The following is a 56,076-nucleotide window of genomic DNA, read 5'->3' as shown; positions in this document are numbered from 1 at the left end:
GCGCCCGTGCGGTCGGCCGGAGCGGCCCCCGCCGTCACGTTTTGACCCGTCCGGGGCGGCGCGGGTACTCTTACGGTTTGTTATGCGTATCGGTGAGGTCGTTCCCGGACCGGAAGCCCTTACGTAGGTTCCCTGGAGCAGTTACCAGTGGGCGGCATACGGGCATCGTCCCCGGCCATTGTCGTCCCCAGCTGCACGATCGCTTCAGTGATGCCATGTGTCAGCACCCATCCACTGAAGAAGAAGGCTGCGAAGTGCGTACGTACAGCCCCAAGCCCGGCGATGTGACTCGCCAGTGGCACGTCATTGACGCGCAGGACATCGTCCTGGGCCGTCTGGCTACCACTGCCGCGAACCTCCTCCGCGGCAAGCACAAGCCGACCTATGCCCCGCACATGGACATGGGCGACTTCGTCATCATCATCAACGCCGACAAGGTTCACCTGTCCGGCAACAAGAAGACCCAGAAGCTGGCGTACCGCCACTCCGGTTACCCGGGTGGTCTGCGCTCCGTCCGCTACGACGAGCTGCTGGCGAAGAACCCCGAGAAGGCCGTCGAGAAGGCCATCCGGGGCATGATCCCCAAGAACACCCTGGGCCGTCAGATGCTCGGCAAGCTGAAGGTCTACTCGGGCGACCAGCACCCGCACGCTGCGCAGCAGCCGGTGCCGTTCGAGATCACCCAGGTCGCGCAGTAGTTCCGGCCACACACCCCCTAAGACAGAAAAGAATCTGAGGAGAACCGTGGCCGAGACCACCGTTGAGCAGCCGGTCGAAGAGACCGAGACCGAGCTCGTCGACGTCGAGAGTTACACCACCGAGTCCGACGCGCCCGTCGAGGGCGAGTACACGTCGGAGTCGACCGCGTCCCGCTTCGGCGACCCGCAGCCGGCCGCCGGCCTGGGCCGTCGCAAGAACGCCATCGCCCGCGTCCGGATCGTCCCGGGCACCGGCAAGTGGAAGATCAACGGTCGCACCCTTGAGGACTACTTCCCCAACAAGGTGCACCAGCAGGAAGTCAACGAGCCCTTCAAGGTGCTCGAGCTCGAGGGCCGCTACGACGTCATCGCGCGCATCGCGGGTGGCGGCGTCTCCGGCCAGGCCGGTGCCCTGCGCCTCGGCGTGGCCCGCGCCCTGAACGAGGCCGACGTGGACAACAACCGCGGCGCCCTCAAGAAGGCCGGCTTCCTCCGTCGCGACGACCGTGCGGTCGAGCGCAAGAAGGCCGGTCTCAAGAAGGCCCGTAAGGCCCCGCAGTACAGCAAGCGCTAATCGCAGCTGCCTGCTCGTACTCCGAACGCCCCGGCGGCACGCCACAGTGCCGTCGGGGCGTTCGTTTATTGCGACGGTGGGCGTATAACGGCACAAGGCGCTCAAAGGCTTGTGTGATCGGATGGCCAGGCGATGAATGCATGAACTGCATGGATCGCCTGGGACGCGAAAGCCGTGGGTGCGGGCCGCATCCATAAGAACTGCATCAGCACCGGCTTCCGTAACTGACGCTTCCTCAGGAGGACAAGTGGGACGACTCTTCGGCACGGACGGCGTGCGGGGCGTAGCCAACGCGGACCTGACGGCGGAGCTGGCCCTCGGGCTCTCCGTGGCCGCGGCGCACGTACTGGCCGAGGCGGGCTCCTTCGAGGGGCATCGGCCCACGGCGGTGGTCGGCAGGGATCCGCGGGCGTCCGGGGAGTTCCTGGAGGCGGCCGTGGTCGCGGGCCTGGCCAGCTCGGGCGTGGACGTACTGCTCGTCGGTGTGCTGCCCACCCCCGCGGTGGCGTATCTCACCGGCGTGCTGGGCGCCGACCTCGGCGTGATGCTCTCCGCGAGCCACAACGCCATGCCCGACAACGGACTGAAGTTCCTCGCGCGCGGCGGGCACAAGCTCGACGACGAGCTGGAGGAGCGGATCGAGAAGATCTACGAGGAGCACCGCACCGGCGCGCCCTGGGACCGCCCCACCGGCTCGGGCGTCGGCCGGGTCCGGCGCTACAACGAGGGCTTCGACCAGTACGTCGCCCACCTCATCGGCGTGCTGCCGAACCGGCTCGACGGGCTGAAGATCGTCCTCGACGAGGCGCACGGCGCTGCCTCGCGGGTCTCGCCGGAGGCGTTCTCGCGGGCCGGTGCCGAGGTCATCACGATCGGCGCGGAGCCGGACGGGCTCAACATCAACGACGGGTGCGGGTCGACCCACCTGGAGCTGCTGAAGGCGGCCGTCGTCGAGCACGGGGCGGACTTCGGTATCGCGCACGACGGTGACGCCGACCGGTGCCTGGCCGTCGACCACACCGGTGACGACGTCGACGGCGACCAGATCATGGCCGTGCTCGCGCTGGCGATGCGTGAGCGGGGCGCTCTGCGGTCGGACACCGTTGTCGCGACGGTCATGTCGAACCTGGGCTTCAAGCTGGCCATGGAGCGGGAGGGGCTGACGATCATCCAGACCGCCGTCGGCGACCGCTATGTGCTGGAGGAGATGAAGGAGCACGGGTACGCGCTGGGCGGTGAGCAGTCCGGGCACGTGATCATTCTCGACCACGCGACGACCGGGGACGGGACGTTGACCGGGCTCATGCTGGCGGCGCGGGTTGCTTCCAGCGGGCGGTCGTTGCGGGAACTGGCTTCTGTGATGGAGCGGTTGCCTCAGGTGCTGATCAATGTGCCGGATGTCGATCGCGGTCGGGTGGGCAGTTCGGCGGAGCTGGCAACTGCCGTTGCTGAGGCCGAGCGAGAACTCGGGGCTACGGGGCGGGTGTTGCTTCGGCCGTCCGGGACTGAGCCGTTGGTTCGGGTGATGGTCGAGGCTGCGGATATTGATCAGGCTCGGTCTGTGGCTGGGCGGTTGGCTGATGCGGTGAAGTCGGCGCTCGGGTAGTTCTTGGTTCCGGGTTCGGGGTGCGTGGATCTGTGTGGTGCGGGCTGCGGGTTCGTCGTGGCTTGTCGCGCAGTTCCCCGCGCCCCTGACGGCGATGCCCTAGACGGCGTTCTGGCGGCGCCGTTGGTTCGACCACAGCAGCTTCTGCGCCAGCAAGGTCAGGGTGCCTGCCAGGACGATTCCCAGCAGGTTCAGGAGTAGTTGCTCCGTGGAGCCCCAGGCCTGTCTGTACTCGTTGTAGGTGAAGGCCACTGCCGCGTTCGCGGCGGCCGGGACCGTGGTGACCGAGATGGCCACGCCTACCAGGAGGCCGGACTTCGCCGAGGTCAGGGAGAGGGTGCCGGCGATGCCGGCGAGGACCGCCACGACGAACGAGAACGCGTCGGGCTGGTAGATGAAGTTGGTGTTGGGGCGGTCGGCCTCGAGGCGGACCTTGCTGAACAGGTCGACGGCGTCCATGAAGTAGCTGAAGCCGACCGTCACCAGCATGGCGAAGGCGAAGCCGACGAGCAGGGCGATCAGGGAGCGCAGGGCCAGGCGGGGCGCGCGGCGCACGATCGCCGTGCAGATGCCGGCCAGCGGGCCGAACTCCGGGCCGACCGCCATCGCGCCGACGATCAGGATCGCGTTGTCGAGCACGACACCGCAGGCCGCGATCATCGTGGCGAGCGTGATGAAGGCGACGTAGGTGACCGAGAGCGTCGACTCCTCGTGCGATGCCTCGGCGAGGTGCTCCCACAGGACCGCGTCGGCGCCCTCGCCGGGTGCGTCCGCCTCCGCCTTGTCGGCGCGCTCGGACAGCGACAGGTCGATGTTGTCGACGGCGATCGAACCGGTGCGGTCCAGGTCCAACTCCCGCAGCCCGGCGATGAGTTCGTCGCCGGCCTCGCGGGCCACGTCGCACAGCACCAGGTCCCCGGCGGGGTCGCGGGCGGCGCCCGGCAACACGACCAGGTGGGTGGTGCCGACGGTTCCTTCGATCAGGCGGACCACGTCGTCGGTGCGGGTGGACGGGGTGATCAGGCGGAGGTGGAGCATGGGGGCAGGCTAGCGGTCAGAGTTTGCGCAGGCTCAGTCGCTGGACCTTGTGGTCCGTGCTCTTGCGGATGATGAGGGTGGCGCGGCCTCGGGTGGGGGCGATGTTCTCGACGAGGTTGGGCTTGTTGATGGTGCGCCAGAGGGTGCGGGCGTAGTCGAGGGCCTCGTCCTCGGACACCTGGGTGTACTTGCGGAAGTAGGAGTCCGGGTTCTGGAAGGCGGTCTGGCGCAGCTTCCTGAACCGGTTGAGGTACCAGCGCTCGATGTCGTCGCCGCTCGCGTCCACGTAGACGCTGAAGTCGAAGTAGTCGGCGAGGCCGACGCGGGTGCGGCCGTCCTTGCCGGGGAGCGCGGGCTGGAGGACGTTCAGGCCCTCGACGATCAGGATGTCCGGGCGGCGGACCGTGAGGCGCCGGTCCGGGACGATGTCGTAGATCAGGTGGGAGTAGACGGGGGCGGTGACCTCGTCCTTGCCCGCCTTGATGTCGGCGACGAAACGGGTGAGCGCGCGGCGGTCGTACGACTCCGGGAAGCCCTTGCGTGACATGAGGCCGCGGGCTTCCAGTTCCCGGGTGGGCAGGAGGAAGCCGTCGGTGGTCACCAGCTCCACGCGTGGGTGCTCGGGCCAGCGGGAGAGCAGGGCCTGGAGGAGGCGGGCGACCGTCGACTTCCCGACCGCCACCGAGCCGGCGACGCCTATGACGAACGGGGTGCCGGACTGGGAGCCCTGTTCGCCCAGGAAGGTGTTCAGCGCGTTTCTCAGACCGTCCGTGGCGCCGACGTAGAGATTGAGGAGTCTGGACAGCGGGAGGTAGATGTCACGCACCTCGTCGAGGTCGATGACATCGCCGAGTCCGCGCAGCTTCTCGACCTCCTCGGCGGTGAGCGGCAGCGGCGTCTTGTCGCGCAGCGCGCTCCACTCGGCTCGGGTGAGGTCGACGTAGGGAGTCGCCTCCGGCCTGTGCCGGTGGGCGCTCCGGGGCATCGGGGAGACCGGAGAGATCACAGTCCATTGTTAACGGAGTTTGAACGGGGTGGCGGGTGGGGTCCGTCACGTGGGGGAGCCGGGGGGTCAGCTCCAGCTCAGTTTTTGCTGGCACTCGGTCAGCGCGAACTCTCCGAAGCTGTCCGCGATCCTCTCCATGAGGCCGCCGACGAGAACCCCTGTGTTCCACGCGTGGACGGGGTACTCGCCCTCCTCGTCGGGGCGGGAGGTGTCGAGGACCACGACCTCCCACACGTCGTCGTGCATGAGGACCATGAAGTGGTGCGGGAGGCCGAGTGCGGTGCGGTCCTCGCAGGTGTACGCGGAGGTGCCCAGAAGTTTCTCGCCCGCCGCCGGCGTTTGGTACACGCCGAGGAATTCGGTGGGCGGGGTCTCCCAGGTGCCGAACTCCTCGATCAGGCGGCGGTAGGAGGGCGGGAAGGAGAGTGTCATCTCGGTCTCCGCTCTGGCGATCAGCTCCGGAGGGCAGCCGTCGCCGTGCTGGAAGAGGTCCTCGTGGGCGCGCACGAGGGCTATCACCTGGTCGGCTGCGTGGAGGGCGTTCGGCATGGGGAGTCCTTTGGTTCTTTGGTCTGGTCGGATCGCCGGTGCGGGACCCCTTCTTATCGGGGCCTCCGCAATTTCCGAAATCGGGCAGGATGTGTCGTGTTTTGGCGGCTTTCGGTGTCTAGGCTGCCGCCCATGTGCGGAATCGTGGGATACGTGGGGTCGCAGTCGGCGCTTGATGTGGTGATGGCCGGGCTGAAGCGGCTGGAGTACCGGGGGTACGACTCGGCGGGGGTCGCCGTGCTCGCGGACGGGGGGCTGGCGGCGGGCAAGAAGGCCGGGAAGCTGGTCAATCTGGAGAAGGAGCTGGTGGAGCGGCCGCTGCCGGCGGGCGGTACCGGGATCGGGCACACCCGGTGGGCCACGCACGGTGGGCCGACCGATGCGAACGCCCATCCTCATCTCGACAACGCGGGGCGGGTCGCGGTCGTCCACAACGGGATCATCGAGAACTTCGCCCTGCTGCGGGCCGAGTTGGCCGAGCGGGGGCATGAGCTCGCTTCCGAGACCGACACCGAAGTGGTCGCGCATCTGCTCGCCGAGGAGTTCTCCGCCACCGCCGATCTCGCCGAGGCGATGCGGCTCGTGTGTCGGCGGCTGGAAGGGGCCTTCACGCTGGTCGCCGTGCACGCCGACGCGCCGGACGTGGTGGTCGGGGCGCGGCGGAACTCGCCCCTGGTGGTGGGTGTCGGCGAGGGGGAGGCCTTTCTCGCCTCGGACGTCGCCGCGTTCATCGCGCACACCCGGTCGGCGGTCGAGCTCGGGCAGGACCAGGTCGTCGAGCTGCGGCGGGACGGGGTGACGGTCACCGGGTTCGACGGGACCCCGGCCGAGGTCCGCTCCTACCACGTCGACTGGGACGCCTCCGCCGCCGAGAAGGGCGGCTACGACTACTTCATGCTCAAGGAGATCGCCGAGCAGCCGAAGGCCGTCGCCGACACGTTGCTGGGGCGGATCGACGCGGAGGGGCTGCTGCGGCTGGACGAGGTCCGGATCCCGGTGCACGAGCTGCGCGAGGTCGACAAGGTCGTCATCGTCGCGTGCGGTACGGCCTTCCACGCCGGGCTGATCGCCAAGTACGCCATCGAGCACTGGACGCGGATCCCGTGCGAGGTGGAGCTGGCGAGCGAGTTCCGGTACCGGGATCCGATCCTGGGCGCGCGGTCGTTGGTGATCGCCATCTCGCAGTCCGGGGAGACCATGGACACGCTCATGGCGCTGCGGCACGCCCGTGAGCAGGGCTCGAAGGTGCTGGCCATCTGCAACACCAACGGGTCGACGATTCCCCGTGAGTCGGACGCGGTGCTGTACACGCACGCGGGGCCGGAAGTCGCGGTCGCGTCGACCAAGGCGTTTCTGACGCAGCTGGTGGCGTGCTACCTGGTCGCGCTGTATCTCGGTCAGGTGCGCGGCACCAAGTGGGGCGACGAGATCGGGGCCGTCATCCGGGACCTCGCGCAGATCGGCGGCGAGGTCGAGCGGGTCCTCGAAACCATGGAGCCCGTACGGGAGTTGGCGCGGTCGCTCGCGGACAAGAACACGGTGCTGTTCCTCGGCCGGCATGTGGGGTACCCCGTCGCGCTGGAGGGGGCACTGAAGCTCAAGGAACTCGCCTACATGCACGCGGAGGGCTTCGCGGCGGGGGAGTTGAAGCACGGGCCGATCGCGCTGATCGAGCCGGATCTGCCGGTCGTGGTGGTCGTGCCGTCGCCCCGGGGGCGGTCCGTGCTGCACGACAAGATCGTGTCCAACATCCAGGAGATCAGGGCCCGGGGGGCGCGGACCATCGTCATCGCGGAGGAAGGGGACGAGGCGGTGGTGCCGTATGCCGACCATCTGATCCGCATCCCCGCGACGCCGACCCTGCTCCAACCCCTGGTCGCCACCGTGCCGTTGCAGGTCTTCGCGTGTGAGCTGGCCACGGCCCGGGGCAACGAGGTGGACCAGCCGCGGAACCTGGCGAAGTCGGTGACGGTGGAGTGAGCGGGTTGCTCTGAACGCGGGGAGGGGTGGACGGGCGTGTGCCGGCCACCCCTCCTTCCGTTCCGTCAGTACGTGCAGGTCTTCGTGACCCAGCCCTTCTTCGAGCCGTAGCTGCCGTAGTACCACTGGTCGCTCGTCTTGCCGCAGGCCGTGTACGAGCCGCCCTTGTAGGACTTGCCGTCGTTGCAGATCGCACCGCTCTTGCCCTTGGGCCAGACGCCGATCGCGGTGGCCGAAGTCTTCGGGCTGGTGCGGATGTTGACGCTTTCCTTGGGCTTGATGGGGCTCAGGAACTTGCTGCAGTCCGTGGGCAGGGCGGCTGCCGCCGCGGTGGCGGGCTGAGCGACGGCGACACCGCCGGTGAGCGCCGTACCGACCAGGGCGACGGCCGCTGCCGCGGTGCCGAGTGCCTTCAACTTCATTGCGTACGTTCTCCCGTTGACGTGCGTTCGCGTCCGCAACGGCGGACACGGGTCACGGGGAACAGTACTTGGGGCGCGAGCATGTCATGATCGCGGGTCATTGCCAGGTCTGGTCGTTGTTCGTGTTGCACGTCCACAGGATCGGCTCGATGCCGCTGGTGGTACTGGAGTTGGGGACGGCGAGGCAGAGGTTGGCGTACATGCTGCGCAGGCGGAAGTCGCTGTCGTGGATCCAGAGATCCTGCTGGCCCGGAGGGTTGTCCGAGTCGCAGGTCCACTGAATGGGCTTCGTGCCGCTTGTCGCGCCCCCGACGACGAGGCACTTCTGGCTGTTCTTGTTGATGATGGTGACGCGCCCGTCGGCCTGCGGCTTCAGGTACCACTGCTGTTCGGCGTCGTCGCTGCAGGGCCACTGGATCGGAACGACATCGTTGGCGCCGCTGGCGTGGGGAATCGCCAGGCACTGGAAGCTGTTGCCGTTGACCAGCGTCGAGTAGGTGACGGCGGCCTGCGCCGGTGACGGCGACAGGAATCCGACGGCAGCGAGCGTGAGAGCCACGGCGCCGACTCTGCGGGCGGCTTTGAGGGCACGGGGCATACATCTCTCCTTGAACGAGGACAGGGGTACGGCTCCTTCACCAGCCGCACACCCTCGCACCCCGGCCCCAACTCCCGTGGAACACCGGGTCAAGACGAGGTCAGCTTCTCCACCCGCCATAAGGTGCTCCGCATGAGCATCATCGGGGTCGGAATCGACGTGGCCGAGATCGATCGGTTCGCGGCGTCGCTCAAGCGCACGCCCGGGATGGCGGAGCGGCTGTTCGTGGAGAGTGAGTTGTTGTTGGCCGGTGGGCAGCGGCGCGGGGTCGCCTCGCTGGCCGCCCGGTTCGCCGCCAAGGAGGCGTTGGCCAAGGCGCTCGGGGCGCCGGCCGGGCTGCTGTGGACGGACGCCGAGGTGTACGTCGAGGAGAGCGGACGGCCCCGGCTGCGGGTGAAGGGGACCGTCGCCGCGAAGGCGGCGGAGCTGGGCGTGCGGTCCTGGCACGTGTCGCTCAGCCATGACGCCGGGGTCGCGTCGGCCGTGGTGATCGCCGAGGGGTGAGCCGGGTGCCCGGGTGCGGTGGCGCGCGCCCGCGCGAGAGACTCGACGCATGCGTACTGCGTACAGCGTGGAGACGGTAAGGACCGCCGAGCGGGCGCTCATGGCGCGGCTTCCGGAGGGGGCGCTGATGCAGCGCGCCGCCGCCGGACTCGCCGTCGCCTGTGCCGAGGTGCTCGGGCGCGTCTACGGGAGCCGGATCGTCCTGCTCGTCGGGAGCGGGGACAACGGGGGCGACGCCCTGTACGCCGGCGCGCGCCTCGCCCGGCGCGGGGCGGGGGTCGCCGCCGTGCTGCTCGCGCCCGAGCGGGCCCATGCCGGGGGGCTCACGGCGTTTCGGCGGTCCGGGGGGCGGGTTGTCGACTCCGGTGACATCAATCCCACTCTCGGCGTCGACGCGGTCGAGGAAGCCATCCTCCGGGCCGACCTCGTCGTCGACGGGATCGTCGGGATCGGCGGCAGCGGTGGGCTGCGGCCCGACGCGGAGCGGTTGGCCGAGGTCGTCGCCGAGGCCCGCGTTCCCGTCGTCGCCGTCGACCTGCCCAGCGGGGTCGAGGCGGGTAGCGGCGAGGTGCGGGGGGCTGCCTTGCGGGCCGATCTGACCGTCACCTTCGGCACGCACAAGCCGGGATTGTTGATCGATCCCGCCCGCGAGTACGCCGGGTCCGTGCGGCTCGTCGACATCGGGCTGGGGGAGGTGCTCCCCGACGAGCCCGAGCTGGAGGCCCTGCAGCATGCCGACGTGGCCGCGCTGCTGCCCGTGCCCGGGGCCGAGAGCGACAAGTACCGGCGCGGAGTGGTCGGGATCGCGGCCGGGTCGGCGCGGTACCCGGGCGCGGCCGTCCTCGCCGTCGCCGGGGCGCTGCGGGGCGGCGCCGGGGCCGTGCGGTACGTCGGTCCCGCCGCGGACGCCGTGCTCGCGCGGTTCCCCGAGGTGCTCGTGTCCGACCAGGGGCCCAAGCACGCGGGGCGCGTACAGGCGTGGGTCGTCGGGCCCGGGGCTGGGGACGACGCCTCGTACGTGGGCGAGGTGCTCGCCGCCGACGTGCCCGTGCTGATCGACGCCGACGGGCTGCGGCTCGCCGACCGGGATGCCGTACGGGCCCGCACCGCGCCGACGTTGATGACCCCGCACGCGGGTGAGGCCGCCGCGCTGCTCGGCGTGGCCCGCGAGCAGGTCGAGGGGGCCCGGCTGGCGTCGGCGCGGGAACTGGCGGCGCGGTACGGGGCGACCGTCCTGCTCAAGGGGTCGACCACGCTGATCGCCGACGCCGCGGGCGGAGCCGTACGCGTCAATCCGACCGGGACCGGGTGGCTGGCCACCGCCGGCAGCGGGGACGTGCTGTCCGGGCTCGGCGGGTCACTGCTCGCCGCCGGGCTGAGCGCGCTGGACGCGGGGAGCGTGGCCGCGTATCTGCACGGCCTTGCCGGGAGGTTCGCCTCGGACGGGGCGCCGGTGGGGGCACATGACGTGGCCGAGGCGGTCGTACGGGCGTGGCGGGATGTGCGCGACCGGTAGGACGAGGTCGGCGCAGAGGACCAATGAGGGGGTCCGCGCGGCTACGTATGGGTGACCCCGTCCGCGTGCCACCCCTGTCCCGGGCGCCGGGCACGTTTCTCTGATCGCATGATCAGCAGACGTATCGCATGTCGCAGTGTTGCCGTGGTCCTCGCCGTCGTGACGGCCCTTCCCGTCACGACCCTTTCCGGCGGTACCGCCTGGGCCGCGCCCGTGCCGCCCGCTCCCGCCGTTCCCGGTCCGGAGGCCGAGCTGGTGCCCGGGGTGGCTCCGGGCCCGTATCAGCCCTGGCAGATCGATACGCCCGACCAGGTGTTGCCGCCGCAGGTGTACACGCCCACGCGGGCGGAGGATGCCGTGGAACCGCGGGACGCGGCGGAGGGGACGTACGACCTCGTCGAGTACGTGCCGCTCGGGGACGCCGTCGCGAAGGTGGCGTGCAGCAAGCGGACCGGGCCCTATCAGCGGCCGGTCGAGCGGTGGTTGAAGCGCAAGGCGGACGGGAAGCAGTCGGCCGCCGACTGCAAGGCCATCCGGAACTTTCAGCTGAAGCAGAAGATCAAGCCCGCCATCGGGTTCGCCGGGCCCGTGACCTGGGCGACCATGCAGTACATCGGCGCCCGGAAGAATCCGAACGCCAAGAAGCTGTGCCCGGTGAAGTCGTACCGGGTCGCCTGTGTCGATCTCAATCGCGAGCTGACCTGGGTGCAGAAGGGCAAGAAGGTCGTCTTCGGGCCGGTGCCGATGCGCAGCGGGCGCACCGGGCACCGGACCCGGCTCGGGTGGCACAAGGTCTTCTGGAAGCACAAGAACCACTGGTCGACGCTGTACAACTCACCCATGCCGTATGCCCAGTTCTTCGACGGCGGGCAGGCCTTCCACGCCGTCTACGGGAGCATCTACACGACTACCGGGTCCTGGGGCTGCGTCAACCTGCGCCTCGGCGACGCCCGGAAGCTGTGGGGTGTGCTGAAGAAGGGCGACCGGGTGTACGTGTGGGGACACCGGCCCGGCAATTAGGCGAGGGGTGTGAAGTAGCGGCGCGGGTTGTCGACCAGCATGGTCGTCAGCTGGTCCGCCGTGACGCCCGCGGCGCGCAGTGCAGGGAGCACCTCGTCGTGCAGGTGCGTGTAGTGCCAGTTCGGCGCGATCTGCTCGCGCACGCCCGGCGGGAACCAGTCGATGTGGCAGGACGCGTCGTGCGACAGCACCATCCGGTCGGCGAAACCCTCGGCCGCGAGCTTCGCGACCGTCGCCACCCGCTGGTCGCCCGGCAGCAGGATGTCGAGGCCGAAGCGGTCCATGCCGACGTACGAGCCGTTGTCGACGAGCCGGTGCAGGTAGTCGAGGTCGGCGGTGTCGCCGCTGTGGCCGATGACCACCGCCCCGAGGTCCACGCCCTCGCTGCGCAGGATGTCCTGCGCGACCAGCCCGGTACGGGCCTGCGCGCTGGTGTGCACGGTGATCGGGGCGCCGGTGCGCAGATGGGCCTGGGCCACCGCGCGCAGCACCCGCTCCACGCCCGGGGTGAGCTCGTTCTCGATCGCGCACTTGAGGAACGCGGCCCTGATGCCGGTGTCCGCGATGCCCACGGCGAGTTCGCGCACGAACAGCTCGGTCATGGCCTCGGGGCCGCCGAGGAGCGTGCCCGGTCCGTGGTACTGGAAGAAGTGGGGGACGTCGGTGAGCGTGTACACGCCGGTGGCCGCGACGATGTTGAGGTCGACCTGGGCGTTCACCTCGGCCACGCGCGCGACGTTGCGGCCGAGCCCGATGACGGTGGGATCGACGATCGTGGTCACGCCGGTCGCGGCCAGGGCCTTCAGCCGGGTCACCGCGTCGGCGATCCGCTCCTGCTCGTCCCAGGTCTCCGGCAGGCTCTGCCGGAGCTCCTCGCTGAGGACGAAGACGTGCTCGTGCATCAGCACGGTGCCGAGGTCGCTGGCCGCTATGGGGCCGCGGACGGTCTGTACTGCCGGTGACGAGGGCATGCGGATCCTTAGAGGTGATGTGCCGTGGTGTGCCGGTGCACGGCGGAGGTGCCGTGGTGTGTCGACGTCCACGACTCTCGCAGCGGCCCCGCACGGCCGTCTTTCGCGCCGGCGCGCACTTCTTTCCCGCGGACGCGCACCTCGGCCGGGAACGCCCTTGCGCCGGACCACCGGACGGGTTCCCGGTGTTGTCGCACCCCTCTGAGAGACTGGGGACGTCATGAATGAGACAGCCACCGCCCCGACCGCACCGCTGCGCGCCCGTGCCGAGATCGATCTGGCCGCCCTGCGGGCCAATGTGCGGACCCTGCGCGCCCTGGCGCCGGGTGCGCAGCTCATGGCCGTCGTGAAGTCCGAGGCGTACGGCCACGGTGCGGTGCCGTGCGCCCGCGCGGCCGTCGAGGCGGGGGCCGACTGGCTCGGCACGGCGACGCCCGAGGAGGCGCTCGCGCTGCGGCGGGCCGAGGGGCTCACGCCCGAGCGGGTGCGGGTCATGTGCTGGCTGTGGACGCCCGGCGGACCCTGGCGCGAGGCGATCGAGGCCGACATCGACGTGTCCGTCAGTGGGATGTGGGCCCTGGAGGAGGTCACGGAGGCCGCGCGCGCCGCCGGGCTCCCCGCGCGCGTGCAGCTCAAGGCCGACACGGGACTCGGGCGCAACGGGTGCCAACCGGGCGACGACTGGGCCGAGTTGGTCGGCGCCGCCCTGCGCGCCGAGGCGGACGGGCTGGTCCGGATCACCGGGCTCTGGTCCCACTTCGCCTGCGCCGACGAGCCGGGGCACCCCTCCATCGCCGCCCAGCTCACCCTCTTCCGGGAGATGCTGGCGTACGCCGAGGGCCAGGGCGTGCGCCCCGAGGTGCGGCACATCGCCAACTCGCCGGCCACGCTCACGCTCCCCGAGGCCCACTTCGACCTCGTCCGCACCGGGATCGCCCTCTACGGCATCTCGCCCAGCCCGGAGGTCGGCACCCCGGCCGACTTCGGACTGCGCCCGGTGATGACGCTCGCGGCGAACATCGCCCTCGTGAAGCACGTCCCCGGGGGTCACGGCGTCAGTTACGGGCATCACTACACCACCCCCGGCGAGACCACCCTCGGCCTCGTGCCCGTCGGTTACGCGGACGGCATCCCGCGGCACGCCTCCGGCACCGGGCCCGTGCTGGTCGACGGCAAGTGGCGGACGGTCGCGGGGCGGGTCGCGATGGACCAGTTCGTCGTCGACCTCGGCGGGGACGAGCCGCCGCCCGGCACGGAGGCGGTGCTGTTCGGACCCGGCGACCGGGGCGAGCCCACGGCCGAGGACTGGGCGCAGGCCGCGGGCACCATCGCGTACGAGATCGTCACGCGCATCGGAACGCGCGTTCCTCGCGTCTATGTGAATACGGCTACTTGAACGAGGAACGAGCTGTGAACAGGGAACAGGTGGGGTAACCCCCTCGGGGACACCTCACGACCTGTGCCACACCATCACCCGATCCGGCGAACAGCAGTCCGGCGAAGAGGAGCGATACACGTGAGCGAGAGCAGTGCGGAGGCCGTCGAGGCCGTCGCAGCCGTAGCCTCCGCCACGGCGGCGGGCGGCAACTGGCGCAGGGCGACCGGGATCGCGGGCGCCGCGATAGGCGTGATCGCGGCGGGCGCGGCGGCCGGTGTCGCCATCGAGCGGCTGACGGTCGGCCGCGGGATGCGCCAGAAGGCCAAGCTCGCGCTCGACTCGACGGGACCGTACGGCGGGCTGCGCGGCATGCCCGGCAGGGCGTACGCCGACGACGGCACGGAGCTGTACTACGAGGTCGACGACGTCGACCCCGAGGCCGTGCCCTCGATCGGTCCGCGCCGGCGCCGGCTGTTCGGCCGCAAGGCGCCCGCTCCCGTCACCGTCGTCTTCAGCCACGGCTACTGCCTCAGCCAGGACTCCTGGCACTTCCAGCGGGCCGCCCTGCGCGGTGTCGTCCGCGCCGTGTACTGGGACCAGCGCAGCCACGGGCGGTCCGGGCGGGGCGTGCGGCAGCACCAGGACGGCGTGCCGGTCACCATCGACGAGCTGGGCCGCGACCTGAAGGCCGTGCTCGACGCGGCCGTGCCCGAGGGGCCGATCGTGCTGGTCGGGCACTCCATGGGCGGGATGACGGTGATGGCCCTGGCCGACCAGTACCCCGAGCTGATCCGCGACCGCGTGCTCGGCGTCGCGCTCATCGGTACGTCGTCCGGACGGCTCGGCGAGGTCAACTTCGGGCTGCCGGTGGCCGGGGTCAACGCGGTGCGGCGGATCCTGCCGGGGGTGCTGAAGGCGCTCGGGACGCAGGCGGCGCTGGTGGAGAAGGGACGGCGGGCCACCGCCGACCTGTTCGCCGGGATCATCAAGCGGTACTCGTTCGCGACCCGGGACGTCGACCCGGCGGTCGAGCGGTTCGCGGAGCGGATGATCGAGTCCACGCCGATCGACGTGGTCGCCGAGTTCTACCCGGCGTTCACCGACCACGACAAGACGCTGGCGCTCGCCCACTTCAAGGAGCTGCCGGTGCTGGTGCTTGCCGGGGTCAAGGACCTCGTCACGCCCAGCGAGCACAGCGAGGCCATCGCCGACCTGCTGCCGGACGCCGAGCTGGTGCTGGTCCCGGACGCCGGGCACCTGGTCATGCTGGAGCACCCGGAGGTGGTCACGGACCGCCTCGCGGACCTGCTGACCCGTGCGGGCGCCGTACCGGCAGGAGCTACCGTGGGTGGCTATGGAAGCACCAGCGGCACCGCACAGCCGGGCTGAGACCGAACTGACCGTCACCTCCCCCGACCAGATGCGGGAGTTGGGCCGCCGCCTGGCGAAACTGCTGCGCGCCGGCGACCTCGTGATGCTCAACGGGGAGCTCGGCGCGGGCAAGACGACGCTCACCCGGGGGCTCGGCGAGGGGCTCGGGGTGCGGGGCGCGGTCACCTCGCCGACGTTCGTGATCGCACGCGTGCATCCCTCGCTGGGGGAGGGGCCGCCGCTGGTCCACGTCGACGCGTACCGCCTGGGCGGCGGGCTCGACGAGATGGAGGACCTCGACCTCGACGTCTCGCTGTCCGACTCGGTGATCGTCGTGGAGTGGGGCGAGGGCAAGGTCGAGGAGCTGACCGACGACCGGCTGAACGTCGTCATCCACCGGGCCGTCGGGGACACCACGGACGAGGTACGGCACGTGACGCTGACGGGGCTGGGGGAGCGGTGGGCCGCCGCCGACCTGAGTGTGCTGTCCGCCTGACGGCGAATGGTCGGTTTTGATGAAGGTTCCGACAACGCGTCGGCAAGATATTGCGTTTGGTGTCTTGTGCGTGGTCACATGGTACTCAATCGGTAGTTAGGTCTGCCTAACTACGCCCGCCCCCGAACCCAGGAGGCGTCCATGTCGGTCACGGAACGAGTGGAACGGGACGACGTGCCCGCGCACCGAGCGTCCGGGGTGTCCATGCGGGACCTGCTGGCCTCGTGCGCCGCCGCGCGGGCCGTCTCCACCCCGCCGCGCCTGCCGGACCCCGAGGTGGCCCAGCCGCCGGCCGAGCACCGCAAAGCGGCCTGACCTCAGGGGATCCGCCTGCTCAGCGGATCACCACGACCGGCTCGCCGATCGTCGCGAACTCCCACATCGCGTCGCCGTCCGCGCGGGACTCGCGGATGCCGCCCGTGCGCACGTACGCGCCGGGGGTCGGGGACGGCGCGTTCTCCACGGCCGCGCTGAAGCCGATGGCCACGCCGTCCTCCGTGGCGAAGCGCACCACGTGTTCGATGGGAGTGCCGTCCGTTCCGGTGATGGCGTTCGAACGGGACGTGACCGAGTAGCTGCCCAGGGACGGGTCGACGGTGCCCGGGGTGACCTTGAAGGTGCGCCGGACCTTGTCGTGCGCGCCGACCAGCCACACGCGGTCGTCGTCCACCGAGTACACGACCCGCTCGCCCTTGCCGGAGCCGGCGGGCAGGGCCACGGGGTTCTTCTTGTCGCGGGGCGCCTTCGAGGCGGCCACCGAGGGCTTGCCGCTCTTGTCCGGTCCCGAAAGGTCGGCCGGGACGCTCGCGGACGCCTGGTAGGCGAGGAAACCGACCGACGCGAGCGCCGCCGTGGTGAGTCCCAACACGAACCCGGAGCTGCCGCCTGCCACCGTCGCCCACCTCAGCCATCACGTCGTACGTAGCGATTCCCGGCGACCGTAGCAGTGAACGTCCGCAGGTCCGGGCCGCCGTGCCCGAGTCGTCGCCGGTCCGTTCGGGTGCCCCGCGCGGCCCGCCCTCACAGCCCGTTCGGGCACAGCCCGGGTGTGAATGAGGGCGTGGTGGTGGGACGTCCGACAGGGAGCCCGGGGAGCCGTAGGCTGTTTGTGTGCTCTTGCTCGCTCTGGATACCGCCACCCCCGCCGTCACCGTCGCGCTGCACGACGGTACGGACGTCATCGCCTCGTCGAGCCAGGTGGACGCGCGTCGGCACGGGGAGCTGCTGCTGCCGGCCGTCGACCGTGTGCTCGCCGACGCCGGGCTGAGGCTCGACGCCGTCACCGGGATCGTCGTAGGGATCGGGCCCGGTCCGTACACGGGACTGCGGGTCGGGCTGATGACCGCCGACACGTTCGGGCTCGCGCTCGGCGTCCCCGTGCACGGACTGTGCACGCTGGACGGTCTCGCGTACGCCGCCGATGTCGGGGCGGGGCAGCCCTTCGTCGTCGCGACCGACGCCCGGCGCAAAGAGGTCTACTGGGCGACGTACGCCGACTCGCGCACCCGGCTGACCGATCCCGCCGTCGACCGGCCCGCCGACATCGCCGAGCGGGTGGCCGGGATGCCGGCCGTCGGCGCGGGCGCGCTGCTGTACCCGGACACCTTCCCGCAGGCGCACGAGCCGGAGCACGTGTCGGCCGCCGCGCTGGCGGCGCTGGCCGCCGAGAGACTGGCGGCCGGCGAGGAACTGCCCCCGCCCCGGCCGCTGTATCTGCGCCGGCCCGATGCCCAGGTGCCCAAGAACTACAAGGTGGTCACCCCCAAGTGACCACACCCGCGACCCCACGCCTGCGCGAGATGCGCTGGTGGGACATCGACTCCGTGCTGGAGCTGGAGAAGGAACTCTTCCCCGAGGACACGTGGTCCCGGGGCATGTTCTGGTCCGAACTGGCCCACGCGCGCGGCGCCGAGGCGACCCGCCGCTACGTCGTCGCTGAGGACGGCGCAGGACGGACGGTCGGGTACGGGGGCCTCGCCGCCTCCGGTGACCTGGGCGACGTACAGACCATCGCGGTCGCCCGCGACCACTGGGGCACCGGCCTCGGCGGCCTGATCCTCACCGAACTGCTGCGCGCGGCCACGGCCTTCGAGTGCGCCGAAGTGATGCTGGAGTGCCGGATCGACAACATCCGCGCCCAGAAGCTCTACGAGCGCTTCGGCTTCGAGGCCATCGGATTCCGCCGCGGCTACTACCAGCCCGGCAACGTGGACGCGCTGGTGATGCGTCTGACCGACCCCACGACTTCAGTGCGAGGAACCGAGATCAATGGCTGACACCCGGGACGAGCCGCTCGTCCTCGGCATCGAGACCTCCTGCGACGAGACCGGCGTCGGCATCGTCCGCGGCACCACCCTGCTCGCCGATGCCATCGCCTCCAGCGTCGACGAGCACGCCCGCTTCGGCGGTGTCGTCCCCGAGGTCGCCTCCCGGGCGCACCTGGAGGCGATGGTGCCGACGATCGAGCGCGCGCTGAAGGAGGCGGGGGTGAGCGCGAAGGACCTGGACGGGATCTCGGTCACCGCGGGCCCCGGGCTCGCCGGCGCCCTCCTGGTCGGCGTCACCGCCGCCAAGGCGTACGCCTACGCGCTCGGCAAGCCCCTCTACGGCGTCAACCACCTGGCCTCCCACATCTGCGTGGACCAGCTGGAGCACGGCCCGCTGCCCGAGCCGACGATGGCCCTGCTGGTCTCCGGCGGTCATTCGTCGCTGCTGCTCTCGACCGACATCACCTCGGACGTACGGCCCTTGGGCGCGACCATCGACGACGCGGCGGGCGAGGCCTTCGACAAGATCGCGCGCGTGCTCAACCTGGGCTTCCCCGGCGGCCCGGTCATCGACCGGTACGCGAAGGAGGGCGACCCGAAGGCGATCGCGTTCCCGCGCGGGCTCACCGGGCCGCGCGATCCGGCCTACGACTTCTCCTTCTCCGGGCTCAAGACCTCCGTGGCCCGCTGGATCGAGGCCAAGCGGGCGGCCGGTGAGGACGTGCCGGTGCGGGACGTGTCGGCTTCCTTCCAGGAGGCCGTTGTCGACGTGCTGACCCGCAAGGCCGTACGGGCCTGCAAGGACGAGGGCGTCGACCACCTGATGATCGGCGGCGGGGTGGCCGCCAACTCGCGGCTGCGGGCGCTGGCCCAGGAGCGGTGCGAGGCGGCCGGCATCCGACTGCGGGTGCCGCGGCCGAAGTTGTGCACGGACAACGGGGCGATGGTCGCCGCGCTGGGTGCGGAGATGGTCGCGCGGAACCGGGCCGCCTCCGACTGGGATCTGTCGGCGGACTCGTCGCTGCCGGTGACCGAGACGCATGTGCCGGGCCACCACCACGCTCACGACCACGACCATGTGCACGAGGTCAGCAAGGACAACCTGTACTCGTGACCGTCGCGTTGATGTGGGAGGCGCGGGCCGTCGAGGGCCGGGGCGCCGAACTGCTCGCCTGGGCACGGGAGTCGGAGCTGCCGCTGACACCCGTGCGCCGGGAGTCCTTCCGCGGCCCGCAGGACCGCGTCCTCGTCATCACCTGGTGGGACGCGGCCTACGACGCCGAGCTGCCCGAACTCCCGGAGCCGGACGGCGAGTTGATCACACGGCCGGTCCATCGGTGGCGGTTCGAGTCATTGGGGACGGACTAGCGGACGTGTACGACAGCTTCCACGGTTCGTCCCTGCGGTAGCCGCGCCACAGCACCTTGCCGTTCCGGCGCTCCCAACGGGCGGCCACCGCACCCTGGATGAGCCAGTTCAGGCCCAGCATCAGGGGGATGAACACCGCGAACCCGAGGTACGAGGTGAACACGGCGGCGAGCACGAACAGCACGAGCATCCGCACGTAGTAGACGCGGTCGGCCGGCGTGTCGGCACCCGGCCGCGGCACCGCGGCGTCGAACTCCCGCACCTTTCCGATCCACTTGAGCCGGCTCGACCTGAGCAGCGCCGTCGCGACGAGGTAGGCGACCGCGAATGCGGCCGTCACGGCCACGCCGCGGCCCGACATCGGGTCCTCGTCCCGTACTTCGACCGCCACCGTCACGCCGACGGCAATGCCGGCCAGTATCGCCAGCGCGGCCAGCAACTCCTGATGTACGTACCTGCCCATCACGTTCCCCCGTGTCCCCCATGTACTGGATCTCACCAACGGTAGTTCCAGGGCGCCCGGTTCGACCAGCGTTGTACCGGCGCGGCGCCGGTCCGCTCAGGGCTTCGGCCAGGTGCCGAGGATCTGCGCGTCGGTCATCGCGGGCTGCCGCATCGCTGTCGCCGGTTCCAGGCCGAAGCCCCTCAGCAGGACGTCGACATAGCGGAGCCAGGCGTCCGGCGCGACGTCACGGGTGCGGTCGGCGACGGCGCCGATCATGTACAGGTAGGCGTACACGTCGGTGCTGGCGAAGCCCTCGCGGACCGCGCCCGCCGTCACCGCCCGCTCCACCAGGGCGTCCACCCGGCGGCCGAGTTCGTCGCGCATCCCCGCGGCCGGCGCCACCTCCAGGTCCGCGTGGGCGAGGATCACGTCCAGCGCCGGGTCACCGGCCCGCCGGCGCGCCGCCTCCACGAGGTAGTGCCGCAGCGCCTGCCCCGCCTCCGCGTGGTCGGCAGCGGTCTCCGCGAGCTGGAGGAACGTGGTGAACCGCTCGGCGAACAGCGCGTTCATCAGGGAGGCGAGGTCCGGGAAGCGGCGGTACACCGTGCCGACCCCGACGCCGGCCTCGTGCGCGATCTCGTTGAGCGTGGCCACCGAGCCCCGCTCCGCGAACAGGCGCTCGGCCGTGTCCATGATCAGCCGTCGGTTCCGTTCCGCGTCCGCGCGCAGCGGGCGTTGCCTGTCCTCGCTCACACCAAGGCATTCTCCACGACGGCCGATCGGCGCAGGTTCCTGGCCAGCATCAGTGCGCCCGTCACGACGCTCCAGAGCAGGAACGAGTAGACCCCGCCGCGCTCGAACGCCCCGGCGGTGCTCTCCGAGATGCCCGCACCCAGCACACTCACCGGACCCAGGACGCCGACCGTCATGCTGAAGACGCGGTACGGCCTCGGCAGGTCCAGGTTCTTCACCCGTCCCGCCATGAACACCAGCGCGTTCGCGGACAGGACGCCGATCAGCGCCCCCACGAGATGCAGGGCCAGCACGTACGACGCTCCCTCGGGGGAGCCGTGGAAGGTCCCGATCATCACGAACCCCACCGCCTGCGCGACCGCGAGCGTCGTGACCGTCCGACGCGTCCTGCCCTCCAGCACGCGGGCCAGCAGCAGCACGCCGATCGCGAACAGGATCCCCTGCGCCATGAACGACGTGTTCATCAGGTCGTGCGACGGCGAGCAGATCTCGCGGCCCTGGAACTCCACGCCGCAGTCGGGTACGCCCAGGTCGCTGATGTAGTTGGCGGCGTAGCTGTAGGGCGGGTTCTTCCACGCCCCGGCGGTGACCGCCTCCGCGATCACCCACTGGAGAGCGTTCACCACCAGGACGACGGCTCCCAGCGACAGCCAGGTTCTTTTCTGTGTCATGGGATCCACGGTAGCAGTAAGTGGATGGATCTATCCGCTTACGAGATGTGGGTGCGGAGTGGGCCGGGATTCGTCACCCTGAGTGCATGAGTGGTGGCATCGAGGTAGGTGGGGAGCCCGAGGCGTCCGACAGCATGAGGACGTTCGGGGCGTTCGTGCAGGGGCTGCGGGAGCATGCGGGGATGAGCCGGGAGGAGTTGGGGGAGCGGGTTCATCTGTCCAAGCACTCCATCGCGTCCATCGAGTTGGGACGGCGGCTCGCGGACGAGCAGTTCGTGGAGATGGCGGAGCCGGCACTTGGCAACACGGGGGCGCTCCGCAAGGCGTTCGGGAGGGTGGGGCGGCAACCGGGATTTGCGGCGTGGTTCCGGAGGTGGGCGCAGTTGGAACAGGAGGCGGTGAGCCTGGCGACCTATGAATGCCGGTTGATTCCGGGGCTGTTGCAGTCGGAGCCGTATGCGCGGGCGGTGTTCGGGAACAGCATTCCGCCGTTGTCGGACGAGCAGGTGGATGCGCAGGTGGTGGCCCGTATGGAGCGTCAGCGGATGCTCAGGGAGCGCCCCAACACGTCCTTCAGTTTCGTCCTTGACGAGCACATCGTGCGGCGGCAGTTGGGCGGCGCAGAGGTTGCCCGCGTCCAGTTGGACCACATGCTGGGCTACGCACAACTCCGCAACGTGGAGATCCAGGTCATGCCGCTCGACTGCCAGGTGCATGCAGGCCTGGATGGCCCGTTGGCGCTGCTGGAGACCCCGGAGGCAAAGCATCTCGCGTACTCGGAAGGGCAGCAGACAGGCCAGTTGATCACTGACCCGAAAGAGGCCGCCATCCTGCACCGCCGCTATGCGACACTCCGCTCACAGGCTCTCAGTCCCCTGGACTCCGTGAGCCTGCTGGAGCGCATCAGAGGAGAGCTATGAATGGCAGCACCGACCTGGCGTGGTTCAAGTCCAGCTACAGCGGCACCCAGGGCGACAACTGCATAGAGGTCGCCCTCACCCCCGCCACCATCCACATCCGCGACACCAAAGACCGCACCCGCCCTCACCTCACCGTCGGCCCCGCCGCCTGGTCCACCTTCGTCGCACAGCGCAGTACACGAGAAGCGTCCAACTCCCTCAGCTGACCCGTGAGTTGAATGCGTGCCGTATGCCGGATGTCCGCGCTGGACGCCCCGAGCCGTAGCTCCAGCGCACCCGGTTCCACCACTCGAACCCCGCGCCGGTCGGTGAACGCCGACAGGTCCGCGTGGAATCGGAACGTCACCCGGCGAGACTCACCCGGCTCCAACTCCACGCGCTGGTAACCGATCAGCCGGACATCAGGGCGGGTCACCGAGGCCACCGGGTCGTGCAGGTAGAGCTGGACGACCTCCGCCCCCGCCCGCTCCCCGGCGTTCCGGACGGTCAGCGCGAGATCGTACGTACCGTCCGTGCCGATCTCCTGGGCGGAGCCGCCGGTGAAGTCCTCCCAGGCGAACGTCGTGTAGGACCGCCCCTCGCCGAAGGCATACAGCGGAGTCGGGTCGAGGTTGCTGACCTCGCCCGCGAGGCCCAGGGGCGGCTGGAGGTAGGTCCACGGCTGGCCGCCCGGGACGCGCGGGACGCTCACCGGTAGCCGCCCGGACGGGTTGACGCGGCCCGACAGCACCCCCGTGACTGCCGGGCCGCCCTCCTCCCCCGGGAAGAACGCCTGGACCACGGCGGCCAGTCGGCCGTGCCAGCGGCCCAGGGCGTAGGGGCGGCCGGTGAGCAGGACCAGGACCACCGGGACCCCCGTGGCGACCAAGGCGTCCAGCAAGTCGCCCTGGATGCCGGGGAGTTGCAGGTCCGCCACATCGCAGCCCTCGCCGGACGTGCCCCGCCCGAACAGGCCCGCCCGGTCGCCGAGCACCGCCACGCACACGTCCGCCTCCGACGTGCGGGCCACCGCCTCCGTGAACCCCGAGTCGTCCGGGTCGGACACCCCGCAGCCCTCGGCGAACGTCACCTTGGCGTCGGGGAGTTCGGCCCGCAGCGCCTCCAGGACGGTCGGGATGTCGATGCCCATCGGCACCTCGGGGTGGTGGGTGAGCACGTGGGACGGGAAGGAGTAACAGCCGAGCATGGCAAGGGAGTCGGCGGCGCGGGGGCCGACCACGGCGATCCGGGTGTCGGGGGAGAGGGGCAGGACGCCGTCCGGGTTGTCCAGCAGCACCACCGACTCCTCGGCGAGACGGCGGGCCAGCGCGCGATTGGCGGTCGAGTCCAGGTCGATCGTCTCCGTCGGCTCCGGGCTCCAGTCCTCGTCCAGCAGACCCAACTCGCACTTCTGCACCAGCACTCGGTGTGCCGCCCGGTCGACGAGGGCCTCGGGCACCTCACCCGCCCGCACCGCGTCCAGCAGCGGCTGCCCGTAGCACTTCAGCGTCGGCAGCTCCACGTCGATCCCGGCCGCCAGCGCCGCGTGCGCCGCCTCGGCCGGGGTGCCCGCCACCCGGTGCAGGGTCTGGAGGAAGCCGATGCCGAAGTAGTCGGCGACCACCGTTCCGGTGAACTCCCATTCCTCGCGCAGGAGTTGGGTCAGGAGTCCCGGGTCCGCCGAGGCCGGGACGCCGTCCGTGTCGGTGTACGCGGCCATCACCGAACGCGCGCCGCCCTCGCGCAGGGCCAGTTCGAAGGGCGGCAGGGTGATGTCCGCGAACTCGCGGACGCCCGCGCGCACGGGGGCGAGATTGCGGGCGCCCGCCGAGGAGGCGTACCCGGCGAAGTGCTTGAGGGTGGCGATGATCCCGGCCGACTCCAGCCCCCGGACGTAGGCCGCGCCTACGGTCCCGACCAGGTACGGGTCCTCGCCGATGGTCTCCTCGACCCGGCCCCAGCGCGGGTCGCGGACGACGTCCAGGACGGGGGCGAGGCCCTGGTGGACGCCGGCCGCGCGCAGGTCGTGGCCGATGGCGCGGGCCATCTCCTCGACCAGGGGCGGGTCGAAGGTCGCGCCCCAGGCGAGAGGGACGGGGTAGGCGGTGGCGCCCCAGGCGGTGAAGCCGGCCAGGCACTCCTCGTGGGCGATCGCCGGGATGCCGAAGCGGCCCGCCGCCGCGATCCGGTGCTGGGCGCGAGCCAGTGCCCGCGCGCCGAGGGCAGGGTCGACGGGGGCGGTGCCGAAGGAGCGGGTGAGCTGGCCCAGGCCGTGGGTGATCAGCTCGTCCCAGTCGTAGGCGGCGGTCATCTCGCTCTGCAGGGGCGCGACTCCGTCGCCGTCCGTGGCGGCGCCCACCCAGACGCCGTACAGCTGGGCGGTCTTCTCCTGAAGGGTCATCCGGGAGAGGAGGTCGTCGACGCGGGCGGCGGCGGGCAGGGCGGGGTCACGCCAGGGGGCGGTGGTCATGAAACTCCTGCTCTGGTCGAGGGGGTGTGGCTGACCCTCTCGCGAATGTTTCGACGCATCTATCGAATGTTCCGGGAACCTAGGGCGGTGTGTGGGGTTCGTCAAGAGGTCGCGCAGGGATACGATCGCCGCCATGACACCCCCGGAGCCCGTGGAAACCCGGCCGGCGACGCCGACGGCAGGCCGGTCCTCGCAGACCGCGACCCTCGCGGAGATCGCCCGCGAGGCCGGCGTGTCCGCGCCGACTGTTTCGAAGGTCCTCAACGGCCGTGCGGACGTGGCCCCGGCCACCCGCAGCCGCGTCGAGGACCTGCTGCGCGCGCACGGCTACCGGCGCCGCCGCGCCGAGGCCAGCCGCTCGCCCCTGATCGACCTCGTCTTCCACGAACTGGAGAGCGCCTGGGCGATGGAGGTCATCCGGGGCGTGGAGAACGTGGCCCGGGAGCACGGCCTGAGCGTGGTGCTCAGCGAGAGCGCGGGGCGGCTGACGCCCGGGCGGACCTGGGCCGACCAGGTCGCCGCCCGCCGGCCGCACGGCGTGATCCTCGTACTGTCCGGACTCGACGAGTCCCAGCGCGCGCTGCTGACCAGCCGCTCCATCCCGTTCGTGGTGATGGACCCGGCCGGCGACCCCGGTGTGGACGTGCCCTCGATCGGCGCCACCAACTGGCAGGGCGGCCTGGCCGCCACCCGGCACCTGATCGATCTCGGTCACACCCGTATCGGCGCGATCACCGGGCCGACCCGCATGATGTGCAGCCGCGCGCGCGTGGACGGCTACCGGGCCGCGCTGGAGACCGCGGGCCTGCCGGTCGACCCGGCGCTGATCGCGACCGGCGACTTCCATCACGAGGCCGGCTACCGGCACGGTCTGGAGCTGCTGCGCCGCCCGGACCGCCCGACCGCCGTCTTCGCCCTCAACGACCTCCAGGCGCTCGGACTCTACGAAGCCGCGCGGGAGTTGGGGCTGCGCATCCCGGAGGACCTGAGCGTGGTCGGCTTCGACGATCTGCCGATCGCCCGCTGGATCGGGCCGCCGCTGACGACCGTACGGCAGCCGCTGATGGAGATGGCCGAGGCGGCGGGCAAGCTGGTCCTCGACTTGGGGCGCGAGGACCAGCCGCCGGTGGCCACGCGGGTGGAGCTGGCGACGAGCCTGGTGGTGCGCAGCAGCACGGGGGCGCCGCCGGTGGCCGGAAGGTGACGTATTGACGGGTGGTGCGGGCGCGCCCACACTCCTCCGAAGCCAATCGGTTCATCGACCGAAACTTTCGGAGGCACCCGCATGAGATCTCTGAGAACAGGCTTACCGGGAACAGGCTTATCGCTGGCGGCAGTTGTGGTCGGCGCCGCGATGCTGTTCACGGCACCCGTGGCGCACGCGGCCGACACCCCGCTGCGCGATCTGGCCGCCGCGAAGGGCAAGGTCGTCGGTACGGCGGTCACCGGCTCCAAGCTGACCGGGTCGTACGGCGACATCGCGGGGGCGCAGTTCAACTCGCTCACCCCCGGCAACGCCATGAAGTGGGGGTCGGTCGAGCCGACCCAGGGCTCCTTCAACTGGGCGGAGGCCGACCAGATCGTCGCCTTCGCACAGGCCCACAACCAGCAGGTACGCGGCCACACCCTGGTCTGGCACAGCCAGAACCCGAGCTGGCTGACGAACGGCAGCTGGACGTCGGCCCAGCTCGGCACGCTCCTCCAGAACCACATCAACACCGAGGTCGGCCGCTACAAAGGCAAGATCGCCGCGTGGGACGTGGTCAACGAGGCGTTCAACGAGGACGGCACCTACCGCTCGACCCTCTGGTACAACGGCCTCGGCGCCAACTACATAGCGCAGGCGCTGACTTGGGCCCGCGCGGCCGACCCGGCCGCCAAGCTGTACATCAACGACTACAACGTCGAGGGCGTCAACGCGAAGTCGACCGCCCTGTACAACCTGGTCAAGTCCCTGAAGGCGGCGGGCGTCCCGATCGACGGCGTCGGCCTCCAGGCCCACCTGATCCTCGGCCAGGTCCCGGCCACCCTCCAGCAGAACATCCAGCGCTTCGCCGACCTCGGCGTCGACGTGGCGATCACCGAGCTGGACGTACGGATGGCACTGCCGGCGGACAGCGCGAAGCTCGCCCAGCAGGCCGCCGACTACAAGGCCGTGGTCGCCGCGTGCGTGGCCGTCACCCGCTGCGTCAACGTCACCGTCTGGGGCTTCACCGACTCCGACTCCTGGGTGCCGAGCACGTTCCCGGGGTACGGGGCGGCGACGCCGTACGACGAGAGTTACGGGCCGAAACCGGCGTACTACGCGATCGCGGAAGCCTTGGGCGGAGGCACGACGACCCCGCCGACGGGCGCCTGCAAGGCGACGTACGGGGTGAGCAGCCAGTGGAACACCGGGTTCACGGGCCAGGTGACGATCGCCTGCTCCGGGGCCTCGCTCTCCTCCTGGCACGCGAACTGGACCTTCGGGGCGGGCCAGCAGGTCACGCAGGCCTGGAACGCGGTCTGCGCACAGTCGGGCGCGACCGTGAGCTGCGCGAACGCCTCGTACAACGGGTCGGTGCCGGACGGGGGCTCGGTGACCTTCGGGTTCAACGGGTCGTGGAGCGGGAGCAACCCGGTGCCGACTGTGACGCTCAGCTGAGAATGTGAGATTTTCCGAAGAAAACCGTCCTGGGGTGCTTCCCCTAACAGTCTCCTAATAATTCGGACTTACGTTCCTTCCGTGACCGGAGACGAGAGCGGCGACGAGGGCAGACGAACGGGCCGGCGGCCACGCGTGCTGAAGGCCGTCGGCCTCGCTCTCGCGGGCGTGCTGGTGCTGACCGTGGCGGCGGCCGGCTGGGCCTACTGGCATCTCAACAACAACATCAAGAGCGTCGACATCAACAGCGCGCTCGGCGACGACCGCCCGGCCCCGGGGGTCACCACCCCGTCCGCCTCGGCGAGCGCGTCGGCGTCCCCGCTGCCCACCGGTGCCGTGAACATCCTGGTGCTGGGCTCGGACTCGCGCAGCGGCAAGGCGAACCAGGAGCTCGGCGGGGGCGACAGCTCGGGCGCGCGCTCGGACACGGCGATGGTCGTGCACATCGACGCGGGCCGGACCAGCGCCACGGTGGTGAGCATCCCGCGCGACACCTTGGTCACCCGCCCCTCCTGCCCCCTGTCCTCCGGGGGTTCGACGTCGGTGGCGTACAACTCGATGTTCAACAGCGCCTATTCGGTCGGCGGGCCGGTGTGCGCGGTCAAGACGGTCGAGTCGATCACGAACGTCCGCATGGACCACTACATAGAGATCGACTTCGCGGGCTTCGCGAAGCTGGTGAACGCGCTCGGCGGAGTCACCGTCACCACGGACGAGGACATCGACGACGACGACAGCCACCTGCACCTGAAGGCGGGCACGCACCACCTCAACGGAACCCAGGCCCTGGCCCTGGCCCGCACCCGACACGGCATAGGCGACGGCAGCGACCTGGGCCGAATAGGCCTCCAACAGAAGCTGGTGAAGGCCCTGTTGACGCAGATCTCGTCCACGAACCTCCTCACGAACCCGGCCAAGCTCTACGAGGTCGCCGACGCGGTCACGGACAGCCTCACGACCGACACGGGCCTGAACTCGTTGAGCGAACTGATGCGTCTCGGGCAGAGCCTGAAGTCGTTGTCGGCGAGCGATCTCAAGACGGTGATGATGCCGGTGGTACCGGCACCGTCGGACTCGAACCGGGTGGTGGCGAAGGAGCCGGCGGCGAGTGATCTGTGGGAGTCGTTGCGCTGACGAGCAGTGGTCACCCGTAAGGGGGCGTTCCGTGCGAAGCGGGCGCGTGCGGGGTCGTGCGTGTCCAGACTGAGGTCGTGCTTCGGGGGCCCTTACGGCAGGTGCGTGTGCGTCGGCGACTCGTCCGCATCGGCGTCTTCGCCGCTGTCGGGGCGGGGGCGACCGGCCTTTCGGTGTGGATGCTCGTCGGCGGTGCGTCCGACCATGTCGCCACGGTGGGCGGGCTGTTCGTAGGTATCGCCTCGCTGTTTCTGGCCCTCGTCGATTTCTTCCGCGAGGAGCCGGCCGCGCCCGATCCCGCCGGGTACGCCGACGACCTGGCCCGCACGGTCAGGGCGCAGTGGCTGGAGGAGGCGGAGGCCCGGCGGCTGCGCGATCCCCGGGTGCTGCCGATCGCCTGGGCGACGAGTGGCCGGGAGGTCGCCGACGAACTGCCCTCGGATGCTGTCGGTGGGCGAGTGGTGCGGATGCGGCTGGACGGCCGACTGGACGGGCACTTCGACCGAGCCATCGGTGAACTCGCCGAGGGCTACAGGCGGTTGGGGCACGGGCGGCTTGTCGCCATCGGGGAGCCGGGGGCGGGCAAGACGGTCCTGGCCCTGTTGCTGACCCTCGGACTGCTGGCGTCCAGGGACGCGGGGACGCGTGTCCCGGTGCTGCTGCCCGTGTCCTCCTGGGACCCGTTGCGCGAACCGCTCGACGACTGGATCGTCCGTACTCTCGCCGTCCCGTACTACGGGGGCGATCCGGAGATCCCGCGCAGCCTGCTCACGCACGGTCTGCTGCTTCCGGTGCTCGACGGTCTGGACGAGATCCCGGAGTCCGCTCGGCGGGGTGCGATCCGTGGCATCAACCAGGCGATCGGCTCGGACCGGCCGGTCGTCGTGACCTGCCGTGCCGTGGAGTACGAGGAGTTGATCCGGGGTGGGGCTCCGCGGCTGCGGCGGGCGCCGGTGGTGGAGGTACTGCCGGTGCCGCCCGCCGACGTCATCGGTTACCTCCGGGACCTGGACTGGCCGGACGGCGTCCGCTGGGACGGCGTCTTCGACCGGCTGCGCGCGGAACCGCCGGGGCCGGTGGCGGAGGCGCTGTCGACGCCGTTGATGGTGACGACGGTTCGGCTGGTGTACCGGCGTGGGGGCCGTGATCCTGCCGAGTTGGTGGACGAGGAGCGGTTCGACTGCCGGTACGCGGTCGAGGACCACCTGACGCACCAGGTGGTGGAGGCGGCGTACGCGTCCGAGGACGCGCGGGAGGGGGGACGGTGGAGTCCTGAACAGGCGCGGCGATGGCTGACGTTCCTCGCCCGTCATTTGCATGAGCATCGGGAGCGGGATCTGGCTTGGTGGGTGGTGGGGGCGCGGTTGTTGCCCATGTGGGCGGGGCCGGTCGTGGTGATGGGCGTGGGGCTGGTGCTCGCGTGCGTCGCGGTCGTCTGGGCCGGGTCGGAGAACGCGTTCGCATCGGCCAGTGCCGCCGCGACAGTGGCGCTGTTGGCCACAGGGGTGTTCACCCTGATCGGTTCCGTCCTCTGGTACGCGGCGGGCAGTCCGTCGCCGGGCCGGCTGTCATGGTCTCTGAGCGGGTCCGGGCGGAGGCTTTGGCGAGGGTTCCGTGGCGGTGCGGTACTGGGCGCCGCTTTCGTCGTCCCCGTCGCGGGCGGTGTGACCTTGGTGAACGTACTGGACAACACGCTCGGTGCGGGCACCCTGCAAGGTGCGGAGGCGCTCGCTAAATTCCTCGTCGTGTGCGCGGCGCTCAGCGTCGTGATCGGACTGGCACTCACCGCGCACGGTTGGCTCAACGCGCCGCCGTCCCGGGCCGCCCAGGTGAGCCCCGCCAACTCGGTTCAGCAGGACCGGCGTTCGGCCTTGGCCGGGGCTGCGCTGGCGGGCTTGGTCTTCGGTGTGCTGGTCCTGTACGGCCTGCGGGCGGGGTTGCTCGGCGGCGGTCTGCTCTTCGGCTGGGCGGCCGACTGGCCGGGCTGGCCCGGGGGCGCGCGTCTCGGGGACTACACATGGGCGGAGTGGCGCCAGAACGGTCACGAGTACGGCAGAGGCGCCTTCGGGGGCGCGGTGGTACTGCTGTTGCCCGGATCCGTATTCGCCGTCTTCGTCGTGCTCACCCGGGCCTGGCCGCGCTTCGTCGTGGCCCGGTGGTGGCTCGCGCTGAGGGGCCGGTTGCCCTGGCGACTGATGGCCTTCCTGGCCGACGCCAGGCAGCGGGAGATCCTCCGCCAGTCCGGCGGCACTTACCAGTTCCGGCACATCCGGCTCCAGGAGGCACTCGCCGGGCAGAGGACCCGTGACCGGACTCCGCGGAGGACCGAGTCGGAGAGTGTGCGCCGACGGGTCGTGCTGGCGGCAGGGCTGGTTGCCGCGTGCACCAGCACCGGGGTGGTGCTGACGCGTCATCGGGACCAGAGCAGGGTGGTGTTCGCGGACTCCGACAGGCGGTCCCTGTCGGCCGTGGCGTTCCGGCCGGGTAAGCACGAATTGGTGTGGGGGGCGAAGGACGGCCGGATCTGGTGGGGCAACGTGTTCTCGGGAGGGCGGCTTCTCTTCGATCCCGGCCGCATGGTCCGTCCCGGCTGGAAGAAGGCACTGCCTGACGTCCGTTCCCTGGCGTTCGACCCTACCGGCAGGCGATTCCTGGCCGTCGGGAGCGGTGAGTCGTTGGAACTCTGGGACGTCCGGCAGCAGCCTCCGACCCTGCTGAACCGCCGACGGGTGGGAAGAGTCGACCGTCTCGTCTTCCACCCCTCGGGTGGCTACGTCGCCGGCGTCGCCACGTCCCCGTACACCGGCCTGGACGTGCCCTTCGTGAGCCGCGTCGGATCCGATGGTCGCCCGCATGCCTTGACGATCAGAGACGTCCAAGAGGAAGCCGGAAGCGCCTTGGCGTTCCTGTGCCACGGAGAGCTGGTGGTGAGTGGCGCCCATGTCGTCGCCCTGCGCTCGCCGTACGAGGGGATGGAGCCTCACCGGCTCTTCGTACCGCCGCGATACGACCTGAACGGCGCGTACATCAACGGCCTCTCACCCGGCCTGGTGGCCAGTCCCCATGACGACTGCCTCTACGTCTCGGGTTTCCGCGGCGAAATGTGGCGGCCCGATCCCCAGGGCAACTGGTACCTGACCGCCGGAGAGCTGCCCGCTTCCTCCGCCGCGATCTTCCACCCGAACCAACCCGTCCTCGCGGTCGCCGTCATCAGCGCCGACCCCGAAGGGCTCCGCACCGCCGGCACCGTCGAACTCTGGTCCACGAACAGCACCCCGCAGCGCATCAAAACCCTGCATGGCCACATGGAGAAGATCACCTCCATGAGCTACAGCTCCGACGGCACCCTTCTCGCAACCGCCAGCACCGACGGCACCGTCCGCCTCTGGGACGGCCTCCCCTAACCCTCCGCCCCCAGCAACCCTCGTACCACTCCCCGAAGTTGCCCCTCCACGTCATACCCCCCAGTGATCTCCTCCCACCGCCCGGCCACCGCCGCCAGATGCGGCAGCTCCTCCGCGTCCTCTTCCGTGACCAGCGAGGACATGAACGGTCGCCGGTCGGGGGCCGCAGCCCGGCGTTCCTCCGCGCGGTGGAAGACGAGGGCGCCGTACACCACGTACCAGACCGTGCGGTACGTGTGGACCGCCTCCGTCGGAGACAACCCGCATTCCTCCGCCGCACCGATGATCCCTTCCGGGATCCACAGCGCGCTGCGGTCCGTGAGGTCGCCGAGGCCCAGGACGTCGACGATCCAGCTGAACCGGCTGATGCCCGTGTAGGTGTGGAGCGCGATCGTGACGATGCGTTCGCGTGGGTCCGCAGGGAGGACCGGGCGCGGGATCGACGCCGCCATCCCCGACAGCGTGAGCATCAGCAGCTCGTCCTTGTCGCGCACGTGGTGGTAGAGCGCCATCGGCGTGGCGCCCACCTCCTTCGCCACCCGGCGCATCGACACCGCCTCGACGCCCTCCTCCTGGAGGATGCGCCGGGCCACCGCCACGATCTGGTCCGCCTCGATGCGACGCGGCCGGCCGACGGCGCGCTTGCGTACCACCGGGACCTCTGGGCTTGGTTCGTCTCCCACGGGCGCATTCTCTCGCGGCCGGTTCCAGTACCTGTCCGAGCAGCCCCCTGGTTAATTTATGTACGCGTATATTAATCTGCTGAGCATGGTGGATTCGCAGACACGCACATCACAGACACGCACCTCCCGTTGGCTGCTGCCGGTGCTGCTGACCGTGCAGTTCCTGGTCTCCCTCGACATGTCCGTCGTCAACGTCGCCCTGCCGGACATGGGTACCGGCCTCGGCTTCGGCGGCGACTCGCTGTCCTGGGTCGTGAACGCGTACGCCCTCACCTTCGGCGGGCTGTTGATGCTGGGCGGGCGGCTCGCCGACGTCGTGGGGCGGCGGCGCACGCTCATCGCCGGGTTCGCGGTCTTCGGAGCCGCGAGTCTCGCCGGCGGACTGGCCCAGGCGCCGGGGCAGTTGATCGCCTGCCGGGCCGTGCAGGGCGTCGGGGCCGCCGCGCTCGCGCCCGTCGCGCTCACCCTCATCACCGTCAACTACGCGGCGGGCAGCGCCCGTTCGCGTGCCCTCGGCCTGTGGGGCGCCGCCGGTGCGGCCGGCGGTGCCGTCGGCGTGCTGGCCGGCGGGCTGCTCACCGACTGGGCCGGCTGGCGTGCCGTCATGCTCGTCAACGTGCCGGTCGTCATCGCCGTGCTGGCCCTCGCTCGTACCGCCGTACCCGCCGACCGCCGGGCCGATGGACCCCGGCCGAGGCTCGACCTCGTCGGGGCGTTCCTGGTCACCGCCGGGACCACCCTCCTCGTCCTCGGCCTGGTGCGCACCGAGGCGTACGGCTGGACTTCCTGGCAGACCGAAGTGGCCCTGGGCGGTGCTGTCCTGCTGCTCGTCGCCTTCGCCGTGGCCGAGCGGCGGGTGCGGCAGCCGTTGCTGCGGCTCGGGCTGCTCAGGGGTGGTCCGGTGCTCGCGGCGAACGTCTTCGCGCTGATGATGACCGCCGGACAGTTCGCCGCCTTCTACTTCACCTCCCTCTATCTGCAACAGGTCCTCGGGTTCGGGGCCACCGCCACCGGCAGCGCCTTCCTGCCGTTCTGCGTCGGGATCGTGGTCGCCTCGGTGGTCGCCGCCAAGACGGTCGCGCGGGTCGGGCCCCGGGCGCTGCTGGTGACGGGCGGGCTGCTCGCGGCCGCGGGCATCGCCTGGTTCGCGGCGGCCCTCGCCGTCGACGGCGGCTTCCTGACCACCATCCTCGGACCGTCCCTCGTCGCCAGCCTCGGCATCGGGCTCTGCTTCGTGCCGCTCGGTACGGCGGCCACGGCCGGGGTCGACCCGGCGGAGACCGGCATGGCGTCCGGCCTGCTCAACACCTCGCGCCAGGTCGGCGGGGCCGTGGGGCTCGGGGTGCAGGTCACGGTCGCCGCGAGCGTCGGCGGGGGAGCGGGAGGGGCGCAAGGGCTCGTCGACGGGTTCTCCGCCGCGTACTGGGTGGCCGCCGGGCTGCTCGCCTTCGGTGCCCTCGCGGGCGGGCTCCTGTACGGGAAAACGTCCCGGCCTGCGGAAACGTACTCCGGGAAAAAATCTTCGAAGAATTCCGGCGGTCGTGTCGATCCGGCCGGATCCCGATCGACGCAGGGGTGAGAGGCCGGGAAGGACCCGGCCCCGCATCGAATGAGGAGGGCACCATGCCCCGTTACCTGTCGCTCGTGCAGATCGACGAGAAGACCGCCCCCGCCGAGGGACCCAGCCCTGAGCTGATGCAGCGCATGGGCGAGCTGATCGAGGAGGTCACCAAGGCCGGGGTGATGCTCGACACCGCCGGTCTCACCCCGACGGCGCAGGGCATGAAGGTGCACTGGGAGAACGGCGAGATCAGCGTCACCGACGGGCCCTTCACCGAGTCCAAGGAGGTCGTCGGCGGCTACGCGATCATGCAGTGCAAGGACCGCGCCGAGGCCCTGGAGTGGACCAAGCGGTTCCTGAAGGTGCACGAGGAGTTCTGGACGGTGACCTGCGAGGTGCGGGAGATCATGGAGGGCTGAGCGGCCGCGCTCGTCCGTCTGCCGGTCGTCCTTGGTCCTGCGCCGGTCCGGGTGTCGAATGGGGGGCTGTGAGCCCACAGCCCCCCGGCCGACAGCAACCCGTCGGCCGACAGTCGCACGACCGACCGGCACCCGCCGACCCCGGTCCCGCCATCGAGACCGTCTTCCGCATCGAGTCCCCCCGGATCATCGCCGGCGTCGCCCGCATCGTCCGTGACGTCGGGATCGCCGAGGAACTCGCCCAGGACGCGCTCGTCGCCGCCCTGGAGCAGTGGCCGCGGGACGGCGTGCCGGACAACCCGGGCGCCTGGCTCATGGCCACCGCCCGCCACCGCGCCGTCGACCTCATCCGGCGCCGGGAGAACTACGCCCGCAAGCTCCAGGAGATCGGCCGCGACCTGGAGACCACCGCCCCGCCCGAGGAGCCGGCCGACCCGGAGGACATCGACGACGACCTGCTCAGGCTCGTCTTCACCGCCTGCCACCCCGTGCTGTCCGCCGAGGCCCGCATCGCCCTCACCCTGCGCCTGCTCGGCGGCCTCACCACCGCCGAGATCGCCCGCGCCTTCCTCACCCCCGAACCGACGGTCGCCCAGCGCATCGTCCGCGCCAAACGCACCCTCGCCACGAAGAACGTCGACTTCGAGGTGCCCTACGGCCCCGAGCGCGCGGCCCGGCTGGGCTCCGTACTCGACGTCATCTACCTGATCTTCAACGAGGGGTACGCGGCCACCGCCGGCGACGACTGGCTGCGCCCGGCGCTGTGCGAGGACGCGTTGCGGCTGGCCCGCGTGCTGTCCGGGCTGATGCCGAAGGAGCCCGAAGTCCACGCGCTGACCTCGCTGTTGGAGTTCCAGGCGTCCCGCACCGCCGCCCGCACCGGACCGAACGGCGAGCCCGTCCTGCTCGCCGACCAGAACCGCCGCCGCTGGAACCGCATGCTGATCGCCCGCGGCATCACCGCCCTGGGCCGCGCCGACGCCACCTCCACCGGCGCCCCCGGCCCGTACGCCCTCCAGGCCGCCATCGCCGCCTGCCACGCCCACGCGTACACCTACGAGGAGACCGACTGGCGCACGATCGCCACGCTTTACGGCCTGCTGGCGGTCCGCGCGCCCTCGCCCGTCGTCGAACTCAACCGCGCGGTCGCCGTGTCGATGGCCCGGGGGCCGGCCGAAGGGCTCGCGATCGTCGACGCCCTCGCCACCGAACCCGCCCTGAAGGACTACCACTTGCTGCCCAGCGTCCGCGGCGACCTGCTGGCGCGGCTGGGGCGTACGGCGGAGGCGCACGAGGAGTTCGTACGGGCGGCGGGGCTCGCGCGCAACGAGCGGGAGCGGGAGATGCTGCTTGGGCGGGCCGGGAAGTGCCGTTCTTGACCTGGAACCACCCCACTGTTTACTCGTAACTCTGTTCCCCTCCCGCCTCGTTGCGCACTACAGTGATCCGGCCGCTGAGCATCGGCTGTGTGGTCGCCTGGGGGACAGACGCCGACCCGGCCGCGCGCGGCACCGAATCGACCGGACATCGACCGGATGACGTCATCCGATCCGTGGGGGAGACAACAACTTGAGACCGTTCACGCGCCGCCATGTCGCGGCGCTCGCCACCGCGGCGGCACTCGCCGCCGTAGGGACCCTGGCCACCGCGCCCGGCGCCGTCGCCGACGACGCCGGGCCCTGGCCGGGCACCGAGGGCAGGATCCTGACCGACGGGCCGTGGCTGGTCGACCCGGCCACCGGCGCGGCCACCGCGGTACCGGGCGCAGGCTCGGGGGAGTACGCGGCCTGGGCGCCGGACGGCAGCCGCTTCGCCGTCATCAACGGGCAGACCATCACCAGCGTCCGCACCGGCGGCACCACGAAGATCACCCTGCCCCGGGCCGAGGGCATGCGCTCCAGCGCCACCTACACGGACCTGACCTTCGGGTGGGGCGGCCGTTACGTGGCCTTCGCCACCGGCGGCCAGCTCGCCTACGGCCCCTCCGACGGCTCCTACGCCCCGGCCCCGCTGCTGTCCAACTCCCTTGAGCCGTCCTCGGTCTGCGACACCGAGCCGACCGTGAACACCGCCGGCCTGGTCGCCTTCGAGCGCCGCACCGGCAACTGCTCAAGCACTCCGGGCGTGTACGTCTACACCGGGTCCACGAACACGGTGAAGCGCGTCCTCACCGACGCCACGCAGCCCGCCTGGTCGCCGGACGGCACCAAGCTGGCCTTCGTCCGCGACGGGCAGGTCTTCACGGCGAAGGCCGACGGCACCGGCGTCACGCAGCTCACCACCGACGCCCGCTCCTACGCCAACCCGTCCTGGTCGCCCACCGGCACCCGGATCGTCTTCGACGTGCGGACCTCGGCGAACGGCGTCGACACGCACACCACCGAGTACGCGGACGTGGCGAGCGGCTCCCTCACCGCGGTCCCGGGCGGCGCGCACGGCAGCAACCCCAGCTGGCAGCCGCTGCGCAAGAACACCACCGCCCGCGTCTGGGGCAGCGACAGCTACGCCACCGCGATCGCCGCCTCCCGCTGGAGCTGGAACACCCTCGGCTCCAGCTCGCCCGGCCTGCTGGACGCCAAGTCCGCGGTGCTGATCAACCGGGACAGCACGGCGTACTCGCTCACCGCGCCCGCCCTGGCCGGCAAGAAGCGGGGCCCGGTCCTGATGACCCCGAAGACGGGTCTGTCGACGGCGGTGAAGAACGAGCTGAAGCGCACCCTGAAGAAGGGCGCGTCCGTCTGGCTCCTCGGCGGCACCTCGACCCTCGCCACGAACGTCTCCACCCAGGTCAAGGCGCTCGGCTACGTGCCCAAGCGGCTGTCCGGCGTGGACCGTTACGACACCTCGGTCAAGGTGTCCAAGGCGATCACCACCGCCCCGAAGTACGTGTTCCTGGCCAGCGGCACCGACTACAAGGCGGCCCTCCCGGCGGCCTCCGCGGCGGGCTCCGACGGCACCGCGAGCACGGCGACCTTCGTCCTCAGCAACGGCAAGAAGCTGACGTCGGCGGTGAAGTCGTACCTCAACAGCGTGAACCCCGACAAGACCATGGTCATCCCGGTCGGTTCGGACGCGAAGTACGCGCTGACGCACACCTCGTTCTCCAAGTGGCCGTCGACGTACTACTACTACCCGGTCACCTCGGGCACGAGCGAGGGTCTCTCGGTGGCCCTCGCCAAGTTCTGGTGGACCGTGCCCAGTCAGGTGGCGTTCGCCTACACCGGCGCCTGGCGGGACGGTGTCTCGGCGGGCGCGGCGATGAACATCTACGCGCCGCTCGTGTGGACCTCGAAGCCCGACCTGTCCGCCGACCCCAAGAGCTACCTGCTCCGTGAGTCCGCGGGCACGCAGTCCGCGATCGCCTTCGGACCCACGTCCTCGGTCACGGCGGGCACGCTGAACACGGCCGGCGCGGCGATGAGCGCGAACGGCAGCCAGTTCACGTACGTGCCGTTCTACAACGGCGTCCCGGCCGCGAGCGCGCAGTCACTGCGCGCGGACACCGCGGGACCCGCCGCCACCCCGGCCAAGTCCGGCCCGGTGACGGCCGATCCGCACCTGGGCCCGCTCAGGACGGCCAACCACCAGTAGGACAGCGGTAGTCACGCCCTAAGCGGGGGCGCCGACCAACATGGTCGGCGCCCCCGCGACGCGTGTCAGGAAGACCGTCGCCGAGTTCGGCCCCTGCGGCTTGACCTTCCTGCGCAACTCCTCCGGCTCCACCGCCGACCCCCGCTTCTTCACGGTCAGCACCCCGACCTCCCGCTCCCGCAGCAGCGCCTTCAACTTCTTGAGATTGAACGGCAGTTGATCGCTGATCTCGTAGGCGGTGGCATACGGGGTCGGGTGCAGTTCGTCCGCGGTGACGTAGGCGATCGTGGGGTCGATCAGGCCGCCGTCCAGTTCCTCGGCCACCTCGGCGACCAGGTGGGCGCGGATGATGGCGCCGTCCGGCTCGTACAAGTAGCGCCCCACGGACCGGACTTCGGGATCCGGGAGGCCCCTGCCGAGCAGCGTGCGCGGGCCCGGCAGCAGGGTCGCGCGCACCGCGCCCGGCTCGGTCCCGAACCACAGCACCGCTTCCTTCACGTCCCCGCCGTCCGAGATCCACTCGGCCTCGGCCGCGCCGGGCACCGCCTCGTGCGGGATGCCGGGGGCGACCTTCAGCGCGGCGCGGGGCGCCTTGTGCGCGGCCTCGATCGCCCAGGACAGGGGCGGTGAGTAGGCCTCCGGGTCGAAGATCCGGCCGCGTCCGCCGCGCCGGGCGGGGTCCACGAAGACGGCGTCCCAGCCCGCCGTGTCCACCTCGGTGACGTCGGCCTCCCGCACCTCGATCAGCTCGGCGAGACCCAGCGCCGCCGCGTTCTCGCGGGCCACGGCCGCCGTCAGCGGGTCCCGGTCCACGGCGAGCACCCGGATCCCGGCCCGCGCCAGCGCGATCGCGTCCCCACCGATCCCGCAGCACAGGTCGGCCAGCGAGGTCACCCCCTGCGCCTTCAGCCGCCGCGCCCGATACGTCGCCACGCTCGCCCGCGTCGACTGCTCGACGCCGTTCGGCGTGAAGAACATCCGCGCCGCGTCCTGCGCCCCGAACTTCGCCACCGCCCGCTGCCGCAGCCGGGCCTGTCCGAGCGCCGCCGACACCAGTTCGGCGGGGTGCTCGCGGCGCAGCCGGGTGGCGACGGTCAGTTCGTCGGCCGGGGCCGTGTCGCGCACCTCGTGGAGGAGGGCGCGGCCTTGCGGGGTGAGGAGGAGGGCGAGGTCGTTCACCGGGTCATTGTGGGCCAGTCGGTGGATGGTGTGCCGCCGGCCGCGGTGTCGGGCCGGGAGCAGGGGCCTGGCCTGCGAGGATCCGGCACCATGCGAGCAGTCGTACAAAATGACAAAAATGGGTCGTTCTGGGGTCGGCGGGTCCGTGGCGGAATCGCCGTGCTCGCCGTCGCCGCCCTCGCCGCCGGCTGTGCGCAGGACGGCGGGCGGGACGGTGGGGCCGGGCGCGGGCACGGGCATGCGGTGCGGCCGGCGCCGGGCCAGCAGGCGCTCAAGGCTGCACCCGCCCGTGCCCTCGACGCGTACGCCACGCGACTGCGTGTCGCACACGCCGCCCGGGTCGCCGCCGCGAAGCGCTGGGGCCTGCGGACGGTCCCGCTGACCGCGCCCGCCGCCCCCGCGCACAAGCCGGAGATCACCGCCCGCGAGGGCTTCGAGGTGGACGACCAGGAGGAGTTGAACCTCCCGCCGGTCTTCACCACGATCCCCACCAAGGAGAAGGTCGTCTTCCTCACCATCGACGACGGCGCCGAGAAGGACCCGGCGTTCCTGCGGATGATGAGCGACCTGAAGATCCCGTACACGGCCTTCCTCAGCGACTACCTGATCAAGGACGACTACCCGTACTTCAAGAAGATGCAGGACCGGGGTGTCGTCCTGAACAACCACACCCTCCACCACCCCTACCTGCCGGCCCTGTCCTACCGCCGCCAGAAGCACGAGATCTGCGGCATGCAGGACGTGATCGAGAAGCGGTACGGCAAGCGTCCGACCCTCTTCCGGCCGCCCTTCGGCAACTACAACCAGGACACCCTGCGCGCCGCCAAGGACTGCGGCATCAGGTACGCGCCGATCTGGGACGAGGAGGTCTTCGTCGACCACTGGGAGTACCGCGAGTGGGACCGGGACCTGCACCCCGGCGACATCGTGCTCAGCCACTTCCGGGGCCGCGAGGACTGGAAGGGCACCATGCCCGACATGGTCCGCCGCTTCCTCGACAAGGTCACGGCCCAGGGCTACGCGGTGGCCCGGCTGGAGGACTACCTGTGAAAACGCGGGGCCGGGGCCTGCTGGCCGGCGTCCTCGCGGCCGCGCTGCTCGCCGGCTGCGCCCAGTCCGTCGACCCGATCGAGCGGCTGGGCAGGAAGGCGGCCCAGCGGGTACGCCCGCACGGGCCGGCCGGCGCCGCGCAGCCGCCGTACCGCCGCTGGGGCCTGACCGCCCCGCTCGCCCCGGCCCCGCGGGCCGCCCGACTCCCGGCCGCCCGCTCGGCAGGTCCGGGGCTGCCGCCGGTCCTCTCTCGCGTACCCACCCGCGACAAGGTGGTCTTCCTCACGTACGACGACGGCGCCGAGCAGGACCCGCGCTTCGTCGACATGGTCCGCGAACTCCGGCTGCCCGTCAGCATGTTCCTCACCGACAGCGTGGTGGGGCCGGGCTACGGCCACTTCGCGCGGCTCCAGTCGGTCGGCGCGAGCATCCAGAACCACACCCTCGACCACGCCGCCCTGCGCGGCCTGCCCTACCTCGGCCAGCGCGCCGAGATCTGCGGCCAGCAGGACAAACTCCGCGCCCGCTTCGGCCTCCGCCCCCGCCTGTTCCGCCCGCCCTACGGCACGTACGACACGACGACACTGCGGGCGGCGGGGGACTGCGGGGTGTCGGCGGTGGTGCTGTGGCGGGCCGCTTCGGAGGACGGCACCCTCACGTTCACGGGCGGCGAACACCGGCTGCGCCCCGGCGACATCGTCTCGCTGGCGTCGGGCGAGAAGGCGGACCCGACGCTGCGGGAACGGACGGTACGGGTGCTGCGGGAGGCGGAGAGGGCGGGACTTACGGTGGGAAGGCTGGAGGATTACGTCTAGGGCGAGGTCTCGATGCCGGTCGGCATTTTCAGCCCGTCCGGCGTTTGAGGACGAGGCCGTTCAGGCCGACGAACCCGCCGAAGCGCCGCCGGCATCTCGTGGCTGATTGGCACTCCGCTTGACCGAGTGCTAATCGCGGTCATAGTCTCGGTTCTGGCACTCGCCACTGGGGAGTGCCAATAGCGACGGGCAGGTCCGGCACCCGCGACGACGGATCCACCTGGTCGCCACCTCAGACAGTTAACCCCGTGAGATCTCCGAAGGGGGAGGTCGGATCGTGACGACCGCCAGCTCCAAGGTTGCCATCAAGCCGCTCGAGGACCGCATTGTGGTCCAGCCGCTCGACGCCGAGCAGACCACGGCCTCTGGCCTGGTCATCCCGGACACCGCGAAGGAGAAGCCCCAGGAGGGCGTCGTCCTCGCTGTGGGCCCGGGCCGCTTCGAGAACGGCGAGCGCCTGCCGCTCGACGTCAAGACCGGCGACATCGTGCTGTACAGCAAGTACGGCGGCACCGAAGTGAAGTACAGCGGCGAGGAGTACCTCGTCCTCTCGGCTCGCGACGTTCTCGCGATCATCGAGAAGTAATTCACTTCGCTTCACCCAGTTTTGCAGTGAGCTGCGCCCCTGGCCCCCGCGACCTTATGAAGCCGGGCGTCGGGGGCGTGGTTCGTTTCACCCACGTTTTCCGAGAGGGCTGAACCGCTCCCATGGCGAAGATCCTGAAGTTCGACGAGGACGCCCGTCGCGCCCTCGAGCGCGGCGTCAACAAGCTTGCCGACACGGTCAAGGTGACGATCGGCCCCAAGGGCCGCAACGTCGTCATCGACAAGAAGTTCGGCGCACCCACCATCACCAACGACGGTGTCACCATCGCCCGCGAGGTCGAGCTCGACGACCCGTACGAGAACCTCGGCGCCCAGCTGGTGAAGGAGGTGGCGACCAAGACCAACGACATCGCGGGTGACGGTACGACCACCGCCACCGTGCTGGCCCAGGCGCTCGTCCGCGAGGGCCTGCGCAACGTCGCCGCCGGCGCCTCCCCGGCCGCCCTGAAGAAGGGCATCGACGCGGCCGTCGCCGCCGTCTCCGAGGAGCTGCTCGCCACCGCGCGCCCGATCGACGACAAGGCCGACATCGCGGCCGTCGCCGGTCTGTCCGCGCAGGACAGCCAGGTCGGCGAGCTCATCGCCGAGGCGATGGACAAGGTCGGCAAGGACGGTGTCATCACCGTCGAGGAGTCCAACACCTTCGGTCTGGAGCTGGACTTCACCGAGGGCATGGCCTTCGACAAGGGCTACCTGTCGCCGTACTTCGTCACGGACCAGGAGCGCATGGAGGCCGTCCTCGACGAGCCCTACATCCTCATCACGCAGGGCAAGATCGGCGCCATCGCCGACCTGCTGCCGCTGCTGGAGAAGGTCATCCAGGCCAACTCCTCCAAGCCGCTGCTGATCATCGCCGAGGACGTCGAGGGCGAGGCCCTGTCGACCCTGGTCGTCAACAAGATCCGCGGCACCTTCAACGCGGTCGCGGTCAAGGCCCCCGGCTTCGGCGACCGCCGCAAGGCGATGCTGGAGGACCTGGCGATCCTCACCGGCGCCACGGTCGTCTCCGAGGAGGTCGGCCTCAAGCTCGACCAGGTCAACCTGGACGTGCTCGGCTCCGCCCGCCGCGTCACGGTCACCAAGGACGACACCACGGTCGTCGACGGTGCCGGTGACTCCGGCGCGGTCACCGGCCGTGTTGCCCAGATCAAGGCCGAGATCGAGAACACCGACTCCGACTGGGACCGCGAGAAGCTCCAGGAGCGCCTCGCGAAGCTGGCCGGCGGCGTGTGCGTGATCAAGGTCGGCGCCGCCACCGAGGTGGAGCTGAAGGAGAAGAAGCACCGTCTGGAGGACGCCATCTCCGCGACCCGCGCCGCGGTCGAGGAGGGCATCGTCTCCGGTGGTGGCTCCGCGCTCGTCCACGCCGCGAAGGTGCTGGAGGGCGGCCTGGGCAAGACCGGCGACGAGGCCACCGGTGTCGCCGTCGTGCGCCGCGCGGTCGTCGAGCCGCTGCGCTGGATCGCGGAGAACGCGGGCCTCGAGGGCTACGTCATCACCGCGAAGGTCGCCGAGCTGGAGAAGGGCCAGGGCTTCAACGCCGCCACCGGCGAGTACGGCGACCTGGTCAAGGCCGGCGTCATCGACCCGGTCAAGGTCACCCGCTCCGCCCTGGAGAACGCCGCCTCCATCGCCTCCCTGCTCCTCACGACCGAGACCCTGGTCGTCGAGAAGAAGGAAGAGGAAGAGCCGGCCGCCGCCGGTGGCCACAGCCACTCCCACTGACGCACGTCGGTGAACAACCGAAGGCCCGGCACCCCTCAGGGGGCGCCGGGCCTTCGCGCTGCCGGGGCACGCCCTGCGAAGGGGTGCGGGGATCCGCTGGAGCGGGGCGAGTGGCCGAGCCGGTACAGCCACCGACTCCGACCCGCGGATTCCGGTGCCGTGATTCCCTGCACCACCCGGCGGGACGCCTCCCGCCGCCGTCACTGCGGCCCGTACTTCCGCCCGGTCTTCGACGTGACCCCGCCGAGCAGGGCCTGCGGAGTGATCTTCGCCAAGCCCATCAGCACCTTGTAGCGCGGATCCGGGATCGACAGCGACTTGCCGCGCGCCAGATCCTGCAGCGCCGCCGCGACCAGTTTGTCCGCGTCGAGCCACATCCAGCCCGGGATGTTGTCCGTGCCCATGCCGGCCCGCTCGTGGAACTCCGTCCGCACGAAGCCCGGCGCCAGCGCCATCAGCCGCACCCCGCTGCCGGCCAGGTCCTTCGCCGCGCCCTGCGTGAACTGCACGACCCACGCCTTGGACGCGCCGTACGTCCCGCGCGGCACGAAGGCCGCCACCGACGCCACGTTGACGACCCCGCCCCGCCCGCGCTCGCGCATCGCCTCCGTCGCCGCCGACGTCAGCCGCAGCACCGCCTCGCAGTGCACCTTGAGCATCCTCAGCTCGTCGGCCATCGGTACTTCCAGATAACGGCCCTTGTTGCCGAAGCCGGCGTTGTTGATCAGCAGGTCCACCGGGTTCTTGCGGTCGGACAGCCGCGCGGCCACCGCCTCGATGCCGGCGTCCGTGGCCAGGTCCGCCGTCAGGACCGTCGCCTCGATGCCGTGCCGGTCGTGCAGCTCGGTCGCCTGCTGCCCGAGCCGCTCGGTGTCCCGGGCCACCAGCACCAGGTTGTGCCCGTCGGCCGCCAGCCGCCGCGCGAACGCGGCGCCGATGCCCGCGGTCGATCCCGTAATCAGAGCCGTTGTCATGGCGCAAGATTAGTGACCTGGAACGCATTCGCCCGATTGCTGCACACGCCCTCCCGATAGGTGAAGGACCGGCGAACAAAGCCCGCGCGCACGGTCGGCCCGCGCGCTCCGGGACGGTCGGCCCGTGTGCTCGGGACGGGTCAGCCCGCCTGCTCCGCAGGGTGCCCGGCGGCATGCTCCGCCGCGTACTTCCGCGCCTGGGCCAGCGACTCCGGGTGCAGCGCCTCGCCCGCGGGCAGCAGCATCGGCAACAGCTCACGCCGCGTGGTGACCGCGCGGAACTGCAGGGCCACCGTCACGTCGTGGTCCGGGCGGTGCACGACCTCGATCGGATCGCCGGCCCGGATCTCACCCGGCACGATCACCCGGAAGTACGCGCCCGGCGCGCCCCGCTCCGTGAACCGCTTCTCACCCAGATGCTCCTGGAACGTCCGGCACGGAATCCGACCGCAGGTCACCTCCAGGACCACGTCGGCCCCGATGCGCCAGCGCTCGCCGATCCGCGCCCCGGACACGTCCAGGCCCAGCGTCGTCAGGTTCTCCCCGAAGGAACCGTTCGCGAGCGGGCGGCCCAACTCGCGCTCCCAGTCGTCGAGATCCTCGCGCGCGACGGCGTACACCGCCTGGTCGTCCCCGCCGTGGTGCCGCTTGTCGCACACGTCGTCCCCGGCCAGCCCGCTCGCGCCGACCCCCTTCGGCCCGGGCGCCGACACCAGCACGGGTCCGGTCACCGGCCGCTTGTCGATGCCGGTGACTCCCATGTCCGCGTACGGGACGGTCCGGGCGTGTCCCAGGTTCAGCGAGAGAAGCTCCATACGGGCACGATAGCGAGCCCCATGTCAAAGCGTCGACGCGTTTTTCGACGACGTATCAAAGAGTCACTTATCACTGGCCTATCCTCGAAGGATGATCGAGGCACGTCATCTCCGCGTCCTGCGTACCGTCGCCGCGACCGGCTCCTTCTCGGCGGCGGGACGTGCGCTGGGCTGCACCCAGCCCGCCGTCAGCCAGCAGATGAAGGCGCTGGAGGCGTCCGTGGGCACGCCGTTGCTGATCCGCAGCGGGCGCGAGATGCGGCTGACCCAGGCGGGCGAGGCACTCGTACGGCACGCGGGCGGCATCCTCGCCGGGCTCACCGCCGCCGAGGAGGAGGTCGCCGCGATCGCGGGCCTGCGCGCCGGACGGGTGCGGCTGGTCTCCTTCCCCAGCGGCAGCTCCACCCTCGTACCGACCGCGCTCGCCGCCCTGCGCGCCGCGCACCCCGGCACCCGTGTCTCCCTGGAGGAGGCCGAACCGCCCGCCTCCGTCGAGCTGTTGCGCGAGGGCGACTGCGACATCGCGCTCGCCTTCCGCTACGAGGGCGCGGCGGGCGCGGAGGAGTGGGACGACCTCGTCGTACGTCCCCTGCTGACGGACCGCCTGGTCGGGCTCGTGCCGGAGCGGCACCGCCTCGCGGGGGCCGGCACCGTGGCCATCGGCGAACTCGCGGACGAGCCGTGGATCGCCGGATGCCCGCGCTGCCGCGGTCAGTTGGTGGAGGTGTGCGAGGGCGCGGGCTTCACGCCCCGCATCGACTTCGCCACCGACGACTACCCGGCCGTGGTCGGCCTGGTCGGCGCGGGTCTCGGCGTCGCCGTCCTGCCCCAGCTCGCGATCGAGTCCGTACGGCCGCGGCACGCGCGCGTGCTGACGCTGGAGCCGGCGGTGCGGCGGGAGATCGTCGCGCTGACGCTGCCCGACCTGGCCCAGGTGCCGGCGGTCGCGGCGACGCTGGAGCAGCTCGGGCGGGCGGCGGCCCGACAGTGAAAACCGGTGGGCACGCGTGCGCGTGCCCACCGGCCTGGTGCTCGGTCCAGGAACTGTTCCGGAGCCCTGGATCGAAGAAACGTTCCTTCAGTTGTTCGAGACGCCGTCGCCGGCACCGGCCGAGGCCGACACCAACCGGTTCCGTGCCCGTCCCATCAGCTCTTCGCGCTCGTCCTCGGTCAGTCCGCCCCACACGCCGTACGGCTCTCTGACCGCCAGTGCGTGTGCCGCGCACTGTGCGCGGACCGGGCATCTCATGCAGACCTCCTTGGCCGAGTTCTCGCGAGCGCTCCGGGCCGCACCGCGCTCGCCCTCCGGATGAAAGAAGAGCGAGCTGTCCACCCCGCGGCAGGCAGCCAGAAGCTGCCAGTCCCACAGGTCCGCGTTCGGTCCAGGAAGGCGGGAGAAATCTGCCATTACGTGACCCCTTGTAGCCGTGCTGAGCGGATACGGTGCCCACGACCGTACATCTACTATCTAAGGAGATGAAAATATGACTCATTGCGAATCTAGCCTCAGACACCAGCAGAAGGGAAGAAATAGAGCTAAATGGGGCACCGGTTGTGATGAAACGTTGTGGGTCGACGTCGCACGTCTGCGCTGTGTCCGCCCCCTCACGTAGAGTGCCGAAGATGGCACACGGCCCCGTAACTCTTTCGAGTGACCATCGTTGAGAGTGGCGGAGGCGGTTGGAACAACGAGTGCTCGGGCAGGCGTCCGAGACGGTCGACCGCACAGGTGACGATTTCGTACCAGCCTGGAGGCTCAAGGTGACGTGCATCAGCTGCGGAGGGCGGCCATGACATCCGTCCTCGTCTGCGACGACTCCCCGCTTGCCCGAGAGGCGCTCCGCCGGGCGGTCGCGACCGTGCCCGGCGTCGAGCGCGTGACGACCGCGGCCAACGGCGAGGAAGTCCTCCGCCGCTGGGGCGCCGACCGTTCGGACCTGATTCTGATGGACGTACGCATGCCCGGTCTGGGCGGCGTCGAGACCGTCCGGCGGCTGCTGTCCGCGGACCCCGGTGCGCGCATCATCATGCTCACCGTCGCGGAGGACCTGGACGGGGTCGCCCTCGCGGTCGCGGCGGGTGCGCGGGGTTATCTGCACAAGGACGCCTCGCGGGCGGAATTGCGGGCGACCGTCACGCAGGCGCTCGCCGATCCGACGTGGCGGCTGGCGCCGCGGCGGTTGCGGTCCGCGGAGATGGGGGCGGCTCCTACGCTCACCGCGCGTGAGATCCAGGTCCTCGAGGGGATGAGTCACGGGCGGTCGAATGCGGAGATCGGGCGGGAGTTGTTCCTTTCCGAGGACACCGTGAAGACGCATGCCCGGCGGTTGTTCAAGAAGCTGGGTGCGTCCGACCGGGCGCACGCGGTGGCGCTCGGCTTCCGTTGGGGATTGGTTCGCTAAAAGGTCGGTTCCAAAGGGCTCGGTTCTACAGGTTGTCGCTTTGGTGCGGGTCGTTCGTGGCTGGTCGCGCAGTTCCCCGCGCCCCTGAAGGGGCGCGGTCGCGAGGCCGGTTGCACGGCCCCGTCGGCGCCCCGCTGCTCGTTTCGGCGCGGATGCCGCATCCTTGAGGTGTGGAGTCTCTCGGGGACGAGTCGGTCGAGCGGAAGGGGAGGGTGCAAGGGATGAGTTCCGGCGCACCTGCTCATAACGCTTCGGCACACAACATCGGACGCGGTGCCACGGACCGCAACGCCGCAAGGCACCATGGACCGATGCGCGACGACGAGGCGGCCGGGGCCGCAGGGGCGATCGGTGCACTCGTCCATCGCGCCGTCGACGGGGACGAGCAGGCCACGCACGACCTGCTCGCCCATGTCCACCCCCTCGCGCTGCGCTACTGCCGTACCCGTCTGTCCCGGTTGCCGGGCGACGCCCGGCACTTCGTGGAGGACCTCGCGCAGGAGGTCTGCGTCGCCGTCCTGCTCGCGCTGCCGCGCTACCGGGACACCGGACGCCCCTTCGAGGCCTTCGTCTTCGCCATCGCCGCGCACAAGGTCGCCGACCTCCAGCGGGCGGCGATGCGGCACCCCGGCTCGACCGCGGTTCCGTCCGACGAGATGCCGGAGCGGCCGGACGACTCCCTCGGCCCGGAGGAGCGCGCGCTGCTCAGCAGTGACGCCGAATGGGCCAAGAAACTCATGGCCAACCTGCCGGAGAACCAGCGCGAACTGCTGCTCCTGCGGATCGCGGTGGGCCTCACGGCCGAGGAGACCGGCCAGATGTTGGGAATGTCACCCGGCGCGGTGCGGGTGGCACAGCACCGGGCACTGAGCCGGCTGCGGGCGCTCGCGGAGCAGTAGGGCCGGAGGGGAACGGCAAGGCCTGCGGTGCGTGGGGCTCGTGGGGGCTTTGCCTGAACGGCTCGGCGGCCGGTTGCGTACGAACATACGAAGCCGGGGGCGGACGTAACCGTGGAATTTGGGACCGGTGGTTCCCGTTAGCATGGACATCCGCACCGATCAAGGCCATTTGGGGAAGGTGTCATGACTGCGAACGTCGACGGAGTGCCCGGAAAATTCGCGACACTCGGGCTGACCTACGACGACGTGCTGCTGCTGCCGGGAGCGTCCGAGGTGCTCCCCAACGCGGTCGACACCTCGTCCCGCATCTCCCGCAACGTGCGGGTGAACATCCCGCTGCTGTCGGCGGCGATGGACAAGGTGACCGAGTCCCGGATGGCGATCGCGATGGCCCGCCAGGGCGGCGTCGGCGTGCTGCACCGCAACCTGTCCATCGAGGACCAGGTCAACCAGGTCGACCTCGTGAAGCGCTCCGAGTCCGGCATGGTCACCGACCCGATCACGGTGCACCCGGACGCGACGCTGGACGAGGCCGACGCACTGTGCGCCAAGTTCCGCATCAGCGGTGTCCCGGTGACGGACGGCAACGGCAAGCTGCTCGGCATCGTCACCAACCGCGACATGGCCTTCGAGTCGGACCGCTCGCGTCAGGTGCGTGAGGTCATGACCCCGATGCCGCTGGTCACCGGCCACGTCGGCATCTCCGGCAGCGACGCCATGGGGCTGCTGCGCCGGCACAAGATCGAGAAGCTTCCGCTGGTCGACGACGCGGGCATCCTCAAGGGCCTCATCACGGTCAAGGACTTCGTCAAGGCCGAGCAGTACCCCGGTGCCGCCAAGGACTCCGAGGGCCGGCTGATCGTCGGTGCCGCCGTGGGCGCCAGCCCCGAGGCGCTGGAGCGGGCCCAGGCGCTGGCCGAGGCCGGTGTGGACTTCCTGGTCGTCGACACCTCGCACGGCCACAACAGCAACGCCCTCAGCTGGATGTCGAAGATCAAGTCGAGCGTGCGCGTCGACGTGATCGGCGGCAACGTCGCCACCCGTGACGGCGCCCAGGCGCTCATCGACGCCGGCGTCGACGGCATCAAGGTCGGGGTCGGCCCCGGCTCGATCTGTACGACCCGTGTGGTCGCCGGCATCGGTGTCCCGCAGGTCACCGCCATCTACGAGGCGTCCCTCGCCGCCCGCCCGGCCGGCATCCCGCTGATCGGCGACGGCGGCCTGCAGTACTCCGGCGACATCGGCAAGGCGCTGGCCGCCGGTGCCGACACCGTGATGCTGGGCTCGCTGCTCGCCGGCTGCGAGGAGTCGCCCGGCGAGCTCCAGTTCATCAACGGCAAGCAGTTCAAGTCGTACCGGGGCATGGGTTCGCTCGGCGCGATGCAGTCCCGCGGCCAGGCCAAGTCGTTCTCCAAGGACCGCTACTTCCAGGCGGAGGTGTCCTCCGACGACAAGCTCGTGCCCGAGGGCATCGAGGGCCAGGTGCCCTACCGCGGTCCGCTGGGCAACGTCCTGCACCAGCTGGTCGGCGGCCTGCGCCAGACCATGGGCTATGTGGGCGCCGCCTCCATCGACGAGATGGAGACCAAGGGCCGCTTCGTCCGGATCACCTCGGCGGGCCTCAAGGAGAGCCACCCGCACGACATCCAGATGACGGTCGAGGCACCGAACTACAGCCGCAAGTAGTCGCCAGACGTGTGATGGGGCGGCCCCGGAGCATCCGGGGCCGCCCTTGTCGTACCCGTCGGCGATACTGGAAGACGCTGAAACGCAGAGGGAAAGGCCACAGACGTGACTGAGATCGAGATCGGGCGCGGCAAGCGCGGCCGGCGGGCGTATGCCTTCGACGACATCGCCGTCGTCCCCAGCCGCCGTACGCGGGACCCGAAGGAGGTCTCGATCGCCTGGCAGATCGACGCCTACCGCTTCGAGCTGCCCTTCCTGGCCGCTCCCATGGACTCGGTCGTCTCCCCGGCCACCGCGATCCGTATCGGCGAGCTCGGCGGCCTCGGCGTGCTGAACCTCGAAGGGCTGTGGACGCGGTACGAGGATCCGCAGCCGCTGCTCGACGAGATCGTCGAGCTGAACGTGGACGCCGCGACCCGCCGCCTCCAGGAGATCTACCGGGCTCCCATCAAGGAGGAGCTGATCGGGCAGCGCATCAAGGAGGTGCGCGACTCGGGCGTGGTCACCGCCGCCGCGCTCTCCCCGCAGCGCACGGCGCAGTTCTCCAAGGCCGTGGTCGACGCGGGCGTGGACATCTTCGTCATCCGCGGTACGACGGTCTCGGCGGAGCACGTGTCGGGCTCGCACGAGCCGCTGAACCTGAAGCAGTTCATCTACGAGCTCGACGTACCGGTGATCGTCGGCGGCTGCGCCACGTACACGGCGGCCCTGCACCTGATGCGCACCGGCGCGGCGGGCGTCCTGGTCGGCTTCGGCGGCGGAGCCGCGCACACCACGCGCAACGTGCTGGGCATCCAGGTCCCCATGGCCACCGCGGTCGCCGACGTGGCCGCGGCCCGCCGGGACTACATGGACGAGTCCGGCGGCCGGTACGTGCACGTGATCGCGGATGGCGGTGTCGGCTGGTCCGGCGACCTCCCCAAGGCGATCGCCTGCGGCGCGGACTCGGTGATGATGGGCTCCCCGCTGGCCCGCGCGACCGACGCGCCGGGCCGGGGCAACCACTGGGGCATGGAGGCGGTCAACGAGGAACTGCCCCGCGGAAAGAAGGTCGACCTCGGCACGGTCGGCACGATCGAGGAGGTCCTGGCCGGCCCCTCCCACACCCCCGACGGCTCGATGAACTTCTTCGGCGCCCTCCGCCGCGCGATGGCCACCACCGGCTACAGCGAACTCAAGGAGTTCCAGCGGGTGGAGGTCACGGTGGCGGACTCACAGCACAAGCGGTAGTCGTAGGACGCGGCCCTTACGACGAGAAGGGGGCCGGTCACCTGGTGAGGTGACCGGCCCCCTTCGTGCTGTCCGGGCCCGGTGCCGTGGTCAGAGGCGGTGCGCCGCCCCCGTCGGGGTCGCTCCGCAGGTGTCCAGGAGGAGTTGGGCCTTGACCGACAGGCCCTGGAGGTCGTACGTGCGGTGGTGTTGGAGGAGGATCGTGAGGTCGGCTTCGGCGGCGGCCTCATAGAGGGAGTCGGCTCGGGGGACCGGGCGGTCCAGGACGCTCCAGGACGGGACGTGCGGGTCGTGGTAGCTGACGGAGGCGCCGAGTTCCATCAGGCGGACGGCGATCTCGCGGGCGGGGGTGGCCTGTTGGTCGGCGAGGTCGGGTTTGTAGGTGACGCCCAGGAGGAGGACGCGGGCGGCGCGGGCCGACTTGCCGTGCTCGTTGAGGAGGGCCGCGGCGCGCTGGATGACGTAGCGCGGCATCTGGGTGTTGACCTGTTGGGCGAGTTCGACCATGCGCAGGGTGCGGCCGGTGTGGCCGGTCAGGTCCTGGGGGACGGCGTGGCCGCCGACGCCGGGTCCTGGGCGGAAGGCGTGGAAGCCGAAGGGCTTGGTCTCCGAGCAGCGGATGACGTCCCAGAGGTCGACGCCCAGGTCGTGGCAGAGGACGGCCATCTCGTTGACGAGCGCGATGTTGACGTGCCGGAAGTTGGTCTCCAGGAGCTGCACGGTCTCCGCCTCGCGCAAGCCACGCGCGCGTACCACCTTGTCGGTGAGGCGCCCGTAGAACGCGGCGGCCGACTCCGTGCACGCGGGCGTGAGGCCGCCGATCACCTTCGGGGTGTTGGCCGGGGTGAAGTCGCGGTTGCCCGGATCCACCCGGCTGGGGGAGTACGCGAGGTGGAAGTCGCGGCCCGCGCGCAGCCCTGAGCCCGCTTCGAGGATCGGGCGCAGAACCGTCTCCGTGGTGCCCGGGTGCACGGGCGACTCCAGGATCACGGTGGTGTGCGGGCGCAACTGCGCGGCGAGGGTGCGCGCGGCCGTCTCCACCGGGGTGAGGTCGAGGCCGCCGTCCGCGCCGCGCGGGGTGGGCACACAGATGACCGCGGTGCGTACGCGGCCCAGCTCGGCCGGGCTGGTCGCGTGCCGGAAGCCCCCCGAGAGCATCCGGCGCAGTTCGGCGGGGCTGAGCGAACCGGGCTCGGGCCCGGTCCGGTAGCCGAGCGTGGAGATGCCGGCGGCGACGGCGGCCTGGGCCAGCGGCAGGCCGAACGGGCCGAGTCCGATGACGGCGAGATCTGCGGGCATGGCGTGGGCCGTCCTTCCCAGTAACCGAAGCGGGACAGGTGCGCAAGCCCTGTGGACAGAACGAGCGAGCGCAATGTCAGACTAGGAGTAAATATGACCGATATGCGGGATTGGTCGGCTGTGTTTTCCGGGCGGGCGGTGAATGTTGTCCACAGGCTGGGGGCGAGTAGTGGCTGAAGTTGGGCAACACGGTCAGAATTTGGGCAGGAGGGGGACGTAGGAATCCGGGTCGGGGGGAGTAGGGAACGGGAACGGGCTTCGCCCGACGGGTGTGGCCGGCGCTACCGAAAGCGGAAAGCGGGAGGCAGCTGTGAGGACAGCGACACTGGGGCCGGCGCAGCGGGCCGAGTCACTGGCGGGAATGGCCGAGCGCGAGCTGGACCTGTTGGTGGTGGGCGGCGGTGTGGTCGGCGCGGGCACCGCCCTGGACGCCGTGACCCGCGGCCTGTCGACGGGCCTGGTCGAGGCGCGCGACTGGGCCTCGGGCACGTCCAGCAGGTCCAGCAAGCTCATCCACGGCGGCCTGCGCTACCTGGAGATGCTCGACTTCGCCCTCGTACGAGAAGCGCTCAAGGAGCGCGGGCTGCTGCTCGAGCGGCTCGCCCCGCACCTCGTGAAGCCGGTGGCGTTCCTGTACCCGCTCCAGCACAAGGGCTGGGAGCGCCTGTACGCCGGATCGGGCGTCGCGCTCTACGACGGCATGTCGATGGCCCGGGGGCATGGCCGGGGCCTGCCGACGCACCGGCACCTGAGCCGCCGTCACGCCCTGCGCGTGGCACCCGCGTTGAAGAAGGACGCGCTGGTCGGAGCGTTGCAGTACTACGACGCCCAGATGGACGACGCCCGCTACGTGGCCACCCTGGTGCGCACCGCGTCGTCGTACGGCGCGAAGGTCGCCAACCGCGCGCGCGTGACGGGCTTCCTGCGCGAGGGCGAACGGGTCGTCGGCGCGCGCGTGCAGGACGTCGAGGCGGGCGGCGAGTACGAGATCCGCGCCAAGCAGGTCGTGAACGCGACGGGCGTGTGGACCGACGACACCCAGGCGCTGGTGGGGGAGCGCGGCCAGTTCCACGTCCGGGCCTCCAAGGGCATCCACCTCGTCGTACCGAAGGACCGCATCAACTCCTCCACCGGCCTGATCCTGCGCACCGAGAAGTCCGTCCTGTTCGTCATCCCCTGGGGCCGGCACTGGATCGTCGGTACGACGGACACCGACTGGGACCTCGACAAGGCGCACCCGGCCGCGTCCAGCGCGGACATCGACTACCTCCTTGAGCACGTGAACTCGGTGCTCGCGGTGCCGCTGACCCGGGACGACGTCCAGGGCGTCTACGCCGGCCTGCGCCCGCTGCTGGCCGGTGAGTCCGACGCCACCAGCAAGCTGTCGCGCGAGCACACCGTGGCGCATCCGGTGCCGGGGCTCGTCGTCGTGGCGGGCGGCAAGTACACGACGTACCGGGTGATGGCCAAGGACGCGGTGGACGAGGCCGTGCACGGACTCGACATGCGCGTCGCCGAGTGCGTCACCGAGGACGTGCCGCTGATCGGCGCGGAGGGCTACCGGGCGCTGTGGAACGCGCGGGCGCGGATCGCGGCCAAGACCGGCATCCATGTCGTGCGCGTGGAGCACCTGTTGAACCGGTACGGGTCGATGGCGGAGGAGGTCCTCGACCTCATCGCCGGCGACTCCTCGCTCGGCGAACCCCTCCAGGCCGCCGACGACTATCTGCGCGCCGAGATCGTCTACGCCGCCTCGCACGAGGGTGCCCGGCACCTGGACGACGTGCTGACCCGGCGCACGCGCATCTCGATCGAGACGTTCGACCGGGGCACGCGCAGCGCCCGTGAGGCGGCCGAGTTGATGGCGCCGGTCCTCGGCTGGGACAAGGACCAGATCGAGCGCGAGGTCGAGCACTACGAGAAGCGGGTGGAGGCCGAGCGGGAGTCCCAGCGCCAGCCCGACGACCTGACGGCGGACGCGGCGCGGTTGGGGGCGCCGGACATCGTGCCGCTGTAGGACGCCGGGTGGGATGCCCTGCGGGGCGGTAGTCGGGTAGTGCTTTGCCAGGGCGGTTCGCGGAGTTCCGCGGACCGCCCGCGGTGTCACTCGAACGAGTGTCGTGAACCGGGATCTTCGTTCGGAACCGGCTCGTTCTACGAGGTGCGGGGGCAGAACTCGGCGGCGAGCAACCGGGGTTCAAGGTCGGGGTCTGCGATCGCGGTCGTGTTCACGCGGAAGGTGAGGACCCGACGGCCGTCGACGGTGGCAGCGGTGCGCACGTAGCTGCCGGAGATGCGTCCGTTGTGCCCCCACACCGTGATGCCGCACGACAGCTTCACGGGAAACAGGCCCATGCCGTACGAGCCGTGTGCGGACCGGGTGTCACGCATCTCGCGCAGCCGGCGCGGGGGCAGCAGTTCACCGCCGAGCAGGGCCGCGTAGAAGCGGTTCAGGTCGGCGAGCGTGGTCACCAGCTCGCCCGCGGCGCCGGCCACCCGCGGGTCGAGTTCGGTGACGTCGGTTCCGTCGGCGGCGTAGGCGCGGCCGTGCGGGGAGGGGAGCGTGGTGCGCGAGCCGGGGAAGGAGGTGCCCGTCAGACCCAGCGGAGCGATGATGCGGCGCTCGGCCTCGACGGCGTACGAGCGGCCGGTGACCTGCTCGACGACCATGCCGAGTACGACGTAGTTGGTGTTGGAGTAGGCGAAGTGGCCGCGGTCGGCCGGGGGGTGGGTGAGTGCGAGGCGTACGGCTTGAGCGGGGGTGAGAGGGACGGTGCCGGCGGTGTCGCGCGTGTAGTCGTACAGGCCGCTGGTGTGGGTGAGCAGGGCGCGCAGGGTCAGGGCGCGGCCGTCGTTGCCCGCGCCGTGGACGAGGCCGGGCAGGTGGTCCTCGACGGTGTCGGACAGGGACAGCCGGTGTTCGGCGGCCAGTTGGAGCACGACCGTCGCGATGAAGGTCTTCGTGATGCTGCCGGCGCGGAAGTGGTCGGCGCGGGAGATGCCGGTGCCCGCGGCGGCGTAGCGGGTGCCCGACTCCTCCTGCGCGAGCAGTGCCGCGGCGGGGGCGCCGCCCTGGGTGACCAGGAGCGGGAGGAGTGCGTCCGTGGCCGGTGGCTCGGGAGTGGAGGAGGCCGCCGGGGTCAGGGCCAGGAGCGTGACGGATACGAGGGACACGAGGGACACAGGCAGGGCCAGTAGTGTCCGAAGCGGTGGCATCGCGGGTCCCGTCGTGGGTCCTTGTCGGGTCCATCTCTGAACCGGGTCCGAACCATCGCCGGTCCCTCGCGGGCCCCTCGTTGGTCCGCCTTCGGTCCGTCTCTGGTGGGGCCCATCATGCAGGGCGGGCGGGTGCCGGGTCCA

The 56,076-nt window shown here is 70.8% G+C and carries 54 protein-coding genes (1 of these 54 cut by a window edge); 36 read left to right on the top strand and 18 right to left on the bottom strand.

Annotated features, from left to right (window positions below; translation table 11 throughout):
* The 4 genes from ACWD5F_RS44080 to glmM all read left to right on the top strand — a co-directional run.
* Positions 1–45, top strand: the final stretch of a protein-coding gene (locus tag ACWD5F_RS44080; RefSeq protein ID WP_451261766.1) for a glycosyltransferase 87 family protein. 1,104 nt of this gene lie to the left of the window's left edge; the window shows 45 of its 1,149 coding nt (coding positions 1,105–1,149); the start codon falls outside the window, past its left edge; the stop codon is at positions 43–45.
* 209 nt (positions 46–254) lie between these two features.
* Positions 255–698 (top strand): 50S ribosomal protein L13, encoded by a 444-nt coding sequence (gene rplM, locus ACWD5F_RS44075; RefSeq protein WP_401714001.1) that lies wholly within the window; start codon positions 255–257, stop codon positions 696–698.
* 46 nt (positions 699–744) lie between these two features.
* Positions 745–1,272 (top strand): 30S ribosomal protein S9, encoded by a 528-nt coding sequence (gene rpsI / locus ACWD5F_RS44070; RefSeq protein WP_280878442.1) that lies wholly within the window; start codon positions 745–747, stop codon positions 1,270–1,272.
* Between the two features lie 247 nt (positions 1,273–1,519).
* On the top strand, positions 1,520–2,878 hold the full coding sequence (glmM, locus tag ACWD5F_RS44065; protein ID WP_451261755.1) for a phosphoglucosamine mutase: 1,359 nt from the start codon (positions 1,520–1,522) through the stop codon (positions 2,876–2,878).
* A gap of 99 nt (positions 2,879–2,977) precedes the next feature.
* Here the strand turns inward: glmM and ACWD5F_RS44060 are convergent, their stop codons facing one another.
* From ACWD5F_RS44060 to ACWD5F_RS44050, 3 genes are all read right to left on the bottom strand, one after another.
* On the bottom strand, positions 2,978–3,916 hold the full coding sequence (locus ACWD5F_RS44060) for a DUF389 domain-containing protein (protein WP_451261754.1): 939 nt from the start codon (positions 3,914–3,916) through the stop codon (positions 2,978–2,980).
* A 16-nt stretch (positions 3,917–3,932) separates the two neighbouring features.
* Entirely contained in the window at positions 3,933–4,901 is a 969-nt protein-coding gene (coaA, locus tag ACWD5F_RS44055; RefSeq protein WP_401713997.1) for a type I pantothenate kinase, read from the bottom strand.
* Positions 4,902–4,988: 87 nt separating this feature from the next.
* Positions 4,989–5,471 (bottom strand): SMI1/KNR4 family protein, encoded by a 483-nt coding sequence (locus ACWD5F_RS44050; protein ID WP_451261753.1) that lies wholly within the window; start codon positions 5,469–5,471, stop codon positions 4,989–4,991.
* A 132-nt stretch (positions 5,472–5,603) separates the two neighbouring features.
* On the opposite strand from ACWD5F_RS44050, the gene glmS reads away from it, so the two are divergent.
* Positions 5,604–7,451: a glutamine--fructose-6-phosphate transaminase (isomerizing) gene (gene glmS / locus ACWD5F_RS44045; RefSeq protein WP_401713993.1), complete on the top strand. Its 1,848-nt coding sequence runs from the start codon at positions 5,604–5,606 to the stop codon at positions 7,449–7,451.
* A 65-nt stretch (positions 7,452–7,516) separates the two neighbouring features.
* Here the strand turns inward: glmS and ACWD5F_RS44040 are convergent, their stop codons facing one another.
* Positions 7,517–7,873, bottom strand: coding sequence for a hypothetical protein (locus tag ACWD5F_RS44040; RefSeq protein WP_401713991.1), 357 nt, complete (start codon positions 7,871–7,873; stop codon positions 7,517–7,519).
* A gap of 97 nt (positions 7,874–7,970) precedes the next feature.
* Positions 7,971–8,432: an RICIN domain-containing protein gene (locus ACWD5F_RS44035; protein ID WP_451261752.1), complete on the bottom strand. Its 462-nt coding sequence runs from the start codon at positions 8,430–8,432 to the stop codon at positions 7,971–7,973.
* 171 nt (positions 8,433–8,603) lie between these two features.
* Between ACWD5F_RS44035 and ACWD5F_RS44030 the strand changes: the two genes are divergently transcribed.
* From ACWD5F_RS44030 to ACWD5F_RS44020, 3 genes are all read left to right on the top strand, one after another.
* Positions 8,604–8,975: a holo-ACP synthase gene (locus ACWD5F_RS44030; protein ID WP_451261751.1), complete on the top strand. Its 372-nt coding sequence runs from the start codon at positions 8,604–8,606 to the stop codon at positions 8,973–8,975.
* Between the two features lie 49 nt (positions 8,976–9,024).
* Positions 9,025–10,491, top strand: coding sequence for an NAD(P)H-hydrate dehydratase (locus ACWD5F_RS44025; RefSeq protein ID WP_451261750.1), 1,467 nt, complete (start codon positions 9,025–9,027; stop codon positions 10,489–10,491).
* A 108-nt stretch (positions 10,492–10,599) separates the two neighbouring features.
* Positions 10,600–11,511, top strand: coding sequence for a L,D-transpeptidase (locus ACWD5F_RS44020; protein ID WP_451261748.1), 912 nt, complete (start codon positions 10,600–10,602; stop codon positions 11,509–11,511).
* On the opposite strand, the gene ACWD5F_RS44015 is transcribed toward ACWD5F_RS44020, so the two are convergent.
* A complete protein-coding gene (locus ACWD5F_RS44015; protein ID WP_451261747.1) occupies positions 11,508–12,482 on the bottom strand; it encodes a phosphotriesterase family protein in 975 nt (324 codons plus the stop codon). The two genes, ACWD5F_RS44020 and ACWD5F_RS44015, sit on opposite strands and share 4 nt — an antisense overlap.
* A gap of 220 nt (positions 12,483–12,702) precedes the next feature.
* Between ACWD5F_RS44015 and alr the strand changes: the two genes are divergently transcribed.
* The 4 genes from alr to ACWD5F_RS43995 all read left to right on the top strand — a co-directional run bounded on the left by alr (position 12,703) and on the right by ACWD5F_RS43995 (position 16,042).
* Entirely contained in the window at positions 12,703–13,878 is a 1,176-nt protein-coding gene (gene alr, locus ACWD5F_RS44010; protein ID WP_451261746.1) for an alanine racemase, read from the top strand.
* A 120-nt stretch (positions 13,879–13,998) separates the two neighbouring features.
* Positions 13,999–15,249 (top strand): alpha/beta fold hydrolase, encoded by a 1,251-nt coding sequence (locus tag ACWD5F_RS44005; protein ID WP_451261745.1) that lies wholly within the window; start codon positions 13,999–14,001, stop codon positions 15,247–15,249.
* Positions 15,215–15,727: a tRNA (adenosine(37)-N6)-threonylcarbamoyltransferase complex ATPase subunit type 1 TsaE gene (tsaE, locus tag ACWD5F_RS44000; protein WP_401713979.1), complete on the top strand. Its 513-nt coding sequence runs from the start codon at positions 15,215–15,217 to the stop codon at positions 15,725–15,727. Before ACWD5F_RS44005 ends, tsaE begins: the two co-directional genes overlap by 35 nt.
* Positions 15,728–15,868: 141 nt before the next feature.
* Positions 15,869–16,042, top strand: a complete 174-nt coding sequence (locus ACWD5F_RS43995) for a hypothetical protein (RefSeq protein WP_451261744.1) — start codon at positions 15,869–15,871, stop codon at positions 16,040–16,042.
* 19 nt (positions 16,043–16,061) lie between these two features.
* On the opposite strand, the gene ACWD5F_RS43990 is transcribed toward ACWD5F_RS43995, so the two are convergent.
* Positions 16,062–16,619 carry a hypothetical protein gene (locus ACWD5F_RS43990; protein WP_451261743.1) on the bottom strand — a complete coding sequence of 186 codons (558 nt, stop codon included), beginning with the start codon at positions 16,617–16,619 and terminating at the stop codon, positions 16,062–16,064.
* 218 nt (positions 16,620–16,837) lie between these two features.
* Here ACWD5F_RS43990 and tsaB point away from each other — a divergent pair, with 218 nt between their 5' ends.
* The 4 genes from tsaB to ACWD5F_RS43970 are packed head-to-tail and all read left to right on the top strand — an operon-like array spanning position 16,838 to position 19,362.
* Positions 16,838–17,497, top strand: coding sequence for a tRNA (adenosine(37)-N6)-threonylcarbamoyltransferase complex dimerization subunit type 1 TsaB (gene tsaB, locus ACWD5F_RS43985; protein WP_451261742.1), 660 nt, complete (start codon positions 16,838–16,840; stop codon positions 17,495–17,497).
* Entirely contained in the window at positions 17,494–18,003 is a 510-nt protein-coding gene (gene rimI, locus ACWD5F_RS43980) for a ribosomal protein S18-alanine N-acetyltransferase (protein WP_401713973.1), read from the top strand. The genes tsaB and rimI overlap by 4 nt, the downstream gene beginning before the upstream one ends.
* Positions 17,996–19,108 carry a tRNA (adenosine(37)-N6)-threonylcarbamoyltransferase complex transferase subunit TsaD gene (gene tsaD, locus ACWD5F_RS43975; protein WP_401713971.1) on the top strand — a complete coding sequence of 371 codons (1,113 nt, stop codon included), beginning with the start codon at positions 17,996–17,998 and terminating at the stop codon, positions 19,106–19,108. The genes rimI and tsaD overlap by 8 nt, the downstream gene beginning before the upstream one ends.
* The gene (locus ACWD5F_RS43970) at positions 19,105–19,362 is read left to right on the top strand and encodes a hypothetical protein (protein WP_451261741.1); all 258 of its coding nucleotides are present in this window, start codon (positions 19,105–19,107) and stop codon (positions 19,360–19,362) included. The genes tsaD and ACWD5F_RS43970 overlap by 4 nt, the downstream gene beginning before the upstream one ends.
* On the opposite strand, the gene ACWD5F_RS43965 is transcribed toward ACWD5F_RS43970, so the two are convergent.
* From ACWD5F_RS43965 to ACWD5F_RS43955, 3 genes are all read right to left on the bottom strand, one after another.
* Positions 19,313–19,825, bottom strand: a complete 513-nt coding sequence (locus ACWD5F_RS43965; protein ID WP_451261740.1) for a hypothetical protein — start codon at positions 19,823–19,825, stop codon at positions 19,313–19,315. The two genes, ACWD5F_RS43970 and ACWD5F_RS43965, sit on opposite strands and share 50 nt — an antisense overlap.
* 96 nt (positions 19,826–19,921) lie before the next feature.
* Positions 19,922–20,560, bottom strand: a complete 639-nt coding sequence (locus ACWD5F_RS43960) for a TetR/AcrR family transcriptional regulator (RefSeq protein WP_451261738.1) — start codon at positions 20,558–20,560, stop codon at positions 19,922–19,924.
* A complete protein-coding gene (locus tag ACWD5F_RS43955; protein WP_451261737.1) occupies positions 20,557–21,231 on the bottom strand; it encodes a DUF998 domain-containing protein in 675 nt (224 codons plus the stop codon). The genes ACWD5F_RS43960 and ACWD5F_RS43955 overlap by 4 nt, the downstream gene beginning before the upstream one ends.
* Before the next feature lie 86 nt (positions 21,232–21,317).
* Between ACWD5F_RS43955 and ACWD5F_RS43950 the strand changes: the two genes are divergently transcribed.
* Positions 21,318–22,151 carry a helix-turn-helix domain-containing protein gene (locus ACWD5F_RS43950; RefSeq protein ID WP_451261735.1) on the top strand — a complete coding sequence of 278 codons (834 nt, stop codon included), beginning with the start codon at positions 21,318–21,320 and terminating at the stop codon, positions 22,149–22,151.
* On the top strand, positions 22,148–22,357 hold the full coding sequence (locus ACWD5F_RS43945; RefSeq protein WP_451261734.1) for a DUF397 domain-containing protein: 210 nt from the start codon (positions 22,148–22,150) through the stop codon (positions 22,355–22,357). Before ACWD5F_RS43950 ends, ACWD5F_RS43945 begins: the two co-directional genes overlap by 4 nt.
* Here ACWD5F_RS43945 and ACWD5F_RS43940 read toward each other — a convergent pair.
* Positions 22,276–24,600 carry a beta-xylosidase/alpha-l-arabinosidase gene (locus ACWD5F_RS43940; RefSeq protein WP_451261732.1) on the bottom strand — a complete coding sequence of 775 codons (2,325 nt, stop codon included), beginning with the start codon at positions 24,598–24,600 and terminating at the stop codon, positions 22,276–22,278. The genes ACWD5F_RS43945 and ACWD5F_RS43940 overlap by 82 nt on opposite strands.
* Positions 24,601–24,733: 133 nt before the next feature.
* On the opposite strand from ACWD5F_RS43940, the gene ACWD5F_RS43935 reads away from it, so the two are divergent.
* The 4 genes from ACWD5F_RS43935 (at position 24,734) to ACWD5F_RS43920 (ending at position 31,782) form a co-directional block, all read left to right on the top strand.
* Entirely contained in the window at positions 24,734–25,804 is a 1,071-nt protein-coding gene (locus ACWD5F_RS43935) for a LacI family DNA-binding transcriptional regulator (protein ID WP_451261731.1), read from the top strand.
* Positions 25,805–25,885: 81 nt separating this feature from the next.
* Positions 25,886–27,244: an endo-1,4-beta-xylanase gene (locus tag ACWD5F_RS43930; RefSeq protein WP_451261730.1), complete on the top strand. Its 1,359-nt coding sequence runs from the start codon at positions 25,886–25,888 to the stop codon at positions 27,242–27,244.
* An 81-nt stretch (positions 27,245–27,325) separates the two neighbouring features.
* Positions 27,326–28,378: an LCP family protein gene (locus tag ACWD5F_RS43925; protein WP_451261728.1), complete on the top strand. Its 1,053-nt coding sequence runs from the start codon at positions 27,326–27,328 to the stop codon at positions 28,376–28,378.
* Between the two features lie 107 nt (positions 28,379–28,485).
* Positions 28,486–31,782 carry a hypothetical protein gene (locus ACWD5F_RS43920; protein ID WP_451261727.1) on the top strand — a complete coding sequence of 1,099 codons (3,297 nt, stop codon included), beginning with the start codon at positions 28,486–28,488 and terminating at the stop codon, positions 31,780–31,782.
* Here the strand turns inward: ACWD5F_RS43920 and ACWD5F_RS43915 are convergent.
* On the bottom strand, positions 31,779–32,465 hold the full coding sequence (locus ACWD5F_RS43915; RefSeq protein WP_451261726.1) for a TetR/AcrR family transcriptional regulator: 687 nt from the start codon (positions 32,463–32,465) through the stop codon (positions 31,779–31,781). The two genes, ACWD5F_RS43920 and ACWD5F_RS43915, sit on opposite strands and share 4 nt — an antisense overlap.
* An 85-nt stretch (positions 32,466–32,550) precedes the next feature.
* Between ACWD5F_RS43915 and ACWD5F_RS43910 the strand changes: the two genes are divergently transcribed.
* From ACWD5F_RS43910 to ACWD5F_RS43895, 4 genes are all read left to right on the top strand, one after another.
* Positions 32,551–34,044, top strand: coding sequence for an MFS transporter (locus tag ACWD5F_RS43910; RefSeq protein ID WP_451261725.1), 1,494 nt, complete (start codon positions 32,551–32,553; stop codon positions 34,042–34,044).
* Positions 34,045–34,088: 44 nt separating this feature from the next.
* Positions 34,089–34,445: a YciI family protein gene (locus tag ACWD5F_RS43905; RefSeq protein ID WP_401713950.1), complete on the top strand. Its 357-nt coding sequence runs from the start codon at positions 34,089–34,091 to the stop codon at positions 34,443–34,445.
* 152 nt (positions 34,446–34,597) lie between these two features.
* Positions 34,598–35,824: an RNA polymerase sigma factor gene (locus ACWD5F_RS43900; RefSeq protein ID WP_451261765.1), complete on the top strand. Its 1,227-nt coding sequence runs from the start codon at positions 34,598–34,600 to the stop codon at positions 35,822–35,824.
* A 190-nt stretch (positions 35,825–36,014) separates the two neighbouring features.
* Positions 36,015–38,036 carry a cell wall-binding repeat-containing protein gene (locus ACWD5F_RS43895; protein WP_451261724.1) on the top strand — a complete coding sequence of 674 codons (2,022 nt, stop codon included), beginning with the start codon at positions 36,015–36,017 and terminating at the stop codon, positions 38,034–38,036.
* An 18-nt stretch (positions 38,037–38,054) separates the two neighbouring features.
* Here the strand turns inward: ACWD5F_RS43895 and ACWD5F_RS43890 are convergent, their stop codons facing one another.
* Positions 38,055–39,215 carry a class I SAM-dependent methyltransferase gene (locus ACWD5F_RS43890; RefSeq protein ID WP_451261723.1) on the bottom strand — a complete coding sequence of 387 codons (1,161 nt, stop codon included), beginning with the start codon at positions 39,213–39,215 and terminating at the stop codon, positions 38,055–38,057.
* A gap of 90 nt (positions 39,216–39,305) precedes the next feature.
* Between ACWD5F_RS43890 and ACWD5F_RS43885 the strand changes: the two genes are divergently transcribed.
* From ACWD5F_RS43885 to groL, 4 genes are all read left to right on the top strand, one after another.
* On the top strand, positions 39,306–40,265 hold the full coding sequence (locus ACWD5F_RS43885) for a polysaccharide deacetylase family protein (RefSeq protein WP_451261722.1): 960 nt from the start codon (positions 39,306–39,308) through the stop codon (positions 40,263–40,265).
* Positions 40,262–41,080 carry a polysaccharide deacetylase family protein gene (locus tag ACWD5F_RS43880; RefSeq protein WP_451261720.1) on the top strand — a complete coding sequence of 273 codons (819 nt, stop codon included), beginning with the start codon at positions 40,262–40,264 and terminating at the stop codon, positions 41,078–41,080. The genes ACWD5F_RS43885 and ACWD5F_RS43880 overlap by 4 nt, the downstream gene beginning before the upstream one ends.
* A 277-nt stretch (positions 41,081–41,357) precedes the next feature.
* Positions 41,358–41,666, top strand: coding sequence for a co-chaperone GroES (gene groES / locus ACWD5F_RS43875; protein ID WP_008747517.1), 309 nt, complete (start codon positions 41,358–41,360; stop codon positions 41,664–41,666).
* A 122-nt stretch (positions 41,667–41,788) separates the two neighbouring features.
* Positions 41,789–43,411 (top strand): chaperonin GroEL, encoded by a 1,623-nt coding sequence (gene groL / locus ACWD5F_RS43870; RefSeq protein WP_401713942.1) that lies wholly within the window; start codon positions 41,789–41,791, stop codon positions 43,409–43,411.
* Between the two features lie 200 nt (positions 43,412–43,611).
* Here the strand turns inward: groL and ACWD5F_RS43865 are convergent, their stop codons facing one another.
* On the bottom strand, positions 43,612–44,385 hold the full coding sequence (locus ACWD5F_RS43865) for an SDR family NAD(P)-dependent oxidoreductase (protein ID WP_451261719.1): 774 nt from the start codon (positions 44,383–44,385) through the stop codon (positions 43,612–43,614).
* A gap of 140 nt (positions 44,386–44,525) precedes the next feature.
* Positions 44,526–45,200, bottom strand: coding sequence for an MOSC domain-containing protein (locus ACWD5F_RS43860; RefSeq protein ID WP_451261718.1), 675 nt, complete (start codon positions 45,198–45,200; stop codon positions 44,526–44,528).
* Between the two features lie 91 nt (positions 45,201–45,291).
* On the opposite strand from ACWD5F_RS43860, the gene ACWD5F_RS43855 reads away from it, so the two are divergent.
* Positions 45,292–46,191 (top strand): LysR family transcriptional regulator, encoded by a 900-nt coding sequence (locus tag ACWD5F_RS43855; RefSeq protein WP_123998262.1) that lies wholly within the window; start codon positions 45,292–45,294, stop codon positions 46,189–46,191.
* An 87-nt stretch (positions 46,192–46,278) separates the two neighbouring features.
* Here the strand turns inward: ACWD5F_RS43855 and ACWD5F_RS43850 are convergent, their stop codons facing one another.
* Positions 46,279–46,608 carry a WhiB family transcriptional regulator gene (locus ACWD5F_RS43850; protein ID WP_123998261.1) on the bottom strand — a complete coding sequence of 110 codons (330 nt, stop codon included), beginning with the start codon at positions 46,606–46,608 and terminating at the stop codon, positions 46,279–46,281.
* A gap of 382 nt (positions 46,609–46,990) precedes the next feature.
* Between ACWD5F_RS43850 and ACWD5F_RS43845 the strand changes: the two genes are divergently transcribed.
* From ACWD5F_RS43845 to ACWD5F_RS43830, 4 genes are all read left to right on the top strand, one after another.
* Entirely contained in the window at positions 46,991–47,602 is a 612-nt protein-coding gene (locus ACWD5F_RS43845; RefSeq protein ID WP_003948568.1) for a response regulator transcription factor, read from the top strand.
* A 311-nt stretch (positions 47,603–47,913) separates the two neighbouring features.
* Entirely contained in the window at positions 47,914–48,501 is a 588-nt protein-coding gene (locus ACWD5F_RS43840; RefSeq protein WP_123998260.1) for a sigma-70 family RNA polymerase sigma factor, read from the top strand.
* A 183-nt stretch (positions 48,502–48,684) separates the two neighbouring features.
* Positions 48,685–50,187, top strand: coding sequence for an IMP dehydrogenase (gene guaB / locus ACWD5F_RS43835; RefSeq protein WP_451261717.1), 1,503 nt, complete (start codon positions 48,685–48,687; stop codon positions 50,185–50,187).
* Positions 50,188–50,292: 105 nt separating this feature from the next.
* Entirely contained in the window at positions 50,293–51,417 is a 1,125-nt protein-coding gene (locus tag ACWD5F_RS43830; RefSeq protein WP_123998258.1) for a GuaB3 family IMP dehydrogenase-related protein, read from the top strand.
* Positions 51,418–51,507: 90 nt separating this feature from the next.
* On the opposite strand, the gene ACWD5F_RS43825 is transcribed toward ACWD5F_RS43830, so the two are convergent.
* The gene (locus tag ACWD5F_RS43825) at positions 51,508–52,716 is read right to left on the bottom strand and encodes a nucleotide sugar dehydrogenase (protein WP_401713936.1); all 1,209 of its coding nucleotides are present in this window, start codon (positions 52,714–52,716) and stop codon (positions 51,508–51,510) included.
* 310 nt (positions 52,717–53,026) lie between these two features.
* Between ACWD5F_RS43825 and ACWD5F_RS43820 the strand changes: the two genes are divergently transcribed.
* Entirely contained in the window at positions 53,027–54,733 is a 1,707-nt protein-coding gene (locus tag ACWD5F_RS43820; protein WP_451261716.1) for a glycerol-3-phosphate dehydrogenase/oxidase, read from the top strand.
* A gap of 137 nt (positions 54,734–54,870) precedes the next feature.
* Here the strand turns inward: ACWD5F_RS43820 and ACWD5F_RS43815 are convergent, their stop codons facing one another.
* Positions 54,871–55,932, bottom strand: a complete 1,062-nt coding sequence (locus ACWD5F_RS43815; protein ID WP_451261715.1) for a serine hydrolase domain-containing protein — start codon at positions 55,930–55,932, stop codon at positions 54,871–54,873.
* Between the last annotated feature and the right edge of the window lie 144 nt (positions 55,933–56,076).

The sequence above is a fragment of the Streptomyces sp. NPDC002499 genome (assembly GCF_053595415.1).
The sequence above is the reverse complement of the archived record's forward strand: the minus strand, read 5'-3'. Positions and strand labels throughout refer to the sequence as shown.

Bases quoted from the DNA above. Each gene is read 5' to 3' on its own strand.
- ACWD5F_RS44060 (WP_451261754.1), bottom strand. From the start codon at position 3,916: ATGCTCCACCTCCGCCTGATCACCCCGTCCACCCGCACCGACGACGTG.
- coaA (WP_401713997.1), bottom strand. From the start codon at position 4,901: ATGCCCCGGAGCGCCCACCGGCACAGGCCGGAGGCGACTCCCTACGTC.
- ACWD5F_RS44050 (WP_451261753.1), bottom strand. From the start codon at position 5,471: ATGCCGAACGCCCTCCACGCAGCCGACCAGGTGATAGCCCTCGTGCGC.
- glmS (WP_401713993.1), top strand. From the start codon at position 5,604: ATGTGCGGAATCGTGGGATACGTGGGGTCGCAGTCGGCGCTTGATGTG.
- ACWD5F_RS44040 (WP_401713991.1), bottom strand. From the start codon at position 7,873: ATGAAGTTGAAGGCACTCGGCACCGCGGCAGCGGCCGTCGCCCTGGTC.
- ACWD5F_RS44030 (WP_451261751.1), top strand. From the start codon at position 8,604: ATGAGCATCATCGGGGTCGGAATCGACGTGGCCGAGATCGATCGGTTC.
- ACWD5F_RS44025 (WP_451261750.1), top strand. From the start codon at position 9,025: ATGCGTACTGCGTACAGCGTGGAGACGGTAAGGACCGCCGAGCGGGCG.
- ACWD5F_RS44020 (WP_451261748.1), top strand. From the start codon at position 10,600: ATGATCAGCAGACGTATCGCATGTCGCAGTGTTGCCGTGGTCCTCGCC.
- ACWD5F_RS44015 (WP_451261747.1), bottom strand. From the start codon at position 12,482: ATGCCCTCGTCACCGGCAGTACAGACCGTCCGCGGCCCCATAGCGGCC.
- alr (WP_451261746.1), top strand. From the start codon at position 12,703: ATGAATGAGACAGCCACCGCCCCGACCGCACCGCTGCGCGCCCGTGCC.
- tsaE (WP_401713979.1), top strand. From the start codon at position 15,215: ATGGAAGCACCAGCGGCACCGCACAGCCGGGCTGAGACCGAACTGACC.
- ACWD5F_RS43995 (WP_451261744.1), top strand. From the start codon at position 15,869: ATGTCGGTCACGGAACGAGTGGAACGGGACGACGTGCCCGCGCACCGA.
- tsaD (WP_401713971.1), top strand. From the start codon at position 17,996: ATGGCTGACACCCGGGACGAGCCGCTCGTCCTCGGCATCGAGACCTCC.
- ACWD5F_RS43965 (WP_451261740.1), bottom strand. From the start codon at position 19,825: ATGGGCAGGTACGTACATCAGGAGTTGCTGGCCGCGCTGGCGATACTG.
- ACWD5F_RS43955 (WP_451261737.1), bottom strand. From the start codon at position 21,231: ATGACACAGAAAAGAACCTGGCTGTCGCTGGGAGCCGTCGTCCTGGTG.
- ACWD5F_RS43950 (WP_451261735.1), top strand. From the start codon at position 21,318: ATGAGTGGTGGCATCGAGGTAGGTGGGGAGCCCGAGGCGTCCGACAGC.
- ACWD5F_RS43945 (WP_451261734.1), top strand. From the start codon at position 22,148: ATGAATGGCAGCACCGACCTGGCGTGGTTCAAGTCCAGCTACAGCGGC.
- ACWD5F_RS43940 (WP_451261732.1), bottom strand. From the start codon at position 24,600: ATGACCACCGCCCCCTGGCGTGACCCCGCCCTGCCCGCCGCCGCCCGC.
- ACWD5F_RS43935 (WP_451261731.1), top strand. From the start codon at position 24,734: ATGACACCCCCGGAGCCCGTGGAAACCCGGCCGGCGACGCCGACGGCA.
- ACWD5F_RS43930 (WP_451261730.1), top strand. From the start codon at position 25,886: ATGAGATCTCTGAGAACAGGCTTACCGGGAACAGGCTTATCGCTGGCG.
- ACWD5F_RS43910 (WP_451261725.1), top strand. From the start codon at position 32,551: ATGGTGGATTCGCAGACACGCACATCACAGACACGCACCTCCCGTTGG.
- ACWD5F_RS43905 (WP_401713950.1), top strand. From the start codon at position 34,089: ATGCCCCGTTACCTGTCGCTCGTGCAGATCGACGAGAAGACCGCCCCC.
- ACWD5F_RS43885 (WP_451261722.1), top strand. From the start codon at position 39,306: ATGCGAGCAGTCGTACAAAATGACAAAAATGGGTCGTTCTGGGGTCGG.
- groL (WP_401713942.1), top strand. From the start codon at position 41,789: ATGGCGAAGATCCTGAAGTTCGACGAGGACGCCCGTCGCGCCCTCGAG.
- ACWD5F_RS43865 (WP_451261719.1), bottom strand. From the start codon at position 44,385: ATGACAACGGCTCTGATTACGGGATCGACCGCGGGCATCGGCGCCGCG.
- ACWD5F_RS43860 (WP_451261718.1), bottom strand. From the start codon at position 45,200: ATGGAGCTTCTCTCGCTGAACCTGGGACACGCCCGGACCGTCCCGTAC.
- ACWD5F_RS43855 (WP_123998262.1), top strand. From the start codon at position 45,292: ATGATCGAGGCACGTCATCTCCGCGTCCTGCGTACCGTCGCCGCGACC.
- ACWD5F_RS43850 (WP_123998261.1), bottom strand. From the start codon at position 46,608: ATGGCAGATTTCTCCCGCCTTCCTGGACCGAACGCGGACCTGTGGGAC.
- ACWD5F_RS43845 (WP_003948568.1), top strand. From the start codon at position 46,991: ATGACATCCGTCCTCGTCTGCGACGACTCCCCGCTTGCCCGAGAGGCG.
- ACWD5F_RS43840 (WP_123998260.1), top strand. From the start codon at position 47,914: ATGCGCGACGACGAGGCGGCCGGGGCCGCAGGGGCGATCGGTGCACTC.
- guaB (WP_451261717.1), top strand. From the start codon at position 48,685: ATGACTGCGAACGTCGACGGAGTGCCCGGAAAATTCGCGACACTCGGG.
- ACWD5F_RS43825 (WP_401713936.1), bottom strand. From the start codon at position 52,716: ATGCCCGCAGATCTCGCCGTCATCGGACTCGGCCCGTTCGGCCTGCCG.
- ACWD5F_RS43815 (WP_451261715.1), bottom strand. From the start codon at position 55,932: ATGCCACCGCTTCGGACACTACTGGCCCTGCCTGTGTCCCTCGTGTCC.